This is a genomic window from Dysgonomonas termitidis (genome assembly GCF_042654545.1).
Classification (GTDB): Bacteria; Bacteroidota; Bacteroidia; order Bacteroidales; family Dysgonomonadaceae; genus Dysgonomonas; species Dysgonomonas termitidis.
The window spans coordinates 1-57,671 of the sequence record NZ_JBHSGN010000093.1 but is presented as its reverse complement, the minus strand read 5'-3'; the positions used below and the strand labels follow the sequence as shown (position 1 = coordinate 57,671).

37 protein-coding genes, 1 tRNA gene and 1 riboswitch (1 of these 39 running past the window's edge) are annotated in these 57,671 nt (G+C 41.7%); of the genes, 24 read left to right on the top strand and 14 right to left on the bottom strand.

Features of this window, described 5'->3' with window-relative positions:
• Window positions 1–30: riboswitch (cobalamin riboswitch) on the top strand (it extends 264 nt beyond the left edge of the window).
• A 67-nt stretch (window positions 31–97) separates the two neighbouring features.
• The 6 genes from ACFO6W_RS15885 to ACFO6W_RS15860 all read left to right on the top strand — a co-directional run bounded on the left by ACFO6W_RS15885 (window position 98) and on the right by ACFO6W_RS15860 (window position 6,101).
• Window positions 98–1,666 (top strand): cobyric acid synthase, encoded by a 1,569-nt coding sequence (locus ACFO6W_RS15885; protein ID WP_379998179.1) that lies wholly within the window; start codon window positions 98–100, stop codon window positions 1,664–1,666.
• Window positions 1,663–2,679, top strand: a complete 1,017-nt coding sequence (locus ACFO6W_RS15880) for an aminotransferase class I/II-fold pyridoxal phosphate-dependent enzyme (protein WP_379998177.1) — start codon at window positions 1,663–1,665, stop codon at window positions 2,677–2,679. Before ACFO6W_RS15885 ends, ACFO6W_RS15880 begins: the two co-directional genes overlap by 4 nt.
• 41 nt (window positions 2,680–2,720) lie before the next feature.
• Entirely contained in the window at window positions 2,721–3,671 is a 951-nt protein-coding gene (cbiB, locus tag ACFO6W_RS15875) for an adenosylcobinamide-phosphate synthase CbiB (protein ID WP_379998175.1), read from the top strand.
• Between the two features lie 171 nt (window positions 3,672–3,842).
• Window positions 3,843–4,445, top strand: a complete 603-nt coding sequence (locus ACFO6W_RS15870) for a cob(I)yrinic acid a,c-diamide adenosyltransferase (RefSeq protein WP_379998173.1) — start codon at window positions 3,843–3,845, stop codon at window positions 4,443–4,445.
• A gap of 23 nt (window positions 4,446–4,468) precedes the next feature.
• A complete protein-coding gene (locus tag ACFO6W_RS15865) occupies window positions 4,469–5,032 on the top strand; it encodes a bifunctional adenosylcobinamide kinase/adenosylcobinamide-phosphate guanylyltransferase (RefSeq protein WP_379998171.1) in 564 nt (187 codons plus the stop codon).
• Window positions 5,033–5,045: 13 nt separating this feature from the next.
• A complete protein-coding gene (locus ACFO6W_RS15860) occupies window positions 5,046–6,101 on the top strand; it encodes a winged helix DNA-binding domain-containing protein (RefSeq protein ID WP_379998169.1) in 1,056 nt (351 codons plus the stop codon).
• A 2-nt stretch (window positions 6,102–6,103) separates the two neighbouring features.
• On the opposite strand, the gene ACFO6W_RS15855 is transcribed toward ACFO6W_RS15860, so the two are convergent.
• The 6 genes from ACFO6W_RS15855 to lepA form a co-directional block, all read right to left on the bottom strand.
• On the bottom strand, window positions 6,104–7,063 hold the full coding sequence (locus ACFO6W_RS15855) for a DUF3667 domain-containing protein (RefSeq protein ID WP_379998167.1): 960 nt from the start codon (window positions 7,061–7,063) through the stop codon (window positions 6,104–6,106).
• A gap of 60 nt (window positions 7,064–7,123) precedes the next feature.
• A complete protein-coding gene (locus tag ACFO6W_RS15850; protein ID WP_379998165.1) occupies window positions 7,124–7,876 on the bottom strand; it encodes a hypothetical protein in 753 nt (250 codons plus the stop codon).
• Between the two features lie 65 nt (window positions 7,877–7,941).
• Window positions 7,942–9,834 (bottom strand): biosynthetic arginine decarboxylase, encoded by a 1,893-nt coding sequence (gene speA, locus ACFO6W_RS15845; protein WP_379998163.1) that lies wholly within the window; start codon window positions 9,832–9,834, stop codon window positions 7,942–7,944.
• A gap of 83 nt (window positions 9,835–9,917) precedes the next feature.
• Window positions 9,918–10,385, bottom strand: coding sequence for a GyrI-like domain-containing protein (locus tag ACFO6W_RS15840; RefSeq protein ID WP_379998161.1), 468 nt, complete (start codon window positions 10,383–10,385; stop codon window positions 9,918–9,920).
• Entirely contained in the window at window positions 10,382–10,888 is a 507-nt protein-coding gene (locus tag ACFO6W_RS15835) for a flavin reductase (protein ID WP_379998159.1), read from the bottom strand. Before ACFO6W_RS15835 ends, ACFO6W_RS15840 begins: the two co-directional genes overlap by 4 nt.
• Before the next feature lie 10 nt (window positions 10,889–10,898).
• A complete protein-coding gene (gene lepA, locus ACFO6W_RS15830; protein ID WP_379998157.1) occupies window positions 10,899–12,686 on the bottom strand; it encodes a translation elongation factor 4 in 1,788 nt (595 codons plus the stop codon).
• Between the two features lie 1,058 nt (window positions 12,687–13,744).
• Between lepA and ACFO6W_RS15825 the strand changes: the two genes are divergently transcribed.
• Window positions 13,745–14,584 carry a hypothetical protein gene (locus ACFO6W_RS15825; protein WP_379998155.1) on the top strand — a complete coding sequence of 280 codons (840 nt, stop codon included), beginning with the start codon at window positions 13,745–13,747 and terminating at the stop codon, window positions 14,582–14,584.
• A gap of 63 nt (window positions 14,585–14,647) precedes the next feature.
• Here the strand turns inward: ACFO6W_RS15825 and ACFO6W_RS15820 are convergent, their stop codons facing one another.
• A complete protein-coding gene (locus ACFO6W_RS15820) occupies window positions 14,648–18,625 on the bottom strand; it encodes a hybrid sensor histidine kinase/response regulator transcription factor (protein ID WP_379998153.1) in 3,978 nt (1,325 codons plus the stop codon).
• Window positions 18,626–19,050: 425 nt separating this feature from the next.
• Here ACFO6W_RS15820 and ACFO6W_RS15815 point away from each other — a divergent pair, with 425 nt between their 5' ends.
• The 13 genes from ACFO6W_RS15815 to ACFO6W_RS15755 all read left to right on the top strand — a co-directional run bounded on the left by ACFO6W_RS15815 (window position 19,051) and on the right by ACFO6W_RS15755 (window position 47,576).
• Window positions 19,051–22,098 carry a SusC/RagA family TonB-linked outer membrane protein gene (locus ACFO6W_RS15815; protein WP_379998209.1) on the top strand — a complete coding sequence of 1,016 codons (3,048 nt, stop codon included), beginning with the start codon at window positions 19,051–19,053 and terminating at the stop codon, window positions 22,096–22,098.
• 44 nt (window positions 22,099–22,142) lie between these two features.
• Complete coding sequence (locus tag ACFO6W_RS15810) at window positions 22,143–23,756, top strand: RagB/SusD family nutrient uptake outer membrane protein (RefSeq protein ID WP_379998150.1); 1,614 nt, start codon at window positions 22,143–22,145, stop codon at window positions 23,754–23,756.
• 24 nt (window positions 23,757–23,780) lie between these two features.
• Window positions 23,781–25,883 (top strand): alpha-galactosidase, encoded by a 2,103-nt coding sequence (locus tag ACFO6W_RS15805; RefSeq protein WP_379998147.1) that lies wholly within the window; start codon window positions 23,781–23,783, stop codon window positions 25,881–25,883.
• A gap of 238 nt (window positions 25,884–26,121) precedes the next feature.
• Window positions 26,122–28,323, top strand: a complete 2,202-nt coding sequence (locus ACFO6W_RS15800) for an alpha-galactosidase (protein ID WP_379998145.1) — start codon at window positions 26,122–26,124, stop codon at window positions 28,321–28,323.
• Window positions 28,324–28,392: 69 nt separating this feature from the next.
• The gene (locus ACFO6W_RS15795) at window positions 28,393–30,987 is read left to right on the top strand and encodes a beta-mannosidase (protein WP_379998142.1); all 2,595 of its coding nucleotides are present in this window, start codon (window positions 28,393–28,395) and stop codon (window positions 30,985–30,987) included.
• Window positions 30,988–31,083: 96 nt separating this feature from the next.
• Window positions 31,084–33,510: a glycoside hydrolase family 95 protein gene (locus ACFO6W_RS15790; protein ID WP_379998140.1), complete on the top strand. Its 2,427-nt coding sequence runs from the start codon at window positions 31,084–31,086 to the stop codon at window positions 33,508–33,510.
• A 328-nt stretch (window positions 33,511–33,838) separates the two neighbouring features.
• On the top strand, window positions 33,839–37,090 hold the full coding sequence (locus tag ACFO6W_RS15785) for a S41 family peptidase (RefSeq protein WP_379998138.1): 3,252 nt from the start codon (window positions 33,839–33,841) through the stop codon (window positions 37,088–37,090).
• Between the two features lie 721 nt (window positions 37,091–37,811).
• Complete coding sequence (locus tag ACFO6W_RS15780) at window positions 37,812–39,557, top strand: phospho-sugar mutase (protein WP_379998136.1); 1,746 nt, start codon at window positions 37,812–37,814, stop codon at window positions 39,555–39,557.
• 396 nt (window positions 39,558–39,953) lie between these two features.
• Window positions 39,954–40,418 carry a MarR family winged helix-turn-helix transcriptional regulator gene (locus tag ACFO6W_RS15775; protein ID WP_379998134.1) on the top strand — a complete coding sequence of 155 codons (465 nt, stop codon included), beginning with the start codon at window positions 39,954–39,956 and terminating at the stop codon, window positions 40,416–40,418.
• 12 nt (window positions 40,419–40,430) lie between these two features.
• The gene (locus ACFO6W_RS15770; protein WP_379998132.1) at window positions 40,431–41,549 is read left to right on the top strand and encodes an efflux RND transporter periplasmic adaptor subunit; all 1,119 of its coding nucleotides are present in this window, start codon (window positions 40,431–40,433) and stop codon (window positions 41,547–41,549) included.
• 33 nt (window positions 41,550–41,582) lie between these two features.
• Window positions 41,583–44,756, top strand: a complete 3,174-nt coding sequence (locus ACFO6W_RS15765) for an efflux RND transporter permease subunit (RefSeq protein ID WP_379998130.1) — start codon at window positions 41,583–41,585, stop codon at window positions 44,754–44,756.
• Window positions 44,757–44,760: 4 nt separating this feature from the next.
• Window positions 44,761–46,173, top strand: coding sequence for an efflux transporter outer membrane subunit (locus ACFO6W_RS15760; protein WP_379998128.1), 1,413 nt, complete (start codon window positions 44,761–44,763; stop codon window positions 46,171–46,173).
• A 551-nt stretch (window positions 46,174–46,724) separates the two neighbouring features.
• Window positions 46,725–47,576: a GNAT family N-acetyltransferase gene (locus tag ACFO6W_RS15755; RefSeq protein WP_379998126.1), complete on the top strand. Its 852-nt coding sequence runs from the start codon at window positions 46,725–46,727 to the stop codon at window positions 47,574–47,576.
• A gap of 8 nt (window positions 47,577–47,584) precedes the next feature.
• Here the strand turns inward: ACFO6W_RS15755 and ACFO6W_RS15750 are convergent, their stop codons facing one another.
• The gene (locus ACFO6W_RS15750; RefSeq protein ID WP_379998124.1) at window positions 47,585–49,288 is read right to left on the bottom strand and encodes a SulP family inorganic anion transporter; all 1,704 of its coding nucleotides are present in this window, start codon (window positions 49,286–49,288) and stop codon (window positions 47,585–47,587) included.
• Window positions 49,289–49,537: 249 nt separating this feature from the next.
• Between ACFO6W_RS15750 and rbr the strand changes: the two genes are divergently transcribed.
• On the top strand, window positions 49,538–50,116 hold the full coding sequence (gene rbr / locus ACFO6W_RS15745) for a rubrerythrin (RefSeq protein ID WP_379998122.1): 579 nt from the start codon (window positions 49,538–49,540) through the stop codon (window positions 50,114–50,116).
• A gap of 122 nt (window positions 50,117–50,238) precedes the next feature.
• On the opposite strand, the gene rsgA is transcribed toward rbr, so the two are convergent.
• Together rsgA and ACFO6W_RS15735 are read right to left on the bottom strand one after the other, a co-directional pair.
• Complete coding sequence (rsgA, locus tag ACFO6W_RS15740) at window positions 50,239–51,294, bottom strand: ribosome small subunit-dependent GTPase A (RefSeq protein ID WP_379998120.1); 1,056 nt, start codon at window positions 51,292–51,294, stop codon at window positions 50,239–50,241.
• 2 nt (window positions 51,295–51,296) lie between these two features.
• A complete protein-coding gene (locus tag ACFO6W_RS15735; protein WP_379998118.1) occupies window positions 51,297–52,073 on the bottom strand; it encodes a class I SAM-dependent methyltransferase in 777 nt (258 codons plus the stop codon).
• 613 nt (window positions 52,074–52,686) lie between these two features.
• Between ACFO6W_RS15735 and ACFO6W_RS15730 the strand changes: the two genes are divergently transcribed.
• From ACFO6W_RS15730 to ACFO6W_RS15720, 3 genes are all read left to right on the top strand, one after another.
• Window positions 52,687–53,808 (top strand): lipid II:glycine glycyltransferase FemX, encoded by a 1,122-nt coding sequence (locus ACFO6W_RS15730; RefSeq protein WP_379998117.1) that lies wholly within the window; start codon window positions 52,687–52,689, stop codon window positions 53,806–53,808.
• A 95-nt stretch (window positions 53,809–53,903) separates the two neighbouring features.
• Window positions 53,904–54,533, top strand: a complete 630-nt coding sequence (locus ACFO6W_RS15725) for a hypothetical protein (protein WP_379998115.1) — start codon at window positions 53,904–53,906, stop codon at window positions 54,531–54,533.
• Between the two features lie 12 nt (window positions 54,534–54,545).
• On the top strand, window positions 54,546–54,911 hold the full coding sequence (locus ACFO6W_RS15720) for a hypothetical protein (RefSeq protein WP_379998113.1): 366 nt from the start codon (window positions 54,546–54,548) through the stop codon (window positions 54,909–54,911).
• 48 nt (window positions 54,912–54,959) lie between these two features.
• Here the strand turns inward: ACFO6W_RS15720 and ACFO6W_RS15715 are convergent.
• From ACFO6W_RS15715 to ACFO6W_RS15700, 4 genes are all read right to left on the bottom strand, one after another.
• Window positions 54,960–55,033: transfer RNA gene (locus ACFO6W_RS15715), tRNA-Ala, on the bottom strand.
• A gap of 56 nt (window positions 55,034–55,089) precedes the next feature.
• Complete coding sequence (locus ACFO6W_RS15710) at window positions 55,090–56,031, bottom strand: hydrogen peroxide-inducible genes activator (RefSeq protein ID WP_379998111.1); 942 nt, start codon at window positions 56,029–56,031, stop codon at window positions 55,090–55,092.
• 17 nt (window positions 56,032–56,048) lie between these two features.
• Window positions 56,049–56,717, bottom strand: a complete 669-nt coding sequence (locus tag ACFO6W_RS15705) for a YggS family pyridoxal phosphate-dependent enzyme (protein ID WP_379998109.1) — start codon at window positions 56,715–56,717, stop codon at window positions 56,049–56,051.
• A 10-nt stretch (window positions 56,718–56,727) separates the two neighbouring features.
• Complete coding sequence (locus ACFO6W_RS15700; RefSeq protein ID WP_379998107.1) at window positions 56,728–57,183, bottom strand: DUF4494 domain-containing protein; 456 nt, start codon at window positions 57,181–57,183, stop codon at window positions 56,728–56,730.
• Window positions 57,184–57,671 lie beyond the last annotated feature (488 nt).

Genomic DNA, 57,671 nt, shown 5'->3' with positions numbered 1-57,671 from the left:
CAGGAAACCTGCCGGACAAAATATTCGGTTTTTATATCCCCGGGGTCAGGGGTGTATTAAAATACATAAGAACTAAAATATCAGAGGATCTAAAATAATGACGAAAAGGCTCAATCCCATCATGTTTGCGGGAACAGGCAGTGATGTAGGTAAAAGTATTATTACATCGGCCTTTTGCCGCATATTTCTGCAAGACGGTTATCAGCCGGCTCCATTCAAGGCGCAGAATATGGCTCTCAATTCATATGCTACCCCCGAAGGGCTTGAAATAGGACGTGCGCAGGCCGTTCAGGCCGAGGCTGCGGGTGTTCCCTGCCATACCGATATGAATCCTTTGTTGCTGAAGCCTACGACTGATAAGGTCTGTCAGGTCGTGTTGAATGGCAAACCGGTGGGAAACCAGCATGCTTATGAGTATTTCAGGGTGGAAGGGCGCGAAGAATTACGGAAGGAAGTAAATGATGCATTCGACCGTCTGGCCCGGCGGTACAACCCTATTGTAATGGAAGGGGCGGGCAGTATCTCCGAAATCAATCTGCGGGCTGTGGACCTTGTGAATATGCCGATGGCGATACATGCCGGGGCTAATGTAATATTGGTAGCGGATATAGACAGGGGCGGAGTGTTCGCTTCGGTGTATGGTTCTGTAATGTTACTTACTGAGGAAGAGCGCAGGTATGTGAAAGGTATCCTTATCAATAAGTTCCGGGGTGATATCAGGCTTTTCGAATCGGGAGTGAAAATGATTGAAGACTTGTGCGGTATTCCTGTTATCGGGGTGGTACCTTATTATAAGGATATATATATTGAAGAGGAAGATTCAGTGATGCTGCAAACCAAGAACTTGCAGGCAACACATGGCAAGGTGAATGTGGCTGTTATCCTGCTTCGTCATTTATCCAACTTTACCGATTTCAATGTGCTGGAACGTGATCCCCGCGTACATCTGTATTATACCAATAATACGGATGAAATAGAAAAGGCGGATATTGTGCTTGTTCCCGGAAGTAAGAGTACTCTTTCCGACCTGTACGAACTGCGTCGCAACGGTGTAGCACAAAGTATTGTGAAAGCACATAAGAACGGAGCTACGGTAGTAGGCATCTGCGGTGGTTATCAGATAATGGGGCAGGAGGTATGTGACCCCAATCATGTGGAAAGCAATATTGAGCGCCTGCCCGGATTGGGCTTGCTGCCTGTAACTACGCAGATGGAAGGGGAGAAAGTGACCCGTCAGGTGAAGTTTTCTTTTCTTGGTTCTGATACTGTTTGCGAAGGATATGAGATACATATGGGGGCGACTGTCCCTGTCGGGAATGCAGGTCTTTCGCTGCTGAATAAGCTGGAAGGCGGCCGTACTGACGGCTATTTCCTGAATGAGAAATGTTTTGGTACATATATACATGGTATTCTTGATAATGGGGCTGTCATAGATTATCTGTTAGCTCCTTATGCCGCAAAGTTGTCCGATGTGCCATTCGACTTCAAGGCGTTTAAGGAAGAACAATACGATAAACTTGCCGACCATGTGCGTAAGCATGTAGATATGGAACTGGTGTATAAGATAATCACCCCCTCCTGCCTCCCCCAAAATGGGGAGGTAACAGAGGATGGTATTGACCAAAAGCCCCCTCTGTCGGAAGGGGGTTGGGGGAGGTGGCAATGATTGACGGACACGGCGATGATATATATACTCACGGAAAGAAGATTGTAAGCAATTTCAGTTCCAATATACGCAGCGGGCAGGATTTATCCGCCTTGCAGAATCATCTATGTGCTCATATCAGTGCTATACATTCTTATCCCGAACCCGGTGCATCCTCTCTGGTTGAATTGTTGGCTGAGAAATACAAGGTTAATACGGGTAATATATGTGTAACCAATGGGGCGACAGAAGCTATTTATCTGATCGCTCAGGCGTTTAATAATGCCAAATCGGCTATAATATACCCTACTTTCAGTGAATATGGCGATGCCGCAATTATCAACAATCATACAATATACTGGTCAGCATCTCTTGATAAAGTACCTCAGGATGCGGGTTTGGTATGGCTTTGCAATCCGAACAATCCGACGGGTACGGTAACGGATAAAAATATACTGAAAGCATATATTGAAAATCATCCGTCTCAATATATTGTTATCGACCAGTCGTATGAGCATTTCACAATCAGGGACTTATTTGATATTGAAGAAGCTGCGCAATATAAGAATGTGATATTATTGCATTCCATGACAAAGCATTTTGCCATACCCGGACTGCGCCTGGGGTATATTACGGCACATGCGGATACTTTGGCTCAGGTAGCAAAATACCGTATGCCGTGGTCTGTAAACGGATTAGCGGTTGAAGCCGGAAAATTCTTGTTGAATGGCGGTCTGGAGACAATAAACATCAATGAATATCTGCGAGAAACAAAACAATTACAGGAATCTTTAGGGAAAATAGAAAAATTTCTTGTACAACCTACTGATACACATTTCTTTTTGTGTAAATTTGAAGATGGGAAGGCATCCATGTTGAAAAAGTATCTTATAGACAAGCATGGGATTTTAATTCGCGATGCTGCCAATTTTTACGGGCTGGATGAGCATTATTTTCGTATTGCCACACAGTCGTTTGAGGAGAATATAATATTAATTAATGCAATAAAAAATGCCCTTACAGACCTCTCCTGAAGAGGGGTTTCCCCCTTTGGAGGCTAGGGGCCGTTACTTGTATGGATTTGAATCTGCTATATATTCTGCTCCCCCTGCTTTTGGGATGGATTATCGATAAACTCATCGGTGATCCTGCCTGGCTGCCGCATACAGTGGTAGCAAAGGGTAAGATAATAGCATGGGGCGAAAAAATATTGAATAAGGGGAAAAGCAAAATGCTGAAAGGAGGATTATTTTCCATAGTCCTTATTCTTTCCTGCTATTTCCTTATTTATTTTATAATTGAGGGCCTAAATGATATTTACCCCTGGCTTTCCATCGTATTTTCTACAATCATTGTGTTTTATTGCCTTGCCGGAAAAACGCTCATTGATGAAGTAAAGAAAGTGTTTATCGCAGTAGATTCATCGGTAGAAGAGGGCAGGATACAGGTTGCACGTATTGTAGGACGCGATACATCTAACCTGTCACCGCAGCAGATCCGTACGGCAGCATTGGAAACCCTGGCCGAGAACCTGAGCGATGGAGTTATAGCTCCACTATTCTGGTATATGATACTGGGAGTTCCGGGTATGTTTGCCTATAAGATGATAAATACGCTGGATTCGATGATAGGTTATAAGAATGAGCGATATAAAGAATTCGGTTGCTGGGCTGCGCGGATCGATGATGCCGCCAATTATATTCCCGCCCGTCTTACCTCTCTACTGATGATCATAGTTAGCGGAAGACTTTCATTGTTTCCGTTTATCGAAAAGTTCGGAGGACAGCATGCCAGCCCCAACTCGGGTTATCCCGAAGCCGCTTTGGCTGGGATTCTGGATTGTCGTTTCGGGGGTCCCAATACCTATTTTGGAGAACTGGTAGATAAGCCCTATATAGGTTATAAAGAAAAAGAATTGACTACCGCCGACATGAAAAAAGCCGTACAGGTAAATATATGGACTGAAATATTGATGGTGGCTTTGATTGTAGCGATTGAAACTATTTATTATATAAATTTTAAGTAATTTCGCCCTTTGGGCAATTACAAGTTACGAGTAGGAAGTAATAAATTTTTAGCATGCTAATATACCAGGCATTCGTAAACCAGAACCTTATACACAAGTATACTAAAAGCTTGTAACTTGTAATTGCCCAAAGGGCGAAGTAACTTGTAACTAAAACATTATAATATACTTATGAAAATCTATACCCGCGGGGGAGATAAAGGCAAAACCGGAATTTTTGGAGGGCAGCGTGTCGATAAAGATGATGTACGCATCGAAGCCAACGGCACAATCGATGAACTCAACTCGGTGATAGGAGTTGTAAGAGCCAATCTTCCGGCAGACCATGAATGGCAACCTCTTTTATTTAAAATCCAAACCGAAATGATGTCTGTAATGTCCCAGGTGGCAACCCCTTCTGCGATCAGGGATACTAATACAAATACATTGGATGAGAATTTGGATAAACTTTGCGAGGAATGGATGGATCGAATGACCGATGAGATGGGGCCCAGCGAAACTTTTATCCTGCCGGGCGGCACTATTGTCTCGGCACACTTACAACTGGCAAGGGCTGTCGCCCGACGTGCGGAACGCCGTCTGTGGACATTGAATAAGCAGGATGAAGTTCCGGCTGTTGTTATGCGATTTATTAACCGTCTGTCCGATCTTTTCTTTACTATGGCGAGATATGATATGTATAAGGCCGGAAATATAGAGGAACGCTGGAAAGACTTTTTATACAAAAGAAAGAAAACACCCCCTCCAACCTCCCCAAAAAGGGGAGACATTTAATACATCTCCAAATAATATCTATAATGAAACAACAAATATCCCATTCGGACGCAGTACCCCCTCTTTTGGAGGGGGCAGGGGGAGGTGCCATCCTTATTACCGGAGGGCAACGTTCGGGAAAAAGCAGTTACGCGCAGAAGCTGGCATTGTCCTTGTCCCCAAATCCTGTCTATCTCGCTACTTCCCGTGTATGGGATGATGAACACCGTAAGCGTATCGAACGGCATAAAGCCGAACGGGGCTGTGAATGGACTAATATAGAAGAGGAAAAAGAACTGAGCCTGCATGATTTCACAGGACGGGTTGTGCTGTTAGATTGTGTGACCCTGTGGGCAACAAACTTTTTCTTCGATATGCAGGCGGATGTTCAAGCCTCTTTACAAGCATTGAAAACAGAATTCGATAAACTGATAGGACAGGATGCCCGGTTCATCATTGTCACCAACGAGATAGGTATGGGTGAGATGTCGCAGAATGATGTGCAACGCAAGTTTGCTGATTTGCAGGGATGGCTGAATCAGTACATTGCGGAAAAAGCTGGCAAGGTTTACCTGATGGTTTCAGGTATCCCATTGATGATTAAGTAAAAAAAGACAAACAATGAATATAGCGGATATCACTACTATGCGGCTTGCTAACCAGCAACTTGTTAAGACCAGATATAAAACTCCACGTGAAATAGTATCATGGATGGGCGCCATGCAGGCCCAGGATTTCAATATGGCAAAATGGGGTGTTGGTGTGCGGCTCCCCGGAATAACCGATAAGCAGGTGGAAAAAGCTGCGGATGACGGCGAGCTTATCCGTACTCATATTTTACGTCCTACATGGCATTTTGTGTCACGCGATGATATACATTGGATGCTTCAATTAAGTGCCCCCCGGGTAAAGTTGGCTATTCGTTCAAGTGATAGAGATTTGGAGCTTTCCGATGATTTGCTGAGGAAGACAAGCTCTATTATCCGTAAAGCATTGGAAAGGGAAAGTAACCTGACTCGTCAGGAACTTGGCACAATATTGAAAAAGGCGGATGTTGAGTGTGATAGCCGCCGTTTGAGTCATATTATGTATCATGCCGAATTAGACGGTTTGGTGTGTAATGGTGCGGTAAAAGATAAGAAACAGACATATGCCCTGCTGGAACAACGTGTGCCAAAGACTTCGAACTATAATGTCGATGAAACATTGTACCGTTTAGCATATAAGTATTTTCAGAGCCATGGTCCGGCAACAATACAGGATTTTATCTGGTGGTCGGGATTGACGGCTTCTGAAGCAAGAAGTGCTTTAGCATTGATAAAGCCGGATTTTATATTCGAAACGGCGGGTGAGCAAACGTATATATTTCATCAGTCTTCATCGGATTACAAGCACAAAGACCATGTTGTGCATTTCCTTCCGGCATTCGATGAATTACTGGTCAGTTATAAAGACAGGAAGGAAATTCTGGCTCTTATTCATCATAAAAAGGTGATAACAAGCAATGGCATATTCAAACCTGCTATTTTCTATAATGGGGAAATAATAGGCGTGTGGAAGAAAGTTTCCGGTAAGAACGGCGTATTATCCGAGACCGACTGTTTTTCACAACCTGACAGAGCTTTGAGCAAACTGATAAAAAAAGCGTCGGATGACTTTGACTCTTATATGAAATAGCCTTAGTGGTGATGAACAAAAACCATATAGATTCCCAGAATAGCATACAGGGTGGTTATCAATATAATCATGAAGCTGTTTATCAGAACCAGTACCCCTGATTTCAGATTGGAGATGATCCTGTTGTCGTCATAGAAGCGGCGGCATCCCCTGAAAAAATAGAACGTGATATAAAAGACCATAAATGTCCATAGCAGGCCCGCGGGCCATTCAGTACCTATCCAGTCAAAAAGGCAGGTGAAAATGTTGCAAATAGTAATAGATAACAATACTACAGAAAAGAAATGGAGGGTAAAGACACCACTATCGAAATAGAAGCGTTTTCTTTTATTATGAAACAACCACAACCAGAAAGCAAATATAGGCATATAGACAAATAAAACCTTTGGCATATTGTGGATTAGAAATTCAATCGCCTCTTTGTTTTTTTGTTTATCCTTGGAGTTTTCTACTATCGCAAGCCCTGTTTTATACATTATGCCGTCAGGGGATAAGATCTGTTTTTCCTTAGGCAGAGCCTTGTATTTAGCATCTATTTTTTCTGCTGTAAGTTTACCTTGCGTATCGGTGGCGATAAGGCTGTCTCTCAGTCTCATTGCTTCATCCACTTCGGCTTCCACTACTATATTTTTATTGCTTTTGGAGGCATCCGGTAAAACAGATGGTATAAAAAACGTGATAAAGCTGATGAATATATAAAGGGTAAACGGATTGACATAAGATTTCCGTTTGCCGTTCATATATTCTATCGAAAGTTTTCCCGGGGACAGAAACAGGTACTTAACCGTTCTCCAGAAAGAACTGTCGTAATGAATAAAGTCGAATACGAAATGAGTAAACAGATGGTGGAAAGACTGGCGGCTTTCACTGTTCTCCTGCCCGCATTTAGGACAATAATGAGTTTCTACAAAGGCTCCACAGTTTAAACAGGTCTTCTTATGTCTGATTTTATGTTTACCCATATTCTATCCCAAAAATAAATAAGTAAAGGAATATCTGCCGGAAAGGTTGCAGCCCGTGTTTTATTTCTCTGTTGTTATCTCTACCGAAAACTCGTTTGTAGGTTTGGAAAAGATGGAGCCGCTATATTCAATTATGGCTGTTTTCCCATCCTGGGAGAATACAGCATCCGGATTGCTTATCTTTTCTATTTTCTTAGGAAAATGATATTTTACCACCATCTTTCCTTTTTCTAAAAACATGCCGAACGGATTATTACCTTTCAGCAGATTATCCGCCCCATTTTCCGGCTCTATATCGTTATTCGGTTCTACCGTTCTTATCATAACCGAACCATCCCATGTAAGTGTGCTTTGGCTGTATAGCTTATCTATAGAAAGATTTTGACTAAGGGCTTGTGCTTCATCATCTCTCGATTTAATCTTATCTTCCAGTTTCTTCATAGAAATGAAAGCCTTATTGAAAGCCCCGGCATCCTTGAAAGTGCCCGACAAAGATATCCCAAGCTTCTTGTTTGCCATATCATTCTGCATCCTTATAGCTAACGGAGCAATATTTACCATATCTTCTTTCATATCATCTGTGATATTCAGCGTATCTTTAATGATGTCGGACAGATAAATGACACTGTCTGCCGGTATTTTGTCAGCCATATTCATATTCATGTCCGATGTCATGGATAGTATCTCACTGGCGTCGATAGACATATCATACTTTACACTTCCGTCTTCCTGAAAATATATATTTTCGTATATGGCACAACTGTTAAAAGATGCACTAATGAGCAATAGAAGAGCTGATAAATATTTTTTCATAGTTGTGGGTTTTAAAAATAATCCCCCTCCACATACTAATGGAGAGGGAATATAATAAAGATTGCTTATTCCAAATATGTGTATCCGTAGAGACCTGAGCGATAGTTGGACAGGAATTCCTTCCCTTCTTCTACTGTTATGGAACCTTGCTTCACACAGCTGGTAACCCATGTTTCCACTGTGCGTACAAGTTTCTTGGCATTGTACTGGGCATAGTCGAGGACTTCGGCCACAGTTTCACCGTCTATCATTTGCTCTATCTTATAGCCTCCTTCGTCTACCGATATATGTACGGCATTGGTGTCGCCGAACAGATTATGAAGGTCTCCCAGTATTTCCTGATACGCACCTACAAGGAATACGCCCAGATAATACGGCTCGTTCTTTTTCTTTGTATGTACAGGCAGATAAGAAGACTGGTTGCCGTTCGATATGAAGTTATCGATTTTGCCGTCCGAGTCACAGGTTACATCCTGTAAAGTGGCTGTACGTTCGGGTTTTTCATCCAGACGGTGAATAGGTATAATAGGAAATACCTGGTCTATCGCCCATGAATCGGGTAACGACTGGAATAAAGAGAAGTTACAGAAGTACTTATCCGGCAACAGTTTCGATAATTGCTTCAATTCTTCCGGCGCATGCTTCGATCGCCCTGCGATATGGAATATTTCGCGGGCAATGGAGAAGTATAAGCGTTCGACCTGCGCCCTTGTTTTCAGGGTGAGCAGTCCCAGGCTGAACAAGTCCAACGCCTCTTCACGGATTTGCTGAGCATCGTGCCATGCTTCCAGCATACGTGACTGGCTGAGGTCGTCCCATATCTGATAGAGTTCGCGAACCAGTTCGTGGTCATCGTCCGACAACTCTTCGTCTTCATCCCATTCGGGCAAAGTAGCCGTTTCCAGAACTTCGAACACCAGTATAGAGTGATGTGCGGTAAGTGAACGTCCCGATTCGGTAATGATATTAGGGTGGGGGATATCGTTCTTGTTTGCGGCATCTACCATTGTGGCGATAGAGTCATTCACATACTCCTGTATGGAATAGTTGACGCTGCTTTCATTATATGATGAACGTGTGCCGTCATAGTCTACACCAAGTCCGCCACCGATATCCACAAATTCTACTTTGAAGCCCATTGAATGCAATTGCACATAGAATTGAGCGGCTTCGCGCAGCGCTGTCTTGATACGGCGGATTTTTGTGATCTGGCTGCCGATATGGAAATGAATCAGGCGAAGGGATTCCTGCATATTATTCTTCTCAAGGTAGGCAAGGGCTTCAAGCAATTCACTCGAATTCAATCCGAATTTGCTGCCGTCACCTCCCGATTCTTCCCATTTGCCGCTGCCGGAACTGGCCAGCTTAATGCGGATGCCGATGTTCGGCCTTATTTTCAATCGTTTGGCTACCTTGGTAATGAGAGCCAGTTCGTTCAGCTTTTCAACAACTATAAAGATGCGCTTGCCCATTTTCTGCGCCAACAGGGCCAGTTCAATATAGCTTTCGTCTTTATATCCGTTACATATGATCAGCGAGTCAGAGTCGGTATTGATGGCGATAACGGCATGAAGTTCCGGCTTCGAGCCGGCTTCGAGGCCGATATTGAATTTTTTACCATGGCTGATAAGTTCCTCGACCACAGGGCGCATTTGATTTACCTTGATGGGATAGATTATATGGTTCTGCGCCTTGTATTCGTATTCTTCCGCAGCCAGTTTGAAACACGTCGATATCTTTTCAATCCTGTTATCCAGAATATCGGGAAAACGAATCAGTACGGGAGCCGATACATCGCGAAGTTGCAATTCGTCCATCAGTTCTTTTAAATCAACAGCCACTCCGTCTTTACGAGGAGTTACGACAACGTTACCTTTCTCGTTGACAGAAAAGTAATTAATTCCCCATCCCGGGATGTTATACAACTCGGATGAGTCTTCGATGCGCCATTTTCTCATTCTTTCTTGTAAAGTGATAAATTATAAATTAGTTACGGGTTACTATGCCCTATGGGCAGTTACGAGTTACAAGTTGTTTTTAACTAACTGTTCACTGACAAATATGTGGTGATTTTCGCATTGGCAGGATCTTTTGCTTCCTTACCATATACGTCGAAATCAGCCAGGTATCGTCTGTCTACATCCGATTGCCAGATGTGCGCCCATGTTTTACCAACGGCATATGGCAATTCACCTTCGGATATATATTTATAATATTTGCAGGAAGGTATCTCTTTGATAGTCAGGCTCAGGTTGGTGGGGATGCTTCCGGCGTCCGCGACCTTATAGCCCAGTACAGTGGTGTATTCACCTGTATAATCACTCTCGTAATCGGTGTAGATACAATAGATATCATCCGATACCTTCGGCATCGACTCCAAATAGCCGTTTCTCAGGAATATTTCCCACAATTTGGCTATATCATCCTGTGACTTATAATCCTGATTGGTAGTCCTTACGGAGATGCCAACAACAGAGAACTTATCCAGGACTACTTCCTCTTGTTTCATTTTTCCAAAACTTTAGTTATTTCGGCAATATATAAATAATGGAAATCTTTTTCGGGATACCATCTGTCTATTATCTTTTCATCAAGGAAAGCCCCTTCTTTGATACGCTGTACGAAAAGTTTCTTTGCAAAGATTACCCTTTCTGCTTCTTGGAAGTAAGGTACTTCATTATCCATAACAACGGATAGTCCTGCTTTTGTTATCTTGTCCTCGTCTCTTCCCGATGCTTTTCCCAGATAAGCAAGAGCTTTTTTATAGCTGTCGTCGAAGAATGTCAGCGACAATGATTCTGAACTTTCCACAAATTCCCTGGTAAAACGCTGGGGACGTATAACAACAAAAACCACTTCTTTGTTCCACATAACGCCGAAACTGCCCCAACTGGCAGTCATTGTATTTACCGAGCCATCGGGTTTGGCAGAGGAAATCAGCATCCATTTGTCTTTTATTTCAAATGGGTTTGGGGAGAAGTCTTTTATGTTTATTTCTTTGAAGTTGCTCATTATTATGCTCTTAATCCAGTTTTAATACTGCAAGGAATGCCTTCTGCGGCACTTCCACATTACCCACCTGCTTCATGCGTTTCTTACCTTCTTTCTGTTTCTCCAGCAATTTGCGCTTACGGGAAATATCACCGCCATAACATTTGGCAGTTACATCCTTACGGACGGCCTTTATTGTCTCACGGGCTATAATCTTAGCGCCGATAGCCGCCTGTATGGCAATGTCGAATTGCTGGCGGGGAATCAGTTCTTTCAGTTTTTCGCACATACGGCGTCCGAATGTTACGGCATTATCCACATGTGTAAGCGTAGATAAGGCATCTACCGATTCACCGTTAAGCAGGATATCCAGTTTGGCAAGTTTCGCCTCGCGGTAATCGTGCATATGATAGTCGAACGAAGCATAACCTTTCGATATGCTTTTCAGTTTGTCATAGAAGTCGATTACAATTTCGCCCAGAGGTATATCGTAAGTGATTTCCACACGGTCGCCCGATATGTAATCCTGTTTCAGTAAGATACCACGCTTACCGAGGCACAGTGTCATAATAGGGCCTATATAAGTCGTGTTTGTAATCACGGAGGCGCGTATATAAGGCTCTTCTATATAGTCGATCAATGTCTGGTCGGGCAATCCGGCCGGATTATGCACCTCCTTCGTATTTCCTTTTTTATCGTGTACAATGTAGGATACGTTCGGCACGGTGGTTATCACATCCATATTGAATTCCCTGTCGAGACGCTCCTGTATGATCTCCATATGCAGCAGCCCGAGGAATCCGCAACGGAAGCCAAAGCCGAGGGCAACCGATGATTCAGGCTGGAAAGTAAGGGAGGCGTCATTCAACTGAAGTTTTTCGAGTGAGGCGCGCAAATCTTCAAAGTCTTCACTTTCGATGGGATATACTCCGGCAAATACCATCGGCTTCACTTCTTCGAATCCGTCGATAGCCTCTTTACACGGGTTCTTGACATGCGTAATGGTATCACCTACTTTTACCTCTTTCGATGTTTTAATGCCGGATATGATATAGCCGACGTCTCCGCATGTCACTTCATTGCGGGGCGACATTTCCAGTTTCAGGACTCCGACTTCATCAGCGTCGTATTCCTTGCCGGTGGAGAAGAATTTAACCAGGTCCCCTTTACGGATTGTACCGTTTACCACTTTAAAGTATGCGATGATACCACGGAAAGAGTTGAATACAGAGTCGAAGATCAGAGCCTGTAAAGGTGCTTCCGGATCTCCTTTCGGCGCAGGGATACGCTCGATTATGGCATCGATTATATCATATACCCCTTCTCCGGTTTTCCCGCTGGCACGGATTATCTCTTCACGCTTTACGCCAAGTAATTCTATAATCTGGTCTTCCACCTCGTCCGGCATTGCGCTGGGCAGGTCTATTTTATTCAGAATCGGTATAATCTCCAGATCATTTTCTATAGCCATGTACAGGTTGGAAATGGTCTGCGCCTGTATACCCTGTGCGGCGTCTACGATAAGCAACGCACCTTCGCAAGCCGCTATGGAACGCGATACTTCATACGAAAAGTCGACGTGTCCGGGAGTATCTATCAGGTTGAGGATATATTTTTCGTCTTTATATGTATATTCCATCTGGATGGCATGGCTTTTGATCGTGATACCGCGTTCACGTTCCAAATCCATATTGTCGAGTACCTGCGCCTGCATATCTTTTCCCTCGACAGTGCGAGTGTATTCCAGAAGCCTGTCTGCAAGCGTACTCTTACCATGGTCGATATGTGCTATAATGCAAAAATTCCGTATTTTATTCATTTATATAATTTGATTCTTTTAATCCTCTTCAAACCGGGATAGAAATACTACCCCAAATTAGAGTGCAAATATACAAAAGAAATATCAACTTTTAATTATCGGACATTGCAAGCTTAGGGCAAATGCATGAAATTTAATCTTTTTGAAAAACTTTATCTATATATCAAGCCGATAGCCTTTAGCTGTTAGCTTATAGTCTTTGAAGTATTGATTAAAGCAGTTACGAGTTTGCCTCGCCTTCGCTTCGGCGAATGTTATTTCTGCGCCCTTTGGGCAGTTACGAGTTACAAGTAAACGAGATACGACATACAAGTTGTTAACTGATGACTGTTTACTGCTAACTGATATATTTGTCACTTTTGTTACTTTTTATATAGTGTTCTTTGTGTAAATCTTTGTGCCCCTTGTGGTAAAGAGTTTTAACCACGAAGTACACAAAGGCTAAAAAGACTGTTACTTTTGTTACCTTTTTTAAGAGTTACAAGTTTGCCTCGCCTTCGCTTCGGCGAATGTTATTTCTGCGCCCTTTGGGCAGTTACAAGTTACGAGTAGACAAGACACGAGATACAAGTTGTTAGCTGTTAAGTTCTGAATCCTTATATCCTCTTTGTCATGTTGAACGAAGTGAAACATCTCTTAAATCGAATGAGATCCTTCGTTCCACTCAGGATGACAGCAGAGAATAACAAAATAAAGCGGAGAACTTAACAGCCCTGCGCGCCAGCGGGGGGGCACTGCTGACTGTTCACTGAAATGTGTCAAGTTTGTCAAGTTTTGTAAGATAATTGTTATTACTTACCGGATTGGCCAGATTTTTATTCAGTGTCCTTGATATAGATACTGGTACTTTGTGGACTATATAGAAAGCAACAGGGAAAAAAGACATAAAAAGTGTAAACTTTGTAAAGTTTTTTACCCCCTAAACTTGCCAAAAGGGCAGGCTGCACCGAGAGTATAGTTTATATTCGGGATGTGACAAAATGTTAAATAATAAATATGAATTAAACCCCTGCTTTCTTATTGCATCTAAACACTATAAAACATTTAAAATAAAGATTATGAAAAGATTATTTTTATCATTAGTTATAATAGCATCTGTTTCTCTTACGGCATCAGTTAGTGCTCAGGGAGAAAAAAGAGACGGGAAGCGCAGGGCGGATTTTCAGAAAGAGTTGAACCTGACAGCCGAACAGAAAGCAAAAGTAGAGTCTGCCAATAAGGACTTTAAGGCTAAAATGGCCGGACTAAAAGCTCAGTCTGATTTGTCGAAAGAAGATAAGCTGGCAAAAGTAAAGGAATTGAGGACACAACACCAGACGGCAGTAAATAATATACTGACTCCGGACCAGCAAACCAAGATGAAAAAACTCATGGCTCAAGCTCAAAAAGGGAACAGAGATATGAGGAAAGGGGGGAAAGATTTGGGTATGAGCGGTAAAAAAGGTGACCGGAACAAAGTCATGAGAGCTGACAAACATGGTGACCGGATGAAGGATTTAAATCTGACAGACGACCAGAAGCAAAAAATTAAAGCACTGAATGAAGATTTCAGAACAAAATCGAGAGAACTGGCGAAACAACACATGGAGGAACTGAACAAAGTATACACTCCGGAGCAGCAGACAAAACTGAAAGAATTCAGAAAAGATTTCAATAAAGAAGACGGCCGCTTTGTATTCAATGGAAGAAGAGAAATGAGCAAACTTGATGAAGCGGGCAAAACAAAACTAAAATCGTTGTATGAGAATTTTGAAAAAGAAAAGAAAGCAATAGAACTTAGCCGCATTGCTCCCGATGCGCAAAAGCAAAAAATTGCCGATTTACGTCAGAATTTCAGGAAAGAAAGACTGGAGATAATTAAAGAAGCGCGTAAAACACAAAATAACAAACCTGCATAACACATTTATATATTTTCAGGAAGGCTATCAGTGATACTGATAGCCTTCACCTTTTGTGAATAGCTACTGCCTGCTTTGTTTTTCAAACTCTTTAGGTGTTATTCCATATTGGTTTTGAAACAATTTAATGAAATAGGATGGAGTGTTTATTCCAACCAGATAGCAGATCTCATTTATCCTGTATTTCCCTTCCTGAATCAGCTGGGCTCCTTTTTGCAAGCGGACCAGCCGAATAAAATCGGTAGGAGTGGTATCTATAGTTGCCTTTATTTTCCGGTGAAGGCTCGACCGGCTCATATGAATACGGTCGGCTAAACCTTCTACATTGAAATCGGCATCTGTTATATTATCATGTATGATTTCTATTATTTTGTTCAGAAACTCTTCATCAGCCTTATTCATACTCGATTGCTGGATTGGCAAGAATGGTTTTTTCAGGAATAGTTCTATCTCCCGCTTCCTGTTGTTCATGAGCGATGTCAGCAATGTTTGCAGATACTGGAACGAAAACGGTTTTTCGACGTAAGCATCGGCACCGGTTTCGAGCCCTTTGATTTTACTTTGCAGGTCATTTTTAGCCGTGAGCAGAATGACTATTATATGGCTGTATTCGATATCGGATTTTATAAATTCGCACAGATCGAATCCGTTCATTTCAGGCATCATGATGTCGCTGATCACGATATCAATGCTTTTCATCTTTAATATTTTCTGAGCTTCAACTCCATTCCTTGCGCGTTCTACAATGTATTGTTCATTCAGCTTGTCGGAGATGAAGCTGAGCATATCGGCATTATCTTCAACCACTAAGATAGATTCTGCACTTCTTTTTTTTGCAGGAGTTGTTTCATGCTCTACGATGTACTCTGATTGGGATTCCGGATATGTTGGTGTTCCGTCCTCTATCTTGTTTTCCTGATACAGAGGTATTTTTAGAATAAATGTATTCATACCCGACTGGGAACTATAGAATAAGTATCCGTCATGAAGTTCTGCTAAAGAGCGGGCGAGAGATAAACCTATTCCGGAGCCGGAGGTTTCACGGAAAGTTGTTTTTAACTGGAAAAACGGCTCGAATATTTTATCTTTTAACTCTTCAGGAATTAATGGTCCATCATTTGATATCTGGAATGTGAAGTATGTTTTGTCGCGAAAGAGAGCAATGTCTATTGATGTATCGGAATATTTGAAAGCATTGGATAATAAGTTAGTTAATATCTTGGTCAATCCTTCCTTGTCTACCAGTGCAAAAACAGGATTGCTATCCGGTAACTCTATACTGATCTCTTTTTTTGCGGACATAAACTGTTCTTCGAATCGTGACAGAATTTCGTTTATCAGCAGGGATATATTTGTATTTCTGAAGCTCAACAGGAATTTATTACTATCTACTTTCCTGAAATCCAGTAACTGATTGATAAGATTAAGCAATTGCTTTGTATTTTGTTCTATGATGGTGAGATTCCTCTTAACTGATTCATTGGGTATATCCATTTCTATAATAGACTCTAAAGGCCCGTTGATGAGGGTTACCGGGGTGCGTATCTCGTGAGCTATGTCAGTGAAGAAATTAACTTTGGCCTCATACAGTTCCCTTTCTTTCTCTACTTCGAACAGCTTTTGCCTTTCATTGTTCCTTTTCTGATATTTCTTCAATGAAAATTTCATGGAAAGGTATAATATTGTAATGAACAGAATGAAGTATATGAGGTAGGCAATGCTTGAGGCCCACCAAGGCGGTAATATGATAATCTCCAGCGAAGCCCCCTCTTCGTTCCATAATCCGTCGTTATTTGAACCTTTGACCCTGAATATGTATTTGCCCGGAGGAAGTTTGGCATAAGACGCACTATGATTGTTTTGTGTATATATCCATTCTGTATCTATATTCTCCATTTTGTATGCATACATATTGGCTTGGGGCGCCGTATAACTGAGTGATACGAAGTCGAGTCTGATATTTGCCTGATTGTATGGTAATTCTATTTTGTCTGTATGCGGGATACTCTTTTTCAGAGGAGAGCCTTCCATATTGGAATCTACTTCCTTATTCAATATGGATAACTTGGTGATATATACAGGCGGGACAAAATTATTCGTTTTAAATTCTTCCGGCTTAAAGGCGATCATACCTTCCATACTGCCGAAATAGAGTTTTTCCGAACTGCTTACCAATCCTGATTTATAGTTAAACTGGTTAGATAATAATCCTTCGTTTTGAGTAAATATTCTTATAGCCTTGGTTTCGGGGTTGAATTGTACCAGCCCTGAATTAGTACCAAACCAAAGATTATAATTTTTATCTTCCAGTATTTTATACGCTACATCGTCGGGTAATCCGTCCTTTATAGAGTAAGAAGTGAACTGCTTATCTTTTTTATTATATACGCAGATGCCCCCACGGTCGGTCGAGAACCAAATCTGTCCCAGATGGTCCTCTGTTATACTACTTACGGAATTAGAACTCAGGCTGTTTTCTCCTCCCGTTTTGTGATGGATAATTATATCTTGTTTTTGGTCATACTGAAAAACGCCGTTGCCCATAGTTGCGATCCATATATAGCCTTCGGAATCTTCCATGATGTCGTATGTGTAGCTCAGGCTGAATCCCGTCATATGCCTGAATTTCATACTGCCTTTGTCCGCAACGAAAATACCCCAGGCGTTTCCCAGCCAGATTTTCCCGTTTCGGTCTTCACACAGGGCATATATACTTTCCTCGTTCAATCCCATATCGAAATGAGAATAATGCTGTACATTATTTTGAGGCTGATGGATTATATCCAACCCGTTTTTAAAGAAACCGATCCATATTTTGGATTCCTGGATCAGCAAGGCCAGGGTCTTATTATCCGAGAGGTTGTTTACTGAACTGAATTTTTGTGTATCCGGGTTGAATATGGAAATGCCGGCATCTTCTGTTCCTATCCATATTTTTCCGTTTTTATCTTCTTTTATTTCCCGTATCCGCTTCGATTTGAGTGAGCCGGGTTCACTGGTAGGAAAATATTTCTCAAATTTATTGTTCCTGTTCGGAAGATAATTTACACCGCCGAAATTAGTACCCACCCATATACCCCCTTCTCTGTCCTTGTATATCTTTTCTATTTTATTATCCGATAATGAATGGTTGTTCAGAGGGTCTTCTTTCACATGGTCTACAGTTTGCGTCTTTTCGTTTATGATGTACAGCCCGGCTTGTGTGCCCACCCATATTTCATCATCGTTGATAATTGTCACATACCTGATTATTTTATAATTCACATCGGGGACATTCATCTCTTTGAGTATGTTCCGGCGTTTGTCGAGTTTTAATAATTTTTCTTCATGTATTCCGATAATAATATGGTCATTGTCATGGCAAATCGTATATATATTTTTCCCGGCAAGGCTTATATTGCCTGTCCCATCCCCCAGATACTGGGTAAAAGTATCGTCGGAATCATTGTACCGGAATACTCCCGAACCATTCGAGCCGATCCATACTCTGCCGTTTTTTTCTATGGCAATACATTGCGGATTACTTATACTGGGCTTAAGTTCTTTAACAACGGTATATAAATGCAATTTCCCGGTCGTAAGCTCATATCTGAATACACCTTGATTGGGTACTACGATCCAGATATTATCGCTCTGGTCTTGCTGTATGTCAGCTATCCATTCATTAATGTTCACCCCTTGCGCTGTCTTTAAGTCGAAAGAACTGAACCGTTCGGTTACCGGATCGAAGATAAAAACTCCTTTATCCGTCCCCAGCCATAATTTCTTATCAACGCTTTCAAATATTGTGCTGATATTATTATTCCCTTTTTTTGTTATGTTGTCATAGCAGTTGTAAACTTTAAGGGAGACCCCGTCGTAACGATTGAGGCGGTTACGTGTTCCAAACCACATGAATCCGTAACTATCCTGATAAATGGATTTTACATTGTTCTGGGATAAGCCCATATTACCGTCAATAATAGAAAAGTAATAGTTATTGGCAGGTATATCTATTGTGAAAAATAGAAATATAAGTGTGATTAAAATTATATTTTTCATGGAATTATATGGTAGATGTCGTATTTGTAGCAAATATACATATTATATAAATCACATATGTCGCAATAAATAGGACAAATGTCCGATTCCGGACGAAAAACATCCCGATAGGACATGTCTTCCATTTTTTGACAGGATGGGAATTCCTATTACAGGGGGTTCGGTTTACATTTGCACCAAACTAGAATTGATTATACTTGTTAAACATATTTTAAGCCAAGCAAAGAACACCCTTTATTTTATCTAAGTAAAAACACTTTAAATTGATTTTTATGATAGGAAAAAAAACGTAGAACCAAAGAAGATCTTTTTTTTGAAGAACCTGATTTACTGCATTTTATATTTCGAATAATTAAACCATAAATCTTTTTATCTAAAATAAATAACTTATGAACGAGTGTATTAACATTAATTCCAAACTGAAAATGGCATTAATAATAATGATGCTATTTATTGTTTCAGGGGGTGTAGCTTTCGCACAGAATATGACTGTTACGGGAGTTATAACTGATAGCCAGACAAAAGAACCTGTAATTGGAGCATCAGTGGCTGTGAAGGGTACAACCACCGGAACATTTTCTGATGAAAACGGACAATATTCTATATCTGCGGCGAGAAATAGCACATTGACTTTTTCTCTTTTGGGGTATGAGGCAAAAGAAGTCACCGTAACCGGTGAAATAATGAACGTTACCCTTATGTCACTGGATTTCCAGATAGATGAGGTTGTAATAGTAGGTGCAACTTTCAAAAAAAGCGATCTGACCGGAGCTATAGGCAGTGTAAGTAGTAAAGTGCTGGAAGAGAAACCGGTAACCAATATCAATCAGGCTCTACAAGGCCGTGTAGCCGGTGTTTTTATCTCTAACCCGACACGCCCGACAGATGATGCTTCCATCAAAATTCGCGGAATCAATACAATCAATGGTTCTACCGATCCTATATACGTAGTAGACGGCATGGTAATGGATAATTCGTTCTCCGGCTTCAATGCCGTGAACCTGAACGATGTTGCGTCCATCGAAGTTCTGAAAGATGCTTCTGCCACAGCTTTGTACGGATCGCGCGGTTCTAACGGGGTTGTTGTAATTACCACCAAGAAAGGTAGAAAAGGAGAAGGCCGGGTAACATATGACGGTTGGGTAGGTTTCCAGACCTATGCCAATACACCAAAGACAATGAATACCTCTCAGTTATTTGAACTTCGTAAAGAGGCCTATACAAACGGTTATAAGCAGACAAATCCGAATGGGGATGTGAATGCGTATATTAATGATGTTATTATGGGTTCAAATACCGTATTTGCCGATTATGAATTTAATGCTTACAAAAACAATGAAAACTATGACTGGCTGGATGCGGTGAGCCGTACAGGTGTGCAACAAAGCCATGTCGTAAGCTTGTCAAACGGTGACGACAGAGGTACTTACTATCTCAGCTTCGGTTACACGGATAATAAAGGGGTGATTGAAAAATCCGGGCAAAAAAAATATTCGGGACGTATCAATGCCGACCAACAGATCAAACCCTGGCTGAAAGTTGGTACCAATACTTCTTATACACGTACAAATAATACATTGGTTGATGACGGTATTATGAACCGCGCGCGTTTGGCTAATCCGATGCTGGCAATTTCCGATGAGCTCAAGACATTGAACTGGCAGGGAATCTTCGATCAGAACAATTTTAATCCTTTGCGATCTTTGAAAGTTGACAATGATTTAGCATATAATCGCTTGCTTAGCTCTAACTATATCAATATTAACCCAATAGAAGGATTGAACCTGCGGTCCACTTTCTCTGTCGACTATGCTCAGAAACAACAAAATAAATATACTCCTAACGATATTTATGAATCGGAGCGTTACGGAACTCAGGGTGAAGCTGTCGACAATCGTGACACACGTACCGTATGGCAGTGGGATAACACAATTTCTTACGCAACTACTATTAATAACCTACATAAACTGAATGGAATGTTGGGTACAAGTGCTACCCAAACAAATTACAGTTATATTAATGGAACTTCTACAGGTTATGGTTCTAACCTGTTCGGGTATCACAGCTTACAATCAGGCTATAAGAAGGACCAGCGTGGTTTGAGTTCGGGATGGTCAAAACAGACTTTATTATCCTACATTGCACGTGTAAATTATACCTACGCAGATAAATATTTATTGACGGCTACTGCCCGTTACGATGGTTCATCTAAATTTGCTGATGGTAATCAGTGGGGCATATTTCCGTCACTGTCGGCTGCATGGAATATTACGCAGGAAGACTTTATGAAAAATCAGACTTTGTTTGACCAGTTGAAATTACGTGCCGGATTTGGTGTTGTAGGTAATCAGAATATCGACGACTTCGCTTATCTGTCTCTATATAATGTCAGCTATACCGGTACTTCGGAGACAGGTTATACCAATTCATTCGTGTCTAACGGGCGCCGTGGCACACCGGATATTAGCTGGGAAAAACAAAAACAATGGAACCTTGGTCTGGATATGGCGTTCTTAAAAGGCCGTATCAATCTGTCGGTGGATGCCTTCTTAATAAAGAACAAAGACTTGCTTATGAGCCATTCATTACCTACTACCACAGGTTATTCAACTACAATTGAAAACATTGGTGCTATCGAAAATAAAGGACTGGAGTTTGCATTAAATGCGAATCTGATGAGGACAAAAGACTTTGAATGGAACTTCGCGGCTACGCTGTCGATGGATAAAAATAAGGTTACTCAACTTTACGGAAACACAGGCGTAGTTTATAATGTAGATGGTGACCGTAATATCCAGAAAGAAGGCAACCTGTTCCTGGGGGAATCGCGCAACACACTTTATATCTGGAGGACAGGCGGTATTGCTCAGGCGGTGGATATGGATCGTTTGAACGGAATCAACTGGAATGGATATAATGTAAATCCGGGAGACCTTTATCCCCTGGATGTAAACGATGATAAGCAAATAGATCAGAATGACCGTGTCGTCGTAGGTTCTACAGACCCTAAGTTCTATGGCGGTTTCTCTTCCGATTTCAGTTGGAAAGGTCTTTCCTTGAATGCCGTATTCAGTTATTCCTACGGTGCGAAAAAATTAAGTCCGTGGTACGAGTCCCTCATTGGCAGCACCGGTTCGAGCGTTGCTTCGGCCGACCTGCTGGATCGTTGGACCCCTGAGAATACAGATGCTAAATTCCCGCGTGCATTGGCTGGTTTCGATTATAACCACTATAACGCGGGCCAGATGGATTTCAGTGTGCAAAAAGCGTCATTCCTTCGTTTGTCTGCATTGACACTGGCTTATACATTTCCTGCTAAAGTAGTGAATGCAATGAAGCTCTCCAACCTTCGTGTTTATACTACCGGTTCCAACATCTTTTGTCTGACCGACTATAAAGGATATGACCCTGAAACAGGTGATTGGTATCCTCCTACACGCATGTGGACTTTCGGTGTAAATATAGCTTTCTAACGGAACAGGAGATAAAAACATTTAAATTTTAAAGAGAATATACAATGAAAAAGATATATAAATATAGTGCAATATGTGCATTGGTTTGTACATTTGCTCTGAACATAACTTCCTGTGCTGATTTTTTGAAAGTAGATCCGACAGGGTCATTAGCTGAAGAACAGGTTTTTGAAAAGATTGATAATGTAGAGCCGTTAGTTCTCGGATTATATAAGAGTTATCGCAATTGTAAAGAAGGACGTAACGGTTTGATGCCCTATTTGGGAACTGACGAAACCCAGCAAGGCAACTTCCAGCTGATTTCTTCCGGCGACCAGGCAGGTATGGACAAATACAACGGACAGTTGAATGCCACTTCTACTCAGGTTTCGAGTATATGGAACAATCGCTGGCCAGCTGTTGTATCGGCCGCGAAAGCTATTTATGCATTAGGCATGACTACCGAACAGCCCGAACGTGCGGCGAAATTACTTGGAGAAGCTTGTTTCATCCGTGGAATGTTGATGTTTGAGTTGAGTATGTATTGGGGTGAGATCCCGGTTATTGATATAGCAAAGACTGACGAGTTAGGACTTGGACGCCAACCGCTGGATATAGTATGGAAATACATTATTGATGATTTTACAACTGCTGCCCGGAATTTACCGGATTCCTACAACGGCGAGCCACAACGTGCAACGAAAGGAGCCGCTTTAGCTATGCTCGGAAAAGCTTATATGGCAGCTCCCGAATCTACCAACTTACGCGATTTTTCTAAGGCGGATGATTGCTTTAAACAGATAATCGATATGGGCCGTTACAGATTGTTGAATAACTATAGCGATTTGTTCCGTTATGACAACCCGAATTCAGCCGAATCACTGTTCGAATTGCAATTCAATAACGTATGGCCTGATTGTAATTACTGGCAGTTCGATACAGGTTCACGTGCTTGCGACTCATGGTTCAGTCAGGCATGTTCTTTCTCCGGTTATGACTTCCTTGTCCCTACACCCTTTGCTTACAAAACAGTAACAGAAGGAGGTATTTGGGAAGATGGCGACCTTCGTAAAAACGAAGCATTGCGCTACGACTTCACTTACTATACCCGTAAATATTCGGGAAACGGTACTTACCAATATGTAACTCCGGACTTGTCAAAGACCCAGTGGACAGGTACAACAGATGAATTGGACCCGCATATAAAGAAATATGAAGATTTCCGTACAGACAGCCTTTCAAATCTTGGAATCAACAATATGTGGAATTCCGGCAAGAATTTTACTGTGATACGTTATGCGGATGTTCTGCTTCTGCATGCCGAATGTCTGAATGAATTAGGACAAACTTCTGATGCGGTAAATCTTGTAAATAATGAGATCCGTACACGTGCATGGGGTGGGACATTACCGGCGGATAAGAAGTGGAACAATATGTCTCAGGGCGATTTCCGTATAAAAATCATGGATGAACGTATGCGTGAATTATGTTTTGAAGGATGGCGTCGCATCGACTTGTTGCGTACCAACAAATTTGTAGAACTGATAAAAGAGCGTAACAGATGGGCAAAAGAATCGGGAACAATACAGGATTTCAACAAACGTTATCCGATTCCGGACACTGAGATCAAAACCAATGAAGCATTCAGCAAAGAAGATCAGAACCCGGGATATAATTAACTGAATAATTAAAATAAAAACGAGATGACGAAAACAACAGGTCTGATAGTTTTTATTTGTATGAGTTGCATATGCCTTTTGGCATATGCATCTTGTGCAAGTGGAAACAATATAGGAAATAAACAGTGGGCTATCATTTATAATGAAGATTCCAAAACTTTAGACTACAGGCACAATGGCAAGAGTATATTATCCGGTGTATTTGTAAAGGCAAAAATTGGGGATGATTTTATCGAAAGTACTGCTTACCCGGTAGTCAGCATCACGGAAGAATCTGTTTCCGATGTATTGGGAAAAGGAGAAAAGTTTACTGTTAGCTATACCGGATTATCCGGTAAGCCTGATATCCGGCAGGTGTATTACTTTTACTCAGATAAAGAATATTTTCTGACAGAAGTATATCTGGAATCCCCCACGGACATCTCTAGTAATTATATAGCCCCGGTGTACACTGTGGCAAAAAATGCTTTTCTGCCTCATGATGAGAGCAACCGTGTATTACGTGTGCCCTTCGACAACGACGCCTTCGTACATTATCTTTCATCTCCTCTGACAGGAGAGGACATGTCTTTCGAAGTAACGTCCGTATTCAATGGAAAGGGCCGTGCCGGATTAGTTATCGGCTCGGTGGAACATGATACATGGAAGACCGGTATCCGCTATAAGGGCGAGGATAATCAATATATAACCGAATTGGAGTGTTATGGTGGTGTAACTCATGAATTGACAAGGGATATCAGTGAAAAACCCGACAGGCCATCGAAAGAGCATGGCAGTATAAAAGGCAAAAGCCTGAAATCACCTAAAATATTTATCGGATTTTTCTCCGATTGGCGTAAAGGATTGGAATTGTTCGGCGAGGCGAATGCCCTGATAACTCCTCCCCGTAAATGGAATGGAGGAACACCTTTCGGCTGGAACAGCTGGGCTGCGATGGCTGCGAAAGTGAACTATGAGGGCGCGACTGAAGTTTCCGATTTCTTCAAAAACCAATTACAGCCGAATAATTTTGAAAACGACAATACGGTATATATAGGACTGGATTCTTTCTGGGATAATTTTTCCGAAGAGCAACTTGGTACATTTGCAGAACATTGTAAGGCCAACGGACAGAAAGCCGGAATCTACTGGTGTCCCTTCTCCGATTGGCATGGAAATGCAGAAGCGACTGTTGAAGGTACCGATGGTAAGTGGAAATATAAAGATATTTATTTATATGCCAACGGCAAGCCCCGTAAGGTAGAATCATTGGCTGTAGATCCCACCCATCCGGCAACAAAGCAGAGGATGGATTATTATATCAACAAGTTTAAGAAACTGGGATATACTTATGTGAAACTCGACTTTATCAATAACGGAACGCTTGAAGCCGATTCTTTCTACAATCCCGATGTAACCACAGGCATACAGGCATATAACGAAGGCATGAAATACCTGTCTGACTTGTGTGGCGAAGACATGTTCATGGCATTGTCCATTGCGCCCACATTCCCATCTCAGTACGGAACTTCGAAGCGGATCAGTTGCGACGCCTGGGGTGCGATGACCGAAGGCGAATGGGGAACAACAGGCTATATGCTCAATAGCCTTTCGTTCGGCTGGTGGCTCGACCGAGTTTATCCATTTAATGACTCCGACCATATCTTACTTTATAAACCTCAGGAAGCCGATGATTATAAAGAAGGAAGCAACAGGGGGCGTATTACCTCGGCCGTTATTACCGGTATCTATATGCTGGGTGATAATTTCAGTCTGAAAGGAAGTTTCCCCGGAGATAAGGAAGCCCGCGATAAAGCCATGAAAGTGGCTACAAATAAAGATATCAATGATATAGCCCGTATAGGCAAGTCTTTTTATCCGGTAGAAGGCTATACTGCCGCCGGGCCCGGCAAAGCGGAGCCAATGTACATGCTGGATACTAAAGAATATATTTATGTGGCTATCTTCAATTTTGACAAAAATACGGTTAAAGAAGGAAATCTGGACCTTAGCCGCGTAGGTCTGGAGCATGCTGATAAATCTGGAGTGAAAGAACTATGGACATCCACTCAACTTTCCGTTAACAATAATAATTTACAATATTCGGTACCATCACAGGATGTAAGGGTATACAGAATAGATAAATAATCCGCATAAATAGAGAATGATGAAAGTTTGGTTATCATGATCTGGCGTGGCAGATATACATATATACCTTTATATGTAAAACAATAATTGCATAGTAAATGCTTATCGTTGTTTTTCAGAGGTATATATGTATTCTCCATAAAAAAATGAAAACGAAGGAATAAACATTAATAATAAAAAGAAGGTCTTTTTGTATATCCATATAATATTAGGCATTTCTACTAAACATCTATTTTAAATGAGAACATCTGTATTAAGCATTCTTCTGTTGTTTCTGACGGCATTAAATGTATTCAGTCAGGAAAAGAACGTTATACAAGTGGAAACGGACAATCTGTCGATGATATTCACAGCTTCACCCAACGAAAAGGTAATTTTTCAGTATTGGGGGAACAAACTGAATGGGGTCTCCTCATTCACGGACAAAAAAATTAAAGGGCAACCGGATACAAGTGACGATTTTGCATCACAAATGTATCCTGCATACGGTGGTCGTTATTATCTCAATCCTGCATTAAAACTAACACACGATGACGGGGTACTGACTACCGAACTCGTTTATGCCGGTACACAGACAAAGCCCTTGGATAACAATACAACGGAGACTGTAATCAGCCTGAAAGACAAGATGTATCCCGTCTATGTAGATGTTCGTTTTATTGCTTATAAGAAGGAGAATATTATTGCACAGTCGGTTACGATATCCCATAAAGAAAAAAGCAGTATAAAAGTGGAAAATCTGGCGTCATCATATATCCCGATTCATGCCGGATCATATTATCTTACCCATTTTAGCGGAACATGGGCTGCCGAAATGCAGATGGAAGAAGAAGAGCTTACTCATGGTATAAAAGTTGTGGAAACAAAGAAAGGAGTAAGAGCAACACAGTCGGAGAACCCATCGTTTCTTCTTTCATTAAATGGACCTGCAAATGAAGACTCGGGTGAAGTATACGGCGGCTCGTTGGCATGGTCGGGCAATTATAAATTATCGTTTGAACTCGATGAGACAGGCAAACTGGGTATTATAGCGGGGATGAATCCTTTCGCTTCTACCTTCTATCTGAAACCGGAACAAAAACTGGAAACACCCGAAATGATTCTCACCTATAGCGCCACTGGTGTGGGTCAGCTATCGAGAAATTATCATGACTGGGCACGTAAATACGCTCTTGTTCATGGAGATAAATTGCGTCCTGTTATCCTCAATAGCTGGGAAGGCGCTTATTTTTCATTCGACGAAAAGACTATAACGGACATGATAGATGACGCCGCTAAATTTGGAGTAGAAATGTTTGTCTTGGACGATGGATGGTTTGGCAATAAATATCCCCGTAATGCAGATAATGCGGGTCTCGGCGACTGGCAGGTGAATAAGAAAAAACTGCCGCGGGGTATTAACTACCTGGCAGACTATGCGGTAAATAAAGGGGTGAAATTCGGTATCTGGATTGAGCCCGAGATGGTAAATCCTGATAGTGAACTGGCTAAAAAGCATCCGGAGTGGATTGTAAAAAGTGGTAAACGGGATATTCTTCCGATGCGTAACCAATGGCTTCTGGATTTAAGTAATCCTGAGGTGCAGGATTTTGTCTTTAAAACATTTGACGATGTGGTCTCCATGTCTAAAAACATAAGTTACATCAAATGGGATGCCAACAGGCATGTAGATAATGTAGGGTCCGATTATCTGCCCAAGGATGAGCAAACTCATTTCTGGTATGAATATGTGAAGGGATTGTATAAAGTATACGATAGAATCAGGGCAAAATATCCCGATATAGATATGCAGTTATGTTCTTCAGGGGGTGGTCGTCTGGAGTTTGGTGCGTTGAAGTATCATACAGAGTTTTGGACGAGCGATAACACAAATGCCCTGGACCGTATTTTTATACAATACGGGACGAATCTGTTCTTTCCCGCAATAGCTACTGGATCACATGTATCTACCAGTCCCAACCATCAGACAGGTATGATAACCCCGCTTAAATTCCGCTTCGATGTAGCTATGTCGGGCCGCCTGGGAATGGAATTGCAGCCGAAAGATATTGGGGACGAATACCAATTTGCAGCTAACGCGATAAAAGACTATAAAACAATCAGGCCGATTGTACAGCTCGGTGATTTGTACAGGCTGGTATCCCCGTATGGAAAGAATGGCTGGGCATCGCATATGTATGTTTCGAAAGATAAGAAGCAATCGGTGTTCTTCGCTTACAGCCTGAAATATCACGGGCGTACGACATATCTCGAAACTAAACTGAAAGGACTCGACCCTGATAAGAATTATAAGATAACGGAACTGAACGTTAAACCGGGCGGTAGTTCTTTCTATGGAGACGGGCAGGTGTTTTCAGGTGACTATCTGATGAAAGCAGGTATTAGCCTGAATATAGGGAATCCGTTCGATAGCACAGTGTTGCTTATTTCTCAGGAATAAGGATCTGTATAAGTTGACCCTGGTGTCCTGACCCAACGTAATTTATCGGAAATTAATTCATATTCAAGAATGCTGAAACTATTAAGAAATTATTCTCTCAAATTGACCTTATTGGCACTGGTCATACTATTTTGTGATCCGGTATCGGCTATACCCATAAAGAAAGAACTCAACTCGGGCTGGAAATTTCGCCAATGGCGGCTAAACAATTGGTATCCGGCCTCTGTTCCGGGTGTAATCCATACCGACCTGATCGCGAACGGGATAATTGAAGATCCGTTTTACAGATTGAACGAAAGAAGTGTACAATGGGTAGACAAGGAAGACTGGATGTATGAAACTCATTTCGACCTGGATGACGACACATTCGGTAGGGAAAATATCCGCCTGCACTTTATGGGGCTGGATACCTATGTGCATGTTTATCTGAATGGGGAGAGTATCCTTGAGGGAGATAATATGTTCCGCGAATGGAAAGTGGACATTAAAGACAAGGTGAAGCGGAAAGATAATAAGCTGGAGGTCTTTTTCCGCTCACCGATCAAAGAAGATATTCCCAAATGGGACGCTTTGCCTTTTCAGTATCCGACCGGACCCGACCAGTCCCAACAGGGTGGGATCTTCAATAAAACAGTCAGTACATTTGCCCGCAAGGCAGGATACCATTACGGCTGGGACTGGGGTCCCCGTTTGGTAACGTCGGGTATCTGGCGTCCTGTGTATCTCGAGGCCTGGAATGATGTGAAGATAGAAAATGTATTTATAGAACAGAAAGAAGTCAGTTCTAAAATAGCCCGGATTACGGCTCATGCTGAACTCCTGTCCGATAAAGAGCTGGCGGATGTCAAGATAATAATAAAGGATAAAAATAACAATACGGTTTATGGGACAAAGAATCTGGATCTGAAAAAAGGGATAAACACGGTTCCTGTCGATTTTACGATCGATAATCCCCGCTTGTGGTGGAGTAACGGACTGGGAGAGCCTAATTTATACGAGTTTACGACAATAATAGACCTGAAGTCGGCAACCGTTGATACCAAAAATATACGGACAGGGATACGTTCTATTAAAGTCGTGAATGAAACGGATAAAGACGGAGCTTCATTTTATTTTGTATTGAACGGTGTTCCTGTGTTTGCCAAAGGTGCGAATTATATTCCCTCCGATAACTTCCTTCCCCGTGTTACCCGCGAAAAGTACAGGAAAACAATACAGGATGCCGTAGATGTAAATATGAATATGCTCCGGGTATGGGGTGGAGGTACTTATGAAGAAGACTATTTCTATGACCTGTGCGACGAAAACGGCATAATGGTATGGCAGGATTTCATGTTTGCGTGCAGTATGTATCCTTCGGAAGGCGCATATCTCGAAAATGTGAAATATGAAGCAATAGATAACATTAAGCGTTTACGGAATCATCCTTCCATTTCTATTTGGTGCGGTAATAATGAGGCTTATGACGGTTGGTTCGGATGGGGACGCCGCGAAGATTACACAAAGCAGAACCCCGAATATGCCCGTATTATGTGGAAACAATATGCCGATCTGTTTCACAAATTACTACCCGATATGGTAGCGCAATATGCTCCTCAGTCTTTTTACTGGCCTTCTTCTCCATACGGCTTGCCGGGACAAGGCTGTGACGATAAGCACGGCGACAGGCATTATTGGGATGTATGGCATGGACGCAAACCTATTGCTCAATACAATGTGGAACGCAGCAGGTTCTTTAGCGAATATGGATTCCAGTCGTTCCCCGAATTTGAGTCGGTAAAGATATACGCGCCTGACAAAAAAGACTGGGTAATTACATCGGAAGTTATGATGGATCATCAGCGGGCAGGTACTTATGCCAATAATCTGATAGAAGAATACCTGTTGAACGAATATCAGAAGCCAAAAGATTTTGAATCATTTCTTTACATGAATCAGGTGTTGCAGGGCGATGCTGTGAAAATAGCTATGGAGGCCCATCGCCGCGATATGCCTTACTGTATGGGTACTTTGTTTTGGCAACACAACGATTGCTGGCCCGTGGCTTCATGGTCGAGCCGGGACTATTACGGCCGTTGGAAGGCGCAGCATTACTTTGCCCGCGAAGCATATAAAGATGTGCTGGTTTCCCCCATTGCTAAAGATGATAAGCTGGATATCTATGTTGTGTCGGACAGGCTTTCCGAATCGAAGGGAACTCTAAGCATAAAGATCATAAAACTGGACGGACATATTATAGACAGCAGAAAATTAAATATAACAATACCCAAGAATACAAGTAAAAATGTATTCACTGGTTCTGTAAATGATTTACTGAAAGGAACGGCAAAAAGCGATGTGGTAATTCATGTGGAACTGGCGGACAATAGGAGTAAGATTTATAAGAATAACTACTTCCTGTTGCAACAGAAGAATATAAACTTCCCTCACGCAAGTATATCTAAAACGGTAAAGACTTTGGAAGGAGGCTATGAGGTATCCCTGTCGGCGGACAATTTTGCCCGCGCGGTATTTATGTCCGTTGAAGGAATAGATAATTTCTTTGAGAACAATTATTTTGATATTCTTCCGGGACAAACAGCAGTAGTAAAAGTAAAAACATCTTTATCCCGGCCCGAATTTGAAAAACAGTTGAAGGTTGTATCATTAAGGGATGGCTTTTAAGATGCCTGTCTTTATGAGCGATAGAGTCGGAAATTGAAAACTTTATCCCATGCATCCTCTCTACAGAATGAATATATGCTAATTGAATTTAAAATTATGAGAAAGACTTGTTCTATATTATTAATATCGATAATAACAATTTTAATAACGAATGTCCAATTCGTGTTTTCGCAAAATGTCCCGTCGTCAACCCTTTGGTATGAGCAGCCGGCTGATGAATGGATGAAATCTTTGCCTCTGGGCAACGGACGCATAGGTGCAATGGTATTTGGCGGCATAGAAACGGAAACGATAGCACTGAACGAGGTGACGATGTGGTCGGGGCAACCTGATAAATTTCAGGAGCGCCCATTGGGTAAAACAATGCTGAATGACATCAGGCAATTATTCTTTGAAGGGAAATATGCCAAGGGTAACCGTGTTGTTTCCGAGTTTATGTCGGGCACGCCTCATTCTTTTGGGTCACATGTCCCGGCAGGGGATCTCAAACTGAAATTCAGATATCCTGCCGGCACAATTTCAGGTTATAAAAGGGAATTGAATCTCGATAATGCTATCAATACAGTATCATATAAGATTGGTAATGTACAATATACAAGAGAATATTTTTGCAGTAATCCCGATAATGCTCTTATTATTCATCTTACCGCAAGTAAATCAAGATCGCTCAGTCTGGATATATCATTGGATATGCTTCGTGAGTCTGTCATTACAGATGTGGATAACGGATTGGAGTTTTCCGGTAAAGTGTCTTTCCCGAAACAAGGCCCCGGCGGAGTAAACTTTAAAGGTAAAGTGGCTGTGTCGGCTAAGGATGGTAAAGTCTCGGCTGCGAACAGCATGATAAACATCGAGGGCGCAACAGAAGTGACTCTGATCCTAGACCTGCGGACGGATTACAATAATAAGCAGTATAAGGAAGACTGTACCGGGACGGTGGATAAAGCATTATCCCAGACTTATAATCTTTTAAGAAATAGGCATATAAATGATTATTCAAATCTGTATAAAAGGGTAGACCTGTTTTTGGGACGGAGCGAAGCTGATAAACTGCCTACCGACAGGCGGTGGGAACGGGTAAAAGCCGGGAAAGAAGACGTAGGGCTGGATGCCCTGTTTTTCCTGTATGCAAGATATCTATTGATTGCCGCGTCACGCGAAAATTCACCATTGCCTGCTAACCTGCAAGGGATATGGAATGATAATCTGGCTTGTAATATGGGGTGGACCAATGATTATCATCTGGATATCAATACCCAGCAAAATTACTGGCTGTCTAATATCGGCAACCTGCACGAATGCAATGTACCCTTGTTCGGTTATATCAAAGACCTTTCCGTTCATGGACGGAAAACAGCAAAGAATGTGTACGGAGCAAGAGGATGGGCTGCGAATACCGTAGCTAATGTGTGGGGTTATACGGCTTCGGGACAAGGTGTTAACTGGGGGCTTTTTCCTCTGGCCGGTTCATGGATAGCATCTCATTTGTGGGCGCATTATGTATATACGCTTGACGATGGTTTTCTGCGGGACGAGGCCTATCCGATATTGAAGAGTAATGCGGAATTCTTGTTGGACTATATGGTACAAGATCCTGAAAGTGGTTATTTGATGACAGGCCCCGGTACTTCTCCCGAAAACTCATTCAGATATAAAGGTGATGAACTATCGGTTTCATTAATGCCTGCCTGCGACCGGCAACTTGCTTATGAGGCCTTTACATCTTGTATCGAAGCATCGAAAATATTGAAGACAGATGACAAATTCAGGGATAGCCTGAATATGGCGTTGAAAAAGTTTCCTCCTATTATGATAGGCAAGAATGGTGCCGTACAGGAATGGTTCGAAGATCTCGAGGAGGCACAGGCTAACCACCGCCATACCACGCACCTGCTGGCGCTCTATCCATTTTCGCAAATCAGTCCGGTAAAGACACCCGATCTGGCCAATGCCGCCCGCAAGACAATAGAATACCGCCTGGCCGCGCCAAATTGGGAAGATGTGGAATGGAGCCGTGCTAATATGATTTGCCTCTATGCGCGCCTGTTCGACGCAAAGAAAGCATATGAGAGTGTTGTGCAACTTCAGCGTGAATTTACCCGTGAGAATCTGTTGACAATATCCCCTGAAGGTATTGCAGGAGCTCCATACGATATCTTCATCTTTGACGGGAATGAGGCCGGGGGCGCCGGAATAGCCGAGATGTTGATTCAAAGCCATGAAGGGTATATTGAATTGTTGCCGGCTTTACCTCAGCAATGGAATACAGGTTATTTCAGAGGTCTTTGTGTCAGAGGCGGGGGTGAAGTGGATTTGAAATGGAAAGAAGGCCGGGTCCGGAATATAGTGATTAAGGCTACTGCGGATAATGAATTTACATTTAAGGTTGCCAAAAGCCATGGCGATATATCCTTTCCCAAAGGAGCGGATAATGTAAGAATACAGAGGAATACGGAAAGGAACCATAACTTTATAACTGTTTCACTGAAAAAAGGCCAAAGCCTGGAAATGAACTGCAAATAAGAGGCGTTTTTTTTAGAGTGTTAACCATATAAGTGTAAAAAAGCAGAGTATGGATTTCATATAGAGGAATATAGCCCGGCTAAGTATATCATCGTACCGGAAAAAGTGCTTTATCATTAAGGCACTTTTTATTTTTTATCCTGTCCTGAATAAATTTTTGTAACATTTTCACTTTTCTTTCGTCATATAGCTAGTATCTAGCTATATTTGATACGTTAAATATAGGATATCCGGGTTCAATGCTCTGATTCCTTTATGGTTGTATCTACCGGATATAGTAGTGCCCATAACATCAAAAGCTTATTATTACTTATTTAATTAAAATATTATGAGAAAACTTTTGTTCACTGCTTTCTTCCTCTTTTTTATAGTGGGGTTAAAAGCGCAGGAGGCTCCTTTGTGGCTGCGCTATTGCGCTATATCGCCCGATGGTAATCAGATCGCGTTTTGTTATAAGGGAGATATTTATAAAGTACCCGTAACCGGCGGCCGCGCCATGCAGATCACTACCCACCCCGGATACGATACCCGTCCTGTATGGTCGCCCGACAGTAAAAGTATCGCTTTTGCTTCCGACAGGGAGGGTAGCCTCGATGTATATCTCGTATCGGCTGAAGGGGGTACGCCCAAACGTCTGACTACACACTCCGCAGGCGAATATCCGGTTGCTTTCCGTGATAATGACAGGTTGCTTTATTCGGCCAGTATCATACAGGATGTGAAAGACGGTGAGTTTCCGTCGGGACTCTTTGCCCAGATCTACGAAATTAGTACATTGGGAGGGCGTCCGTCTCTTTTCTCATCACTGACAATGGAAGATTTGTCTATCGATCCCAGCGGGACAAAGGTTCTATATCACGACAGGAAAGGGTATGAAGACCCGTGGCGTAAACATCACCAATCGTCTATAACACGCGATTTGTGGTTGTGCGATTTGAGTGGCGAAAGAACATATAAGAAGCTGACTACTTTCAGGGGGGAAGACCGTAATCCGGTTTGGGCCGCGGACGGACAAAACTTTTATTACCTGAGTGAGCAAAGCGGCTCGTTTAATATTTATAAAAGCGGTTTAGATGTATCTGCACCCGCAAAACTTACGAATCTGGAGAAACATCCGGTACGCTTTCTTTCATCAAGTAAGCAGGGAAAGCTTTGTTTTTCCTATGACGGTGAAATATATACGATGAATGAGGGTCAGCAGCCTCAGAAGGTGAATATTCGGATTGCTACTGATAATCAGGAAAATAAATTGAAATATATCAACTTCTCTACCGGAGCAGGGGAAATGGCAGTTTCACCGGGTGGAAAGGAAGTTGCCTTTGTGATACGCGGCGATGTGTTTGTCGCTTCTGTAGAATACGGCACTACAAGACGGATAACCAATACGCCGGAACAGGAACGCAACGTATCCTTCAGCCCGGACGGACGTTCGGTGTTGTATGCCGCGGAACGTAACGGGTTGTGGAATGTATATCAGTCTACACTCACGCACAAGGAAGACGAATCGTTTGTTTACGCCAAGGATTTTAAAGAGGAACAGTTGACAAATTCCACCCTGGCCTCTTTTCAGCCATTATACTCGCCGGACGGCAAGGAGATAGCATATCTCGAAAACCGTACGATTTTGCGGGTGTTGAATCTGGCCAGCAAGGAAATACGCACAGTACTGGACGGCAAGTTCAATTATTCGTACGCCGACGGGGATCAGTGGTTCAGGTGGGCACCGGACAGTAAATGGCTTTTGACCCAATATATAGGCATAGGAGGCTGGAACAGTACGGATGTCGCTTTGGTAAAAGCGGACGGCAGCGGAGAGCTTACTAATCTGACAGAGAGCGGCTATAGTGATGCTAATCCGCGCTTTGTGCAGGACGGAAAGGCTATGATCTGGTTTTCAGACAGGGCCGGATACCGCAGTCATGGCAGTTGGGGTGCATACATGGACGCATATATCATGTTTTTTGATGGGGAAGCATACGACAAATTTCGTATGAGCAAAGAGGAGTTCGCATTACAGGAAGAACAGGAAAAGAAAGACAAGAAGAAAGAAGAGGGAAAAGATAAGGATAAGAAAGACAGTAAGGGCAAGAAGGATGATAAAAAGGATGACAAGAAAGATAAAGAAGTAAAACCGCTGAAATTTAATCTCGATAACAGACGGGACTGGATTATCCGCCTGACGCCGAACTCTTCGTCCCTGGCAGATGCCATGCTCAATAAAAAAGGCGATAAGCTTTATTACCTGACCCGATTCGAAAAAGGCTATGATCTGTGGGTTTATGACCTGAAAGATAAATCTTCGAAGATATTGGTAAAAGAAGCAGGAGCCGGCGAACTGAACACAGACAGCATCGGAAAGAATATCCTGTTGCTGGGAGGCGGCCAGTTGAAGAAAATAGATATGGAGAACGGAACTGTGACTCCTATTAAGATCAATGCGCAGTTTGAATATCAGCCCGAAGAGGAACGCAGTTATATTTTCAACCATGCATGGAAGCAGGTCAAAGACAAGTTCTATGTAACGGATTTGCATGGTGTGGATTGGGATGGATATAAAGCTGCTTATGAACGTTTTCTTCCTCATATCAATAATAATAATGATTTTGCTGAAATGTTGTCGGAAATGCTGGGAGAACTAAATGGGTCGCATACCGGGGCACGAAGTTCCGGGCAGGGTTCTCCGATGCCTACGGCTTCTCTGGGAGCGTTCTTCGACGAAGCTTATCTTGGAGACGGTATCAAGATTAAGGAGATCATTAATCAGGGACCGTTGACTAATGCGAATACGAAAATAGGAGAGGGGACAATTATATTGAAGATAGACGGCAAACCAATAATGAAGGGACAGGATTATTATCCTTTGCTGGTAGGAAAAGCCGGAAAAAAGGTGCTGCTTACATTCAAAACATCCGAATCGGGTAGTGAGATAGAAGAATGGGTAAAACCCGTTTCTTACGGTGAACAAAATAACCTGCTTTATAAACGTTGGGTAGAACAACGCCGCCAGATGGTAGACAAACTGTCGGACGGAAAAGTTGGATATGTACATGTACGCGGCATGAATAGTGACAGTTTCAGGGAAGTATATTCCGAATTGTTGGGCCGTTGCCGGAACAAAGATGCTGTCATAATAGATACCCGTCACAATGGTGGAGGCTGGTTACACGATGATCTGGTTACCCTCCTGAGCGGAAAAGAATATCAGCGTTTCGAACCCCGCGGACAATATATAGGCAGCGATCCGTACAATAAATGGACTAAGCCGTCAGCCGTATTGGTCTGTGAAGATAATTATTCGAATGCTCACGGATTCCCGTGGCTGTATAAAGAATTGAAAGTAGGTAAACTGATAGGAACGCCTGTTCCGGGAACGATGACCGCAGTATGGTGGGAATCGCAGATCGATCCGGGTATCGTTTTCGGTATTCCGCAGGTAGCAGTGAAAGATATGCGCGGGCAGTATCTGGAAAATCAGGAATTGCAGCCGGATATTGAAATATATAATGATCCTGCTTCTACATTACAAGGAAAGGACAGCCAATTGGAAAAAGCTGTGGAAGTATTATTACAGGAGAAATAAGGAATAAATACTATACATTATAATTACAGAGTTGCAAGTGAGAATTTGTGACTCTGTTTTTTGTATCTGCTTATTGGTGCTAATCAGTCGTTAAAGCGATTATTGTAGTATAAAAACGTTCTATTTTTAGTTACAAGTTACTACGCCCTATGGGCAGTTACAAGTTACGAGTAGGCTTATGCACATAGGGTTAAAGACTGAAGAGCCTTTGTCTTGTCGTCGCATCGCGATTCCGGCCTCGTCCCGCAGGCGGGGCACCCAATCCGTAAAGCGGAGGTGTAGGGCAAAATATGGCAGATGCTATACCCTGCCGGTAATCCGGCTAAAGATGACTTCGTATTATTTTGCCCCACCGGAGCTGCGGTTTTGGGTCGCTGTGGGATGCAGCCTTGATCTTTTGTTTCGTTTTGCATCAAGGCAAAATGAATTGGAGCGAAGCGGAATTGAAAATCGGCGGAGCCAAATGCAAGCTGACTGGCGCGTTAGAAAAAATCCAACAATAAAACTCAACTATTGATTCACATTAATAACAGAACGACCAATTTCTACTTCCGGTTCGCCTTAACAATTAATCTTTTGGAAATCACGAGATATAACTTTGTCTAAAAAATTTACTTATAATTTCTTACTTATTCTTATCCCCGAACAGCAAAAAAAATGCTACTTTTGCTCTTTGTAATATTAACATTGCATAGAACTATAAATAATAAAACAAACACGCATGGAAAGTAATGATTTGCTAATGCAAGTGACAGCCAAAGCCAAAACGTGGCTTTCGGACAAATACGATGAAGAGACGAGGAAAGAAGTGCAAGCATTATTAGACAAAGAAGATAAAACAGAGTTGATAGAGGCTTTCTACAAAGACCTTGAATTCGGAACAGGAGGTCTTCGCGGTATTATGGGAGTCGGTACCAACAGAGTTAACATATATACTATAGGTGCAGCCACACAAGGCCTGACCAATTATCTGCTGAAAGAATTTTCTTCACTAAAACAGATAAAAGTAGTCATCGGACACGATTGCCGGAACAATAGCAGGAAATACGCCGAAATATCGGCAGACATACTATCTGCTAACGGAATCAAAGCCTATTTGTTCGAAGATTTACGTCCTACGCCCGAAGTATCCTATGCCATCCGTAAATTGGGTTGCCAGAGCGGTATTATGATTACGGCATCACACAATCCTAAAGCATATAACGGATATAAGGCCTATTGGGAGGACGGGGCACAGGTTATACCTCCGCACGATAAGAATATCATCGCTGAAGTGAATCGTGTAAATGTAGGGAACATCAAATTTAAAGGCGATAAGAACCTGATAGAGATATTAGGTAAAGATATGGATGAAGCATACATAAAAGAGTTGAAAACCATACTGCTTTCACCTGATGCCATCAAACGCCACAGCGGAATAGGTATTGTGTACACTCCTTTACATGGGACAGGATTCACTGTAATACCCCAGGCTCTTAAAGCATCCGGATTTACAAATATAATCAATGTACCGGAACAAGACGTACTAAGCGGCGATTTTCCTACTGTCGTATCTCCAAATCCTGAAGATCCCGCAGCTATGGCACTGGCCGTAAAAAAAGCCGTGGAAACAAATGCCGAGTTAGTATTCGCGACTGATCCCGATGCCGACCGTTTCGGGGCAGGTATCCGTAACGATAAAGGAGAGTTTATCCTGTTGAACGGAAATCAGACAATGCTTATCCTTATCTATTATATCATTACCCGCAAGAGGGAACTCGGACAGCTTACCGGAAAAGAATATACCGTACGGACAATTGTAACCAGCGCTCTGACACAGGTAGTTTCTGAAAAGAACGGAGTAGAGATGTTCGAATGCTATACAGGATTCAAATGGATCGCAGCTATCATGCGCGAGCTTGAAGGTAAACGCCAATATATAGGAGGAGGCGAAGAAAGTTACGGTTTCCTTGCCGAAGATTTTGTTCGCGACAAAGATTCCGTCTCAGCGGCTATGCTGTTCGGTGAAATTGCGGCATGGGCGAAAGATAATGGTAAAACATTGTACGAAATGCTTCAGGACATCTATGTAGAATACGGTTTCTCTAAAGAAAAGGGAATTTCGGTAACTAAGGAAGGACGCAGCGGGGCCGAAGAGATAGAAACTATGATGAAGAATTTCAGAGAGAATCCGATCAAACAGATTGCGGGCTCTAAAGTTACACTCATCAAAGACTTTGTAACACTAAAAGCCCAGGATCTGGCCATCAATGAAGAATATACATTGGAAATGCCAACGACTTCAAACGTATTGCAGTACTTCACCGAAGACGGAACAAAAATATCGATCCGTCCTTCAGGCACAGAACCGAAAATTAAATTCTATATAGAAGTAAAAGCCAAATTGAGGTCCAGAGCCGATTACGATGCCATCGACGCCAGTACAGAAAAGAAGATAGACCAAGTCTGTAAAGATCTGGGTATATAAAAAATACTAAGCAAAGCCGGATAGTAATTATCCGGCTTTTTTACCCGGTATATTTGCGAAAATAGTAACACAAAAAACTTATTATCCGTATAAAGCGGAATTTCTAAATAAATACTTCCAAACAGACAACAATTATTAAATCAGAATTGTTATGATATTTTAAAGGATCACATTAGCAACACATTAACAATTAAACGAAAACAGTTTTAGCAAAGGATTACAGAAAGAATTATGTCCTCCCTGCTTTATTGCCCACGACCATTTATTTCTACAAAATATGTTTTACAACAGGTTTTTTAATAAAAAATGTTAAGAAAGTAAATTTTACTTACTATCGTGTGAACTTATTATAAGTACACTTACTATATTTGCACGAAAATTTTTAAAAATGAATAAATGGAAGTAAACTGCAAACTGGGGAATCCAAATGAGGAGGTGGGATATCTAATCTGGCGTGTTTCCAAGTACTGGCAAAGAGGTAAGCACAAAGTATTGGATGAATTTGGATTAACATCATCACAGATGGAGTTATTAGGAGCTATATATCATATGTCCAGGCAACAAAAAGAAGCTACACAAATCGTTTTATCGCAAGAAACGGATATAGATCCTATGACTACTTCGACGATATTAAGAAATCTTGAAAAAAAGAAGCTAATAAACAGACGGGAGAGCATTACCGATACAAGAGCACGCATCGTTGAACTAACCGATGAAGGGAAAGAACTTTTCGAAAAAGCAATAGAAAAAGTCAAAACCGGACAGGAACTTTTATTCAAAAATATTGATGTGGAAGTATTAAAAACGCAACTAAGCATATTATTACAGGAAATGGACAGATTAAGTAAATCAAACAATTAAATAAATTTAGGTATGAATGTGAAAAAGATTGTTATCGGAGCAATGGCTCTATTGGTTATGGTATCTTGTGGGAACAAGGGCTCCAATCCCTTCGGAGGTGGAGACAAAACTCCTCAGGAATATCCGACACAGGTATTAAGTATACAGGACACAGAACTGGAAACTGTTTATCCAGTGACTATAAAAGGACAGGAAGATGTTGAAATCAGGCCCCGTATCGATGGTTTTATAGATGCTGTTTACGTGGATGAAGGAGCAGTGGTGAAAAAGGGACAGATTTTGTTTAAAATCAATTCCCCTACAGCCGAACAAGTTTTGAGAACAGCACAGGCTGCAGTTGAAAGTGCCAGGGCACAGGTGGGCACAGCCCAATTGAATGTCGACAGGTTCAAACCTTTGGCCGAACAAGGTATCGTAAGCCAGGTACAACTCGATACTTACCAAAACACATTGCTTACATCAAAAGCGGCTTTGGCTCAGGCTCAGGCCCAACTCACAAGCGCACAGGCACAGATGAGCTGGACAAATGTTTCCAGTCCGGTAGATGGCGTTGTAGGTACGATCAATTATCGTCAGGGGAGTCTGGTAAATAATAGCAATGCTCTGACTACAGTATCGAGTACAGGTAATGTATTTGCATATTTTTCACTGAATGAGAAAGACCTTGTTACTTTATTGGCAGACCTGCCGGGTAAAACCCAGGCTGAAAAAATAAACAACCTGCCTGCAGTTACCCTGAAAATGGCTGATGGTAATGTATATGAAGAGAAAGGTAAGATAAAAACAATTTCCGGCTCAGTAAGCGTATCGACCGGATCTGCAAACTTCAGGGCCGAATTTCCAAATCCTCACGGAGTGTTGAGAAGCGGATTCAGCGGAAACCTGTCTATTCCTCAGCATGTAGAAGAGGCTATAGTAATACCGCAGGCAGCCACATTTACAAAACAGAATAAGCGCCTGGTTTATAAAGTGGTCAGCGATTCTATTGCTGTACAAACACTAATTGATGTTACTGCTACACCTGACGGGAAAAGCTATGTTGTAACAAACGGCCTTTCGAGCGGAGACCGCATTGTAACAGGTGGAGTTGCCACCCTGTCTGATAGTACAACAATCATTGTGAAAAAATAAGACTATTTATTTAATAAATAAAATAAAGAACTAATGTTAAAAACATTTATAGAAAGACCTGTACTCTCCACGGTGATTTCTGTCATTATTGTGGTACTGGGGATTATTGGGCTGGCAACCTTGCCAGTAGAGCAGTATCCCGATATCGCTCCTCCGACAGTGCAGGTGTCAGCTACCTATCCCGGTGCAAACGCGGATGTGGTAATGAATAGTGTGGTTGTTCCACTCGAAGAACAAATCAATGGTGTGGAGGGGATGACATATATGACATCGTCTGCAACAAGTGGATCTGCTACGATCAGAGTTTATTTCAAGCAAGGGGTTAATCCCGATATTGCTGCTGTGAACGTGCAAAATCTCGCGGCACGCGCAAATCCGTTATTACCGCAAGAGGTAACTCAATTGGGGGTAACTGTTGCAAAACAACAGAACAGTACATTGCTGGGGCTTACAATCAGTACAAGCAATCCTGACTATGACGGGGAATTCCTTCAGAACTATGCTAATATCAATATTCTCCCTCAGATAAAACGTGTATATGGTGTTGGTAATGCCAGTGTTTTTGGAGCAAGGGACTATGCTATGCGTGTATGGCTCAAACCGGATGTGATGGCTGCCTACAAAATTTCCGTACAGGAGGTAAGCGCAGCATTGGCCGATCAGAATATAGAAGCTGCTCCCGGTGAGCTGGGACAAAATAGCGACCAGTCTTTCCAGTATACAATGAGATATACCGGAAAACTGCGGACAGAAGACCAATTTGGTAATATTATCCTGCGTTCGCAGGATGGACATATTCTAAGGCTGAAAGACATCGCGGATATAAAGTTAGGTTCTTTGAACTATAGCGTTATTTCCCAGACCGACAGGAATCAGTCTGTATTTATCATGATCAACCAGACAGCCGGCTCAAATGCCCAGGAGGTAATTAAGAATGTGAAGGATGTACTGAATAACGCAGAAAAATTATTACCTACAGGTGTTAAATTTAACTATATGATGGACTCCAGTGAGTTTCTGGATGCATCTATCGAAAAAGTTATCCATACATTGCTGGAAGCCTTTGTCCTCGTATTTATCGTAGTATTCGTATTCTTGCAGGACTTCAGGTCTACAATCATTCCTGCGGTAGCAGTACCGGTGGCCATTGTAGGTACATTCTTCTTCTTACAGGTGTTTGGTTTCTCTATCAACTTGCTGACTTTGTTTGCATTGGTGCTTGCTATTGGTATTGTGGTCGATGACGCCATAGTCGTCGTCGAGGCTGTCCATGCACAGCTCGACGCAGGAGAAAAAGATCCTAAAAAGGCGACCATGACTGCTATGAAGGAAATCGCACCGGCTATTGTATCCATTACACTGGTTATGTCGGCGGTATTTATTCCGGTCAGCTTTATCGGCGGTACCAGCGGTATATTCTTCAAGCAGTTCGGTCTGACTCTGGCTATTGCCATTCTTATTTCGGCTGTAAATGCCTTGACGCTGAGCCCGGCTCTTTGCGCCTTGTTCCTGAAAGCGCACGACGAAGAGCATCAGAAAAAAGGTTTCTTGCAGAGGTTCTATTATTATTTCAATATTACGTTCAACAGTGCAACGCAAAAGTACAAAAAGAGCCTCCAGTTCCTGGGAAGAAGAGGCCATCGCTGGATTACGGTAGCTATTATAGCCGTTTCTTCAGCCATACTATTCTTTCTGATGAATATGTTGCCTACCGGTTTCGTTCCGAATGAGGATAGTGGAGGTGTTATCGGTTTCGTGACTTTACCTCCGGGTTCATCCCTGGAGAGAACAGATTCTGTTGTAAATCAGGTTGTCCATATGGCACAGGAAATTGATGGTGTTAAGAGTGTGACTAATATCTCGGGGGTTAACTTTACCGCCGGTATGAACAGTTCTTATGGTACTTTGATTGTAAAAATGGAGTCATGGAATGATCGTAAACTATCAACCAATGAAGTATCTGCCATCTTGAAAGAAAAGACAAGCCATATCAAGGATGCGACATTCTTCTTTGTAGCTACTCCTACCCTTCAGGGATTTGGATTGAGTGCAGGGGTTGATATGCAGTTGCAAGACCGTACAGGGGGAGATATTAACGAATTTAATAAAATAGCTCAAAACTTCCTCCATAAACTACAAAGCAGAAATGATGTCATACTCATGGCTATGACAAACTTTAACCCTGCCTTCCCGCAGAAAGAAATATCAGCTGACTTACCTAAGATTAAGGCAGCAGGATTAAGTCTCAGCGAGGTGATGGGGACATTGCAGGCTTATATCGGTAGTTCGTATATCTCAACATTCAACTTATATGGGAAGCAATTTAGGGTCGTATTGCAGGCTTCTCCTGAGTACAGAAGAAAATTGGATGACCTGAGTGGTTTATTCGTCAAGACCGGAAGTGGGGATATGGCTCCTATCACAGAGTTTATTCATGTAGAAGATATCGATGCCCCTCCTACATTGAGCCGTTTCAATATGTATACATCTATAGATATGACCATTATACCTAATATGCTTGACGGAAAAAGTACCGGGGATGTATTGAAGCTGATAGAGGAAATGTCTCAGGATAAAAGCATCTTCCCTGATGGCTATACATACGAATTTGGTGGAATGACCCGTGAAGAAGCTAATACCGGTAGCCAGACCGTCCTCATATTTGGTATCTGTATCATTTTCGTATACTTGCTGCTTTGCGCCCTTTACGAAAGTTATATTATACCATTGGCGGTATTATTCTCACTTCCTGTCGGATTGGCCGGAGTATTTATCTTCCTGATGATATTCGGTGTATCGCAGGGTATTGTGAATAACATTTACGTCCAGATATCGATGATCATGCTTATCGGACTCCTGGCGAAGAATGCGATTCTGATTGTGGAATATGCATTGCAACGCCGTCAGCAGGGAATGAGTATTATAGAAGCTGCCGTAAACGGAGCTGTTGCACGTCTTCGTCCTATTCTGATGACATCGTTTGCATTCATAGCGGGATTATTCCCTCTGTTTATTGCATCCGGTGCAGGTGCCATCGGTAACCGCTCTATCGGTATCAGTGCTATCGGAGGTATGTTTATCGGTACTATGATCGGGGTATTGGTTATACCGTCATTGTATATCATATTCCAGTCTCTACAGGATAAAGTAAGTAAATCGGGAATGATAAATTCGAACGACGAATTCATAAACAAACAAGGACAATAACATTATGATAAGTAAACAAATAAAAGGTGCGGTTCTGTTGGGAGTAATACTCTCAATGGGATTCACATCCTGCGGAGTTTTGAATTCCAACAAATATAAATCTCCGGAAGTAGATGCTTCAGGGATGTTCAGAGATGAAAATCCAACGGATACTACTACTATAGCAAATATACCCTGGCGGGAATATTTCAGCGACCCGGCTCTTCAGGCATTGATAGATGAAGGCCTTACCAACAACTATGACCTGCGCCTGGCATATAACCGCATCCAACAGGCCGAAGCCGGACTATATATCGCCAAATCGGCATATTTCCCTACTGTTGCTTTAGGTGCTCAGGTTACACATACTCAAAAAAGTATCAGCAATGGCAAGGAAAGGGTACTCGGATATAATGGCGGCGACCAATGGGGTTTAGGCTTTGTAGTACAATGGGAAGCTGACATCTGGGGTAAACTGAACAGCAAAACAAAAGCCCAGTATGCCAACCTCGTTAGCACGCATGCTTACCGTAATCTAATTCAGACATCCCTGGTTGCCAATATAGCTACCACCTATTACTCGCTGCTGGCACTCGACGAGCAGTTGAAGATTACATTGGAAACTATTGAATTGCTAAAGGAAAGTACTGCAACAATGCAGGCCATGATGCAGGCCGGGCTCCTCAATCGTGCCGGTGTAAAGCAAAGTGAGGCTTTGCTCTACAGTACACAGGTCAGCGTACCGGATCTGCAAATGCAAATCAATCAGCTGGAGAATTCACTTAGCCTGTTATTAGGACGCAAACCGGGACCCATTACAAGGACGTCCATCGACAACCAGGCGGTTCCTGCCGGACTACAAGCAGGTATCCCTGCACAGATGCTGGCAAAACGCCCGGATGTATTGCAAGCCGAAATGGGATTCAGATATGCATTCGAAATGAGAAATGTAGCTCAGCGCTCTCTGTATCCGTCTTTGACATTAGGCACTTCTACTGTTGGATTTGCATCCAATACGCTTTCGCAGTTCTTTAAACCGACAAACATTCTGGCTAATATCGTAGGAGGGCTTACCCAGCCTATATTTGCCGGTAATCAGCTGAGAGGGCAATATAAGATAGCAAAGGCTCAACAGGAAGAAGCATTACTTACTTTCGAACAAACAGTATTGACCGCAAGTCAGGAAGTATCGAACATTATGTTTACATACGAAACCTCACTCCGCAAGAATGAGGACCGTGCTAAACAAGTAGATGCTCTTTCCCTTGCCGTAGGTGATACCCAGCAGTTACTGAAAGCCGGTGAAGCCAATTATACAGAAGTATTACAAGCTGAACAAAGTTTGCTACAGGCACAACTTGGACAGGTAAGCGATAAACTTGAACAACTGCAGGCATCTGTAAATCTTTACAGAGCACTTGGAGGAGGTATCGAGTAACAACAATCTGATAACATTCTTATTTATGAAAGAGGATATTTCCACCGGGGAATATCCTCTTTCTTTTATTTCATCTTTTTGGAAATACTTTATCTATGTATATAGCTGATAATCTTTAGCTGTTAGCTTATCGCTCTTTGAAAAGTTTTAAGTAATAAGTAAAAAGTCGACAGGAGAAAAATAAGAAAAAGTCGTTAGTTTGTGTCAGGTTTGTCAGATTTTCAGACAGTGTCCTTTGTGTAGACCTTTGTGCCCTTTGTGGTAAGGAGTTTTTAATCATTAAGTACACAAAAAGAAATCACAAAGGGCACAAAGGTGGAAAAATCCGTTACGTTTGTTACTTTTTTGAAATAGTTACAGGTTACTGCGCCCTTCGGGCAGTTACAAGTTACGGGTTGATGACTGTTTACTGTTCACTGAAAAGTGTCAAGTTTGTCAAGTTTCAGATTCCCGGAAATATGTGATGCGGTTATCCAGATAGAAATAAATAGTTTTCACTAAAGTGAGAAAAATCAACTATATTAGAAGTGAAATAATAAAGAGATGGCGAAATGGAAATAAAATCCCTTATTGAAACAGACTTTGATACAATATTCCGGGCTTTTAATCAGGCTTTTGCCGATTATGAAATCCAACTGGACAAGGAACAACTCCAAACCATGATAAAAAGGCGCGGTTTCAATCCCAGTTTGTCTTTTGCTGCATTTGAAGGAAATGAAATCGTAGCTTTTACGCTTAATGGAACAGGAAATTTCAACGGGATTGCAACAGCCTACGATACAGGTACAGGTACATTGAAAGCATACAGGGGAAAGGGTTTGGCTACAAAAATCTTTGAATACTCGATTCCTTACCTGAGAGAACAGAATATCAAACAATATTTGCTCGAAGTGTTACAACATAATACAAATGCTGTGTCTGTTTATAAAAATACAGGGTTCGAAATAAGCCGGGAGTTCAATTATTTCAGACAAAGTAATGAGAAGATCAATAATGAAATAAAAACCTCCGGCATATCCTGTTCGATAAAACAAATCAATATCGGGGATTTTAACTTCCTTCCGAATTTTTGGGACTTTTATCCATCATGGCAAAATAGCTTTGGGTCCATCAGCAGAGTAACCGAGGATTTTGTGAGCCTGGGCGCATTTATCGAAAATAAATTGGCCGGATATTGCGTATTCGAACCCATTTCGGGAGATATCACCCAGATATCGGTTGATAAGCAATACAGACGGAAAGGAGTAGCATCGCTGTTACTCAGGGAAATGACCGGGCTAAATAAGAACGATGCTGTAAAGGTTATAAATACAGATATTTCCTGTAGTTCCATTACAGCGTTTCTGAAATCAAAGAATATAGGGATTACAGGAATGCAGTATGAAATGATAAGAGGGATATAGACAGCCCTCTACCCCGCCGCCTCACTGAGAATCACGTTCGCACGGGCTATTGCAATATTAATGTTATCGCATATATTCACCTCTCCTATCATAGCTGGTATGCCTGAAGTCTCTATCATGGCGTGTACTTTCGGCCTTACGCCCGACAAAATAACCTGTATGCCATCCTTCATTGACTTCTGACAGAGGCTTTCCAGGTTATGCAGCCCTGTGGAATCGATAAACGGAACTTTGCGCATCCGTATAATGCGTATCTTCGATTTATCTCCAATTACACGCATGCTTTCCTCAAACTTGTTGGCAATGCCGAAGAAGAAAGGACCGTCGATCTCATAGACCTCTACGCCGTCGGGCAAGGTGAGTATCTCTTCATCCTGGGTAAATTCGCTTTCATCCGTTAAATCCAGTTCGTTCTTTATCACAGAAACATGAGTTACCTCGTTGATCCGTCTCATAAAGAGTACCACAGCCAGTAATAAACCCACTTCGATAGCAATGGTCAGGTCGAATATTACCGTCAGGAAAAATGTGATAAGCAATACGGCGACATCCGATTTCTGGTTTCTCAGAAGAGCTTTGAATGTACGCCATTCACTCATATTATATGACACAATGACCAATACTCCGGCAAGGCAGGCCATCGGTATATATTGGGCCAGAGGCATCAACAGGAGTAAAATAAGCAATAAGACAACGGCATGGATTATACCCGCCACCGGTGTCCGTCCCCCGTTATTGATATTCGTCATGGTGCGGGCAATGGCTCCCGTAGCCGGAATACCTCCAAACAAAGGAGTAATGATATTTGCCACTCCTTGTGCTATCAGTTCCGTATTGGAATTATGCTTCTCCCCACCTATCACACCGTCGGCCACTGTAGCCGACAATAGCGATTCAATAGCGCCGAGCAAGGCAATCGTTATAGCTACAGGAAGCAAATCGGTTATCGCCGCCATATTAATATCAGGGATAGCAGCATCGGGCAACTCCGCATTTATTCTGAAGCGGTCGCCAATAGTATCTATAGCATTGATACCGAAATACGTTTTCATGAAATAGACGATGGCCGTAACGAGGATAATGGCTACAAGTGAACCCGGTACCTTCTTTACAATGCGTGGCGTAAGTACAATAATCAGGATACTGCCTATACTTACTGCTGTGTTCCACCAGTTGATGGTATCGAAGTGCTTAATGTATATAATCCATTTACCGATAAAATCCCCGGGAGCTTTCTCCCCGCCGAAGTTGAGTCCGAAGATATCGGCAATCTGCGTCGTAAAAATGGTGACGGCAATACCACTGGTAAAACCGACTATGATAGGGTAAGGGATGAACTTGATTATCTTCCCCAGTTTGAAAATACCCAGTAAAACCAGAATGACTCCCGCGATAATAGTAGCTATGAGTAATCCCTTTATTCCGTGCGTCTGTACCACTCCATAGACAATAACGATAAAAGCGCCCGTCGGCCCTCCTATCTGCACGCGGCTGCCTCCCAGAAAGGAGATGACAAACCCGGCAATAATAGCCGTGATTATACCTTGTTCAGGAGTTACACCCGACGCAATACCAAATGCCAGAGCCAGAGGTAGGGCAACAATACCAACAATAAGACCTGCCATGAGGTCATTTATGAATTTTCCTTTATCGTACGTCTTCAGTGAAATAAATAACTGGGGCGTGAAATCTTTGAGAAGATCTTTTTTCATATCAAAACAAAAAACACTATTAACTTACATTAGTAATCGGCTCGCAAACATACAAGATACTAATAAATAACCGTTTATCAAAATATAGGCCAAACTAGTTTAGAATGCGTCTAATTTACTTATTCGAAACAGGTTATTGATTACACATTTTTAAGAGCGCAAAGTTACAAAATGATTTGGTTTCATTTCTTTTGATTGATAATAATTATTAATTTTGTAAAAACTATCAATTTAAACTATCAAAAAGTTATGGAAAAAAGTATCAAAGGTACAGAGACCGAAAAGTGCCTGTTAAAATCATTTGCGGGAGAATCTCAAGCCAGAATGCGTTACACAATGTTTGCCAGCCAGGCGAAAAAAGAAGGACTGGAACAAATTGCGGCTATATTTCTTGAAACAGCAGATCAGGAAAAGGAACATGCAAAACGTATGTTTAAGTTCTTGGAAGGCGGTATGGTAGAGATCACCGCAATGTATCCCGCCGGAAAGATAGGAACAACTGCCGAAAACCTGATAGAAGCTGCAGCCGGAGAACATGAAGAGTGGGCTGTCGATTACCCTGCATTTGCTGAAATAGCAGAAAAGGAAGGCTTCAAAGAAATAGCCGTAATGTACCGCATGATAGCTAAAGTAGAAAACATCCATGAAGACCGTTATAAAGCTCTTCTTGCACGCGTGGAAAGCAACGGTGTATTTACCCGTGAAGAGGCTATCGACTGGCAATGCCGCAATTGCGGATTCGTTATCAAGAGCAAAATGGCTCCTAAGACCTGCCCGGCATGTTTACATCCTCAGGCATACTTCGAACCATTGAAATGGAACTTTTAAGTAAGAAATGTAGTAAAAAGCGGTTAGTGGCAGATTATAAGCCCCGGCTTTTTTATATCTCATTTTGCAGATAAAAAATGCGGGTATTCCAATAAGGAATACCCGCATTACTTAAATAGAGGTTAGAAATCCGATTTGAGTTTCTTCACTTCCTCTACGAGTTTTGAAAAGGATTTATCCCTTTTACGTTTTTCATGCTCCGATACCGAGAAGTGCCACGCTTCGCGCCGGAGTTTCAAATAGCTTTCATAAACTTTATAGTCTAATATGCCATTATCCACTGCTTCCAGTACCGCGCAACCGGGTTCCCTTATATGTGCACAATCCTTGAAACGGCATAATGCCGCATAGTCGGAAATTTCGAGCATTTCCGCGAGTGAGCCGGGATTATCAACAGCCAATCCAAATTCCCGGACACCCGGGGTATCAATTAAAACACCTGAACCGTCCATCAATACCATTTCCCGGCGGGTCGAAGTATGCCGTCCTTTTCCCGTGGACAAGCTGATACCGGATGTAAGTAATTCCGGCTTCCCACAGAGGGCATTCACCAGAGAACTTTTGCCGACACCCGAAGAACCTACAAACACTACTGTTTCACCTTCCGATATGGATTCCTGTAACTGGCGAATCGTTTTGGGATGATGTACACTTGTTATGAACACCGGCATCTGGCGGGCAATATGTTTGATTGCTTTATCTATTTCCTGTCTGTCAAAGCCCAAATCGGCTTTATTGAGTACCAATACAGGTTTGATATCCGCTTCCAATATCTGAACCACAAAACGTTCGGCTCTGCGGACATTGAAATTATCATCAAGGCTTTGCACAATAAATGCCTTATCTACATAAGAAGCAATAGCCTGTTTCTCTGCAACTGCTCCACTTTTCTTGCGATACAACATCCGTTCGCGCGGCAGTAAATCCACGATAATTCCTTTACTTTCATCAAATGGTTGAAAAACAACCCAATCACCCACAGAAGGCAATTCAAAGTCCGATTTCCCATACATCATATTTCCCGTTAGCTCACATTGCAGTAGTCCGCTTTCGGTAATAATTTCGTAGCATGTACGATGTACAACTGCTACTCGTCCGTGAGACAAGACTTTATGTATTGATTCCTGTTTTAATTGGTTTAACTTATCGTTCCAACCATAATTATTCAAATTAATCATTGTCATATCTTTTTCGCGATGTAGAATACATAGCCGTAGAATTCTTTATACTTGCGGTATATTTCCGCATCGTAACGTTGGAATTCAACAAATTCTCCGGCGATCTTATTTCCTGCATATTTATCAAGAAACATCTCCTGAGCCTTAATCAATGGCGTAAAATAATGCTCTGTCCAGCAAGTCTCAGGCAGAATAAATGTAGCGACGGGTACATACCCCGCTTCCTGTATACGGGCTATTTTATTAGAAATAGTATCCATCTCCGGAAAATGAGGCATACAGTAATTCTCAATTTCCGCCGGACGTTTCTCCGTAAACCATGAGCCTTCCGAAACGGCAATATATCCTCCTGCTTTCAGAAATTTACGCCATTCGTTCAGTCCCCGTTCAAAACCGATGTTATAAATTGCTCCTTCACACCAGATCAGGTCTAGCTCTTCATTTTGAAAAGGAAGATCGTCCATCGAACGGACAATACCTTTCACTCTATCCTGAAGACCCAGCTTTCCGGCATTATAATTAAACCTGTCAATAAATGCCGGGAAAAGATCGAAACCGGTAATATGCCCCGGTGCATGTCCGGCTAACACCATGGTCTGGCCACCTGTTCCGCAGCCGACGTCGGCAATAAGCGATGTGTCGGTAAGGTTATCTATAAAACTCAATGCTTTAAGGGTTATCCCCGGACTTCCGGGCCCTTGTCGTTCTGTATTTAAAAAGAATTCACAGATTAAATTAAAATCGAATTCGTGAATAGTTGTAATATTTTCGTTACTCATTGTTTTAATATATTGTGCATACACAGAGAAGCATAGCAATGCTTTCACCTCTGTACACAGGTAAAAAACTAAAATTATAATAACAGGAAAATACCCTCGAAAGGAGTTATCCGAGAGTAAACGAAAGGACAATCTGTATCAGAAACACAGATTGTTTATTACACCAAATCCGCTTTAAAAGTTTTTGTCATGCGGCAAAGATACAGAATATTTTGATCAGTTTAAAATGGGACACACAAAATCTCATTTTGAAGGTTGATCTTTCTTTGATTTGTCTCTCAAGAATTTAGTCCTATAACAAAATAAACAAGCACTCCGGATTGATATTATTATCAAATTCCAAATCATTTATCTATAATATAAAACGGTTAGTTCTTTGAAATGATGTTTAAAGTTACAAGCAATAAGGCTCGAGATACAGGTTCGTAAAAATTCGAATTGGATTATCAATCACCAAAGAGTAAGCAAGGTAAAATCGGCGAAGCCAAGCAGGTATTACTTTTAGGGAGTTCACAAAGTAGTGGTTCACTAATCGTTAAATACAGGAAGATACCGATACTTAGATTGTTTATCCTTTTTATATTGGCTATCTTTGCGGCTATTTTGTAAAATTATGACTATCGATATATCAGAAAAAGCTACACGGGATATTAACAATACGCCCATTGTACAGCAAACTGCCTTTTGGTCGGAAGTAAAAGCTCATCAGGGATTGGGGACCAAAGCCTTTGATTTTAAAGTAAAGAACCGCGATATATATACCAATGTAGGAGGACATTCCTATACCGACGCAGACTTGCTGGTCTTGCAAAAGCCCCTCGGTTCGCAATACAGCATAGCATATGTGCCTTATGGCCCCGAAATAGAGCCCTCTGAGGAGTATCAGGGACGTTTTCTGGAAGAATTATCGGAAGTTATGCGTTCATATTTACCGAAGAGTTGCATCGCTATCCGTTACGACCTCAACTGGCAGTCGCATTGGTGCGATGATAGTTATTTTGACGAAGCGGGCTTGTGGACGGGGCCTCCGGACAAGAAGTTTCAGGAATTCAATTTAAATTATAATACAATAGAGTGGAATCTCCGTAAGAGTAATTCTGATATCCTGCCTTCTACAACGGTTTTTTTGGACTTATCTCTTTCCGAAGAAGATATATTGATGCAGATGAAACCTAAGACCCGCTATAATATACGGTTAGCCGAAAAGAAAGGTGTACGTGTCTGCCGGGCCGGCATGGATAAAATATCCATCTGGTACGAACTATACAAAGAAACGGCATTACGTAACGGGCTTTTCATAAATGATATCGAGTATTTTGTGTCTGTCCTTACAGCCCGTGCAGATGATACATCTTCACCCGCTCATGTAGAGTTACTAATAGCCGAACATGAAGGTGAGCCCTTGGCTGCTATATTTCTGGTGATGTCGGGACACCGGGGGACCTATCTCTACGGGGCTTCCTCTTCACGTAAACGGAACTATATGCCGGCTTATGCCTTACAATGGGAAGCTGTAAGGATAGCTAAGGCGAATGACTGTAGGGAGTATGACATGTTTGGAGTCTCCCCCGGCCCGGACAGGTCACATCCAATGTACGGGCTATATCAGTTTAAAACAGGATTTGGCGGGGAACTGTTCCACCATTTAGGATGTTGGGATTACTTATTGGATGAGGAGAATTATAAATACCTCCAGATAAGCGAAATGAATGCGCAGGGGTATTATTTATCATAGTAGAAAGCTGGTAGGGATAAAGTATCAAATTCTTTTTGTGAGGGTTTTATGAGAAGATTCTTAACTTTGCAGAAGATTTTAATTTTGTAATGAATATGTCTGATTGGTATAGAAAAACAACATGGACAAGAGAAGATGAAGAAGATTTCTTCCAGAGGCTTGGAAGGGCAAGAGAGTATAATAGGGCTCAATATCTAAGAATTCAAGCTATAACATTCATAGAGACGCAACAAGAAAATCTGTTGAAAGTAGCTGAAATGCTCCTCAATAAGATTTTGAAAGATTATCCTGAGAATAAACTCGATAGGGGGCTTTCCTTCTATGCTTTAGGAGACATTTACAAGTTTCATAAACACTTTACTAAGGCAATCGATTATTATAAACAGGCTCTTGATTTCGAGAAAATTTTTCCGAATGTCATAACAAAGGCATATTTAAATTATTCTGAATTAATAATAAAAACAGGTCAAATAAATTTATACAATACTGTTGAAAATATATTAAAGTCAAAATTATCAGATTTAGCTTTTCCTATTGAGAAATATAAAGTTTATTCATTTTTATCGATAATAAATAAACAAAATGAAAATTTAGAACAAGCTAAAAAGTATGCTATATTGGCAGAACAATCTGCAAATGAAAAAACCTCAGGATTTAGATATCATAAATATTTAGGAGTTGTTGAAGAAAGGGATAATTGGTTAGATCAATTTATAGACAATTAAAAAAGACCTTATATGATTAATTATATCTCGGCGAAAGAAACTGATTTATATCTTGAAAAATATAAAGGTGCGGATTTTCAGGCATTTGCATACAGCCTATCTCACCGAAAATTTCTATTAAAATTAGAAAAAGAAAATTTGGAAACTGTATTATGTATCAATTGTGTATCATGCGAGTCCTTTTCAGGCAATTTAGATTTCAATAACGCTGACATAGTTTTAACGAAACAGAAAAAAGATGAATGGACTACTAGTTTTAAAGTTTCAGATAAAAAAAATAATTTCGAAATTATCTGTGATGGAGGAGTCGGTTTAGTCGTAGGCTTATTATCCGACTTTGATAATTCTTTTATAAAGAGTTATTCTTTTTGGAAATAAACATTGAAAAAATCCCCACATTTTCCAATGCAGGGACTTAATCTTCTGTGGAGAATATCGGACTCGAACCGATCACCTCAACACTGCCAGCGTTGCGCTCTAGCCAGATGAGCTAATCCCCCAATTCGGATACAAAGATAATATTTTTTGTTATCCGATCATACTTTTACAGAAAATCTTAGATATCCACTACAAACTTTTTCAGTTCAAGGTTCAATAACGGCTGAGGTACAGACTGTTTTATCTCGGAGATAATAATGTCGAGTACCCGTTCGCGTAAAAATTCCTTACGGGTAACAAGACTCACCTCACGAACAGGCGACACCCCTTTTAACGGGCGTACATTACGTCTTTGCTTTTCGTTCAGTTCCTCTATGGCCATTTCAGGGATTATAGTCAGCCCGCTGTTATTATCCACGATATTGATCAGGGTGCTGATGCTTCCCGCTTCGTATGAGAAGAGTGAATGAGAGCTCTTACGTTTGCGCATATTACATATACGCAATATCTGACCGCGGAAACAATGTACTTCTTCGAGCAGCCACAGGCGGTTGATATTCAAATCTTCCTCCTCCAGTTCTTTCTTTGCATACAATGATGTTTCACGAGGCGAAACATAAGCATAGAACCGTTCATAATAAATCGGATGCTCCGTGATCTTTTCGTTTTTAAGCGGAGTAGCCAGTATAGCGCCATCCAAGGCACCATTGAGCAGCTTTTCGATTATCTGAGCCGTAGTGGTTTCTTCTATTACCAACACAATGTCATAACCATTCTGGTCGTGCACCTGCATCAGTTTTGGCAACAGATATGGAGCAATGGTAGGGATAATACCCAGTTTGAATACACCCTGCACCACGCCTTTCTCTTCCTGGATAATTTCTTTGATCTGCTTCACCTGCGAAACGATCACCCTGGCCTGATTGATGATTTGCGTGCCTATTACCGTAGGCTGAACCGGCAGTTGGCTGCGGTCGAATATCTTTACACCCAACTCATCTTCCAACTTCTGAATCATCATACTCAGCGTAGGCTGGGTAACAAATGAAGACTCTGCTGCTTTAGCAAAGTGGCGGTGATTATCCACTGCTATAATATATTCCAGTTGCTGTATATTCATTTTCTTTATATTTTGTGTTAATATTCGCGTTCTCCAAAAATAGACGAGCCTACCCGTATCATTGTAGACCCCTCTTCGACTGCTATCATATAGTCTCCCGACATACCCATTGATATTTCAGAGAAGCAATCATCCTCTGCAAAATAGTCATTTTTTATTTCATCGAAGAATAGTTTCAGACTTTTAAATTCTTTTCTGACCTGCGATTCCTCTTCGACGTTGGAAGCCATACCCATTACTCCTCCAAGATAAGCAAATTTACAGTCTTTCCACTGGTTTGCAGACAGGAAACTGCGGCACTCGTCAAAAGTAAATCCGTACTTGGCATCTTCTTGCGCTATATGGATCTCCAGCAAACAACAAATCCTTTTTCCTATACGGGCTGCGGACTTCTCTATTTCGGCAAGCAATTTCCAACTGTCAACACTGTGTATTGTATGTGTATAAGGTATAATCGACTTTACTTTATTCGTCTGTAAATGCCCTATGAAATGCCATTCTATATCCTGAGGCAGCAAGGAATGCTTTTGGCTTATTTCCTGCATCCGGCTTTCTCCGAAAATATGCTGACCGGCATTATACGCCACCCTGATAGCATCCACAGGGTGAAATTTAGATACTGCCACCAGTTTTACATTTGCCGGCAAGCGGCCTTTTATACTATGTATATTTTCGGAAATGCCCATTCGGTATTTTTTAGACAAGAATTACTTTCTTCTTCTGATCTTCAGAATAAGGGAATACATCCATTATCATGGTTTCGCTCAGAGAGGCTATGGCATAATCGGCCAAAGTGCCTTCCATCCCTTTTTCCACAACTTTCAATGCCTCTTTCAGATCCGAAGCCTGGGCCAGCATGTTCACTGCTGTTTTTTTCTCCGTGCCACTTTTTTCATCCAGAGAGATAAACATAACTTTGGCTTTAAAAAAACGGTCACCATTGTCATTGAAAAACAATTCCGACAATTTAGCCCGCTTAATATCCGTGATAGTAAATTCCCCTGTTATATAAGGCTTTATTTCTTCTATAATACGTGCTTCTGCCTCAGTAAAAGACATGGCATCGACTAGATAAGGTTCGGTAACTTTTTTCTGCATACCGTTTTCCAGCATTTTTTCGTAACTTACCTTACATTCAAACCAATTGTGCATATAAATGTATTGTTATTATTAAAATCTATAATTTGTCGTTGCAAATTTAACAAATTTAATTTATAAAATCTATCATACAATAAAAGTTCTCTATTTAATTGATTTAAATATTGTTATAATTCGCATTCTTTTTATATATGGGTATAATCTCCGTTGGCTGTCTGTTTAATTTACTATATATCGTAATTGGTTTTTAGCCGCTAGCTGTAGTTATAGCATAAGTAACCCAATACTTATTTATTTGAAACTTACTCCCTGTTAAAACTTGACAAACTTGACAACTTTTGCACTATTTCCATATTTTCGACTCACTGCTTTTCAACTTTCAACTCAATCCGTTCTCGATGTATATCCCGGTGGCAGAAACGGGTAAAGATTCGGCTTAGGTTTTTCTACCGGAGCGGCAGGCGGTTCCACAACAGGCGGCTGTTCCTGTGCTTTATCCTGTTTGTCTGCCTGCTCAATTTTCATTTTCCGTTCTTCACTTT

Bases quoted from the DNA above. Each gene is read 5' to 3' on its own strand.
- ACFO6W_RS15885 (WP_379998179.1), top strand. From the start codon at position 98: ATGACGAAAAGGCTCAATCCCATCATGTTTGCGGGAACAGGCAGTGAT.
- ACFO6W_RS15880 (WP_379998177.1), top strand. From the start codon at position 1,663: ATGATTGACGGACACGGCGATGATATATATACTCACGGAAAGAAGATT.
- cbiB (WP_379998175.1), top strand. From the start codon at position 2,721: ATGGATTTGAATCTGCTATATATTCTGCTCCCCCTGCTTTTGGGATGG.
- ACFO6W_RS15870 (WP_379998173.1), top strand. From the start codon at position 3,843: ATGAAAATCTATACCCGCGGGGGAGATAAAGGCAAAACCGGAATTTTT.
- ACFO6W_RS15865 (WP_379998171.1), top strand. From the start codon at position 4,469: ATGAAACAACAAATATCCCATTCGGACGCAGTACCCCCTCTTTTGGAG.
- ACFO6W_RS15860 (WP_379998169.1), top strand. From the start codon at position 5,046: ATGAATATAGCGGATATCACTACTATGCGGCTTGCTAACCAGCAACTT.
- ACFO6W_RS15855 (WP_379998167.1), bottom strand. From the start codon at position 7,063: ATGGGTAAACATAAAATCAGACATAAGAAGACCTGTTTAAACTGTGGA.
- ACFO6W_RS15850 (WP_379998165.1), bottom strand. From the start codon at position 7,876: ATGAAAAAATATTTATCAGCTCTTCTATTGCTCATTAGTGCATCTTTT.
- speA (WP_379998163.1), bottom strand. From the start codon at position 9,834: ATGAGAAAATGGCGCATCGAAGACTCATCCGAGTTGTATAACATCCCG.
- ACFO6W_RS15840 (WP_379998161.1), bottom strand. From the start codon at position 10,385: ATGAAACAAGAGGAAGTAGTCCTGGATAAGTTCTCTGTTGTTGGCATC.
- ACFO6W_RS15835 (WP_379998159.1), bottom strand. From the start codon at position 10,888: ATGAGCAACTTCAAAGAAATAAACATAAAAGACTTCTCCCCAAACCCA.
- lepA (WP_379998157.1), bottom strand. From the start codon at position 12,686: ATGAATAAAATACGGAATTTTTGCATTATAGCACATATCGACCATGGT.
- ACFO6W_RS15825 (WP_379998155.1), top strand. From the start codon at position 13,745: ATGAAAAGATTATTTTTATCATTAGTTATAATAGCATCTGTTTCTCTT.
- ACFO6W_RS15820 (WP_379998153.1), bottom strand. From the start codon at position 18,625: ATGAAAAATATAATTTTAATCACACTTATATTTCTATTTTTCACAATA.
- ACFO6W_RS15815 (WP_379998209.1), top strand. From the start codon at position 19,051: ATGGCATTAATAATAATGATGCTATTTATTGTTTCAGGGGGTGTAGCT.
- ACFO6W_RS15810 (WP_379998150.1), top strand. From the start codon at position 22,143: ATGAAAAAGATATATAAATATAGTGCAATATGTGCATTGGTTTGTACA.
- ACFO6W_RS15805 (WP_379998147.1), top strand. From the start codon at position 23,781: ATGACGAAAACAACAGGTCTGATAGTTTTTATTTGTATGAGTTGCATA.
- ACFO6W_RS15800 (WP_379998145.1), top strand. From the start codon at position 26,122: ATGAGAACATCTGTATTAAGCATTCTTCTGTTGTTTCTGACGGCATTA.
- ACFO6W_RS15795 (WP_379998142.1), top strand. From the start codon at position 28,393: ATGCTGAAACTATTAAGAAATTATTCTCTCAAATTGACCTTATTGGCA.
- ACFO6W_RS15790 (WP_379998140.1), top strand. From the start codon at position 31,084: ATGAGAAAGACTTGTTCTATATTATTAATATCGATAATAACAATTTTA.
- ACFO6W_RS15785 (WP_379998138.1), top strand. From the start codon at position 33,839: ATGAGAAAACTTTTGTTCACTGCTTTCTTCCTCTTTTTTATAGTGGGG.
- ACFO6W_RS15780 (WP_379998136.1), top strand. From the start codon at position 37,812: ATGGAAAGTAATGATTTGCTAATGCAAGTGACAGCCAAAGCCAAAACG.
- ACFO6W_RS15775 (WP_379998134.1), top strand. From the start codon at position 39,954: ATGGAAGTAAACTGCAAACTGGGGAATCCAAATGAGGAGGTGGGATAT.
- ACFO6W_RS15770 (WP_379998132.1), top strand. From the start codon at position 40,431: ATGAATGTGAAAAAGATTGTTATCGGAGCAATGGCTCTATTGGTTATG.
- ACFO6W_RS15765 (WP_379998130.1), top strand. From the start codon at position 41,583: ATGTTAAAAACATTTATAGAAAGACCTGTACTCTCCACGGTGATTTCT.
- ACFO6W_RS15760 (WP_379998128.1), top strand. From the start codon at position 44,761: ATGATAAGTAAACAAATAAAAGGTGCGGTTCTGTTGGGAGTAATACTC.
- ACFO6W_RS15755 (WP_379998126.1), top strand. From the start codon at position 46,725: ATGGAAATAAAATCCCTTATTGAAACAGACTTTGATACAATATTCCGG.
- ACFO6W_RS15750 (WP_379998124.1), bottom strand. From the start codon at position 49,288: ATGAAAAAAGATCTTCTCAAAGATTTCACGCCCCAGTTATTTATTTCA.
- rbr (WP_379998122.1), top strand. From the start codon at position 49,538: ATGGAAAAAAGTATCAAAGGTACAGAGACCGAAAAGTGCCTGTTAAAA.
- rsgA (WP_379998120.1), bottom strand. From the start codon at position 51,294: ATGATTAATTTGAATAATTATGGTTGGAACGATAAGTTAAACCAATTA.
- ACFO6W_RS15735 (WP_379998118.1), bottom strand. From the start codon at position 52,073: ATGAGTAACGAAAATATTACAACTATTCACGAATTCGATTTTAATTTA.
- ACFO6W_RS15730 (WP_379998117.1), top strand. From the start codon at position 52,687: ATGACTATCGATATATCAGAAAAAGCTACACGGGATATTAACAATACG.
- ACFO6W_RS15725 (WP_379998115.1), top strand. From the start codon at position 53,904: ATGTCTGATTGGTATAGAAAAACAACATGGACAAGAGAAGATGAAGAA.
- ACFO6W_RS15720 (WP_379998113.1), top strand. From the start codon at position 54,546: ATGATTAATTATATCTCGGCGAAAGAAACTGATTTATATCTTGAAAAA.
- ACFO6W_RS15710 (WP_379998111.1), bottom strand. From the start codon at position 56,031: ATGAATATACAGCAACTGGAATATATTATAGCAGTGGATAATCACCGC.
- ACFO6W_RS15705 (WP_379998109.1), bottom strand. From the start codon at position 56,717: ATGGGCATTTCCGAAAATATACATAGTATAAAAGGCCGCTTGCCGGCA.
- ACFO6W_RS15700 (WP_379998107.1), bottom strand. From the start codon at position 57,183: ATGCACAATTGGTTTGAATGTAAGGTAAGTTACGAAAAAATGCTGGAA.